At 68.4% G+C, this 57,671-nt stretch carries 46 protein-coding genes and 2 pseudogenes (2 of these 48 cut by a window edge); 23 read left to right on the top strand and 25 right to left on the bottom strand.

What is annotated here, in order from left to right:
- Nucleotides 1-485: the 5' portion of an ABC transporter substrate-binding protein gene (locus ET475_RS09315; RefSeq protein ID WP_165310858.1), read on the bottom strand. Its footprint begins 373 nt before the window's first position; only the first 485 of its 858 coding nucleotides appear in the window; the start codon lies at nucleotides 483-485; the stop codon falls past the left edge of the window.
- A gap of 219 nt (nucleotides 486-704) precedes the next feature.
- Here ET475_RS09315 and ET475_RS09310 point away from each other — a divergent pair, with 219 nt between their 5' ends.
- From ET475_RS09310 to ET475_RS09300, 3 genes are read left to right on the top strand one after another with little or no spacing between them, the layout of a single operon-like run.
- On the top strand, nucleotides 705-1,727 hold the full coding sequence (locus ET475_RS09310) for a FecCD family ABC transporter permease (protein ID WP_207205322.1): 1,023 nt from the start codon (nucleotides 705-707) through the stop codon (nucleotides 1,725-1,727).
- Nucleotides 1,724-2,803 carry a FecCD family ABC transporter permease gene (locus ET475_RS09305; RefSeq protein WP_207205321.1) on the top strand — a complete coding sequence of 360 codons (1,080 nt, stop codon included), beginning with the start codon at nucleotides 1,724-1,726 and terminating at the stop codon, nucleotides 2,801-2,803. Before ET475_RS09310 ends, ET475_RS09305 begins: the two co-directional genes overlap by 4 nt.
- On the top strand, nucleotides 2,800-3,642 hold the full coding sequence (locus ET475_RS09300; RefSeq protein ID WP_207205320.1) for an ABC transporter ATP-binding protein: 843 nt from the start codon (nucleotides 2,800-2,802) through the stop codon (nucleotides 3,640-3,642). The genes ET475_RS09305 and ET475_RS09300 overlap by 4 nt, the downstream gene beginning before the upstream one ends.
- Nucleotides 3,643-3,679: 37 nt before the next feature.
- On the opposite strand, the gene ET475_RS09295 is transcribed toward ET475_RS09300, so the two are convergent.
- The 3 genes and pseudogenes from ET475_RS09295 to ET475_RS09285 form a co-directional block, all read right to left on the bottom strand.
- Entirely contained in the window at nucleotides 3,680-5,503 is a 1,824-nt protein-coding gene (locus tag ET475_RS09295) for a siderophore-interacting protein (protein WP_129389009.1), read from the bottom strand.
- A gap of 153 nt (nucleotides 5,504-5,656) precedes the next feature.
- Nucleotides 5,657-7,033 carry an FtsX-like permease family protein gene (locus ET475_RS09290; protein WP_242497580.1) on the bottom strand — a complete coding sequence of 459 codons (1,377 nt, stop codon included), beginning with the start codon at nucleotides 7,031-7,033 and terminating at the stop codon, nucleotides 5,657-5,659.
- A 278-nt stretch (nucleotides 7,034-7,311) separates the two neighbouring features.
- A pseudogene (locus ET475_RS09285) lies at nucleotides 7,312-8,001 on the bottom strand (ABC transporter ATP-binding protein); the annotation flags it as partial.
- 887 nt (nucleotides 8,002-8,888) lie between these two features.
- Between ET475_RS09285 and ET475_RS09280 the strand changes: the two are divergent.
- The gene (locus ET475_RS09280; protein WP_242497579.1) at nucleotides 8,889-9,590 is read left to right on the top strand and encodes a LysR substrate-binding domain-containing protein; all 702 of its coding nucleotides are present in this window, start codon (nucleotides 8,889-8,891) and stop codon (nucleotides 9,588-9,590) included.
- Between the two features lie 418 nt (nucleotides 9,591-10,008).
- Here ET475_RS09280 and ET475_RS09275 read toward each other — a convergent pair whose 3' ends face one another.
- From ET475_RS09275 to ET475_RS09240, 8 genes are all read right to left on the bottom strand, one after another.
- On the bottom strand, nucleotides 10,009-11,580 hold the full coding sequence (locus tag ET475_RS09275; RefSeq protein WP_129388997.1) for a S8 family peptidase: 1,572 nt from the start codon (nucleotides 11,578-11,580) through the stop codon (nucleotides 10,009-10,011).
- A gap of 242 nt (nucleotides 11,581-11,822) precedes the next feature.
- The gene (locus ET475_RS09270; protein ID WP_242497578.1) at nucleotides 11,823-13,679 is read right to left on the bottom strand and encodes a CHAT domain-containing protein; all 1,857 of its coding nucleotides are present in this window, start codon (nucleotides 13,677-13,679) and stop codon (nucleotides 11,823-11,825) included.
- Between the two features lie 863 nt (nucleotides 13,680-14,542).
- Nucleotides 14,543-15,007: a hypothetical protein gene (locus ET475_RS09265; protein WP_129388991.1), complete on the bottom strand. Its 465-nt coding sequence runs from the start codon at nucleotides 15,005-15,007 to the stop codon at nucleotides 14,543-14,545.
- A complete protein-coding gene (locus ET475_RS09260) occupies nucleotides 14,997-15,617 on the bottom strand; it encodes an RNA polymerase sigma factor (RefSeq protein WP_242497577.1) in 621 nt (206 codons plus the stop codon). Before ET475_RS09260 ends, ET475_RS09265 begins: the two co-directional genes overlap by 11 nt.
- A 77-nt stretch (nucleotides 15,618-15,694) precedes the next feature.
- A complete protein-coding gene (treY, locus tag ET475_RS09255) occupies nucleotides 15,695-18,124 on the bottom strand; it encodes a malto-oligosyltrehalose synthase (RefSeq protein WP_129388988.1) in 2,430 nt (809 codons plus the stop codon).
- 3 nt (nucleotides 18,125-18,127) lie between these two features.
- On the bottom strand, nucleotides 18,128-20,326 hold the full coding sequence (gene glgX, locus ET475_RS09250; protein ID WP_129388985.1) for a glycogen debranching protein GlgX: 2,199 nt from the start codon (nucleotides 20,324-20,326) through the stop codon (nucleotides 18,128-18,130).
- Between the two features lie 55 nt (nucleotides 20,327-20,381).
- Nucleotides 20,382-20,870, bottom strand: a complete 489-nt coding sequence (locus ET475_RS09245) for a glutaminase (protein ID WP_129388982.1) — start codon at nucleotides 20,868-20,870, stop codon at nucleotides 20,382-20,384.
- 184 nt (nucleotides 20,871-21,054) lie between these two features.
- Nucleotides 21,055-21,756, bottom strand: a complete 702-nt coding sequence (locus ET475_RS09240) for a GTP pyrophosphokinase (protein ID WP_129388979.1) — start codon at nucleotides 21,754-21,756, stop codon at nucleotides 21,055-21,057.
- A 131-nt stretch (nucleotides 21,757-21,887) separates the two neighbouring features.
- On the opposite strand from ET475_RS09240, the gene ET475_RS09235 reads away from it, so the two are divergent.
- The 3 genes from ET475_RS09235 to ET475_RS09225 all read left to right on the top strand — a co-directional run bounded on the left by ET475_RS09235 (nucleotide 21,888) and on the right by ET475_RS09225 (nucleotide 25,625).
- Nucleotides 21,888-22,526 carry a TetR/AcrR family transcriptional regulator gene (locus ET475_RS09235; protein ID WP_242497576.1) on the top strand — a complete coding sequence of 213 codons (639 nt, stop codon included), beginning with the start codon at nucleotides 21,888-21,890 and terminating at the stop codon, nucleotides 22,524-22,526.
- On the top strand, nucleotides 22,523-24,157 hold the full coding sequence (locus ET475_RS09230; RefSeq protein ID WP_129388976.1) for an MDR family MFS transporter: 1,635 nt from the start codon (nucleotides 22,523-22,525) through the stop codon (nucleotides 24,155-24,157). Before ET475_RS09235 ends, ET475_RS09230 begins: the two co-directional genes overlap by 4 nt.
- Nucleotides 24,158-24,602: 445 nt before the next feature.
- The gene (locus tag ET475_RS09225; RefSeq protein ID WP_129388973.1) at nucleotides 24,603-25,625 is read left to right on the top strand and encodes a LacI family DNA-binding transcriptional regulator; all 1,023 of its coding nucleotides are present in this window, start codon (nucleotides 24,603-24,605) and stop codon (nucleotides 25,623-25,625) included.
- Nucleotides 25,626-26,057: 432 nt separating this feature from the next.
- On the opposite strand, the gene ET475_RS09220 is transcribed toward ET475_RS09225, so the two are convergent.
- The 5 genes from ET475_RS09220 to ET475_RS09200 form a co-directional block, all read right to left on the bottom strand.
- The gene (locus ET475_RS09220) at nucleotides 26,058-28,409 is read right to left on the bottom strand and encodes a beta-xylosidase/alpha-l-arabinosidase (RefSeq protein ID WP_129388970.1); all 2,352 of its coding nucleotides are present in this window, start codon (nucleotides 28,407-28,409) and stop codon (nucleotides 26,058-26,060) included.
- The gene (locus ET475_RS09215) at nucleotides 28,406-29,305 is read right to left on the bottom strand and encodes a carbohydrate ABC transporter permease (protein WP_129388967.1); all 900 of its coding nucleotides are present in this window, start codon (nucleotides 29,303-29,305) and stop codon (nucleotides 28,406-28,408) included. Before ET475_RS09215 ends, ET475_RS09220 begins: the two co-directional genes overlap by 4 nt.
- A 1-nt stretch (nucleotide 29,306) precedes the next feature.
- On the bottom strand, nucleotides 29,307-30,299 hold the full coding sequence (locus ET475_RS09210) for a carbohydrate ABC transporter permease (protein ID WP_129388964.1): 993 nt from the start codon (nucleotides 30,297-30,299) through the stop codon (nucleotides 29,307-29,309).
- 13 nt (nucleotides 30,300-30,312) lie between these two features.
- Entirely contained in the window at nucleotides 30,313-31,611 is a 1,299-nt protein-coding gene (locus ET475_RS09205) for an ABC transporter substrate-binding protein (RefSeq protein ID WP_129388961.1), read from the bottom strand.
- Between the two features lie 939 nt (nucleotides 31,612-32,550).
- Entirely contained in the window at nucleotides 32,551-32,958 is a 408-nt protein-coding gene (locus ET475_RS09200; RefSeq protein ID WP_129388958.1) for a hypothetical protein, read from the bottom strand.
- 48 nt (nucleotides 32,959-33,006) lie between these two features.
- Between ET475_RS09200 and ET475_RS09195 the strand changes: the two genes are divergently transcribed.
- Entirely contained in the window at nucleotides 33,007-33,621 is a 615-nt protein-coding gene (locus ET475_RS09195) for an FMN-binding negative transcriptional regulator (RefSeq protein ID WP_129388955.1), read from the top strand.
- Between the two features lie 148 nt (nucleotides 33,622-33,769).
- Here the strand turns inward: ET475_RS09195 and ET475_RS09190 are convergent, their stop codons facing one another.
- From ET475_RS09190 to ET475_RS09180, 3 genes and pseudogenes are all read right to left on the bottom strand, one after another.
- Complete coding sequence (locus ET475_RS09190) at nucleotides 33,770-34,432, bottom strand: pentapeptide repeat-containing protein (RefSeq protein WP_129388952.1); 663 nt, start codon at nucleotides 34,430-34,432, stop codon at nucleotides 33,770-33,772.
- Nucleotides 34,433-34,533: 101 nt separating this feature from the next.
- Nucleotides 34,534-34,719: pseudogene (locus tag ET475_RS09185) on the bottom strand (type I restriction enzyme endonuclease domain-containing protein); the annotation flags it as partial.
- 457 nt (nucleotides 34,720-35,176) lie between these two features.
- Nucleotides 35,177-35,887 (bottom strand): NRDE family protein, encoded by a 711-nt coding sequence (locus ET475_RS09180; RefSeq protein ID WP_129388949.1) that lies wholly within the window; start codon nucleotides 35,885-35,887, stop codon nucleotides 35,177-35,179.
- A gap of 29 nt (nucleotides 35,888-35,916) precedes the next feature.
- Between ET475_RS09180 and coaBC the strand changes: the two genes are divergently transcribed.
- Nucleotides 35,917-37,125: a bifunctional phosphopantothenoylcysteine decarboxylase/phosphopantothenate--cysteine ligase CoaBC gene (gene coaBC, locus ET475_RS09175; protein WP_129388946.1), complete on the top strand. Its 1,209-nt coding sequence runs from the start codon at nucleotides 35,917-35,919 to the stop codon at nucleotides 37,123-37,125.
- A 327-nt stretch (nucleotides 37,126-37,452) separates the two neighbouring features.
- Here the strand turns inward: coaBC and ET475_RS09170 are convergent, their stop codons facing one another.
- Nucleotides 37,453-38,484, bottom strand: a complete 1,032-nt coding sequence (locus ET475_RS09170) for a hypothetical protein (protein ID WP_129388943.1) — start codon at nucleotides 38,482-38,484, stop codon at nucleotides 37,453-37,455.
- 164 nt (nucleotides 38,485-38,648) lie between these two features.
- Here ET475_RS09170 and ET475_RS09165 point away from each other — a divergent pair, with 164 nt between their 5' ends.
- Nucleotides 38,649-39,647 (top strand): hypothetical protein, encoded by a 999-nt coding sequence (locus ET475_RS09165; RefSeq protein ID WP_129388940.1) that lies wholly within the window; start codon nucleotides 38,649-38,651, stop codon nucleotides 39,645-39,647.
- A 40-nt stretch (nucleotides 39,648-39,687) separates the two neighbouring features.
- Here the strand turns inward: ET475_RS09165 and ET475_RS09160 are convergent, their stop codons facing one another.
- Nucleotides 39,688-41,238, bottom strand: coding sequence for an MDR family MFS transporter (locus ET475_RS09160; RefSeq protein WP_129388937.1), 1,551 nt, complete (start codon nucleotides 41,236-41,238; stop codon nucleotides 39,688-39,690).
- Between the two features lie 71 nt (nucleotides 41,239-41,309).
- Between ET475_RS09160 and ET475_RS09155 the strand changes: the two genes are divergently transcribed.
- The 9 genes from ET475_RS09155 (at nucleotide 41,310) to ET475_RS09115 (ending at nucleotide 46,912) form a co-directional block, all read left to right on the top strand.
- Nucleotides 41,310-41,963, top strand: a complete 654-nt coding sequence (locus ET475_RS09155; RefSeq protein WP_129388934.1) for a TetR/AcrR family transcriptional regulator — start codon at nucleotides 41,310-41,312, stop codon at nucleotides 41,961-41,963.
- A gap of 260 nt (nucleotides 41,964-42,223) precedes the next feature.
- Nucleotides 42,224-42,511: a type II toxin-antitoxin system Phd/YefM family antitoxin gene (locus tag ET475_RS09150; RefSeq protein ID WP_165310856.1), complete on the top strand. Its 288-nt coding sequence runs from the start codon at nucleotides 42,224-42,226 to the stop codon at nucleotides 42,509-42,511.
- Entirely contained in the window at nucleotides 42,508-42,918 is a 411-nt protein-coding gene (locus tag ET475_RS09145) for a PIN domain-containing protein (RefSeq protein ID WP_165310854.1), read from the top strand. The genes ET475_RS09150 and ET475_RS09145 overlap by 4 nt, the downstream gene beginning before the upstream one ends.
- A 276-nt stretch (nucleotides 42,919-43,194) precedes the next feature.
- Nucleotides 43,195-43,584 (top strand): YbaB/EbfC family nucleoid-associated protein, encoded by a 390-nt coding sequence (locus tag ET475_RS17850; protein WP_165310852.1) that lies wholly within the window; start codon nucleotides 43,195-43,197, stop codon nucleotides 43,582-43,584.
- A 3-nt stretch (nucleotides 43,585-43,587) separates the two neighbouring features.
- Nucleotides 43,588-43,908 (top strand): hypothetical protein, encoded by a 321-nt coding sequence (locus ET475_RS09135; protein ID WP_129388922.1) that lies wholly within the window; start codon nucleotides 43,588-43,590, stop codon nucleotides 43,906-43,908.
- A complete protein-coding gene (locus tag ET475_RS09130; RefSeq protein WP_129388919.1) occupies nucleotides 43,905-45,320 on the top strand; it encodes a TNT domain-containing protein in 1,416 nt (471 codons plus the stop codon). Before ET475_RS09135 ends, ET475_RS09130 begins: the two co-directional genes overlap by 4 nt.
- Nucleotides 45,317-46,207, top strand: a complete 891-nt coding sequence (locus ET475_RS09125) for a hypothetical protein (protein ID WP_129388916.1) — start codon at nucleotides 45,317-45,319, stop codon at nucleotides 46,205-46,207. The genes ET475_RS09130 and ET475_RS09125 overlap by 4 nt, the downstream gene beginning before the upstream one ends.
- A gap of 16 nt (nucleotides 46,208-46,223) precedes the next feature.
- Nucleotides 46,224-46,664, top strand: a complete 441-nt coding sequence (locus ET475_RS09120; RefSeq protein WP_165310850.1) for a TNT domain-containing protein — start codon at nucleotides 46,224-46,226, stop codon at nucleotides 46,662-46,664.
- Nucleotides 46,661-46,912, top strand: coding sequence for a hypothetical protein (locus ET475_RS09115; RefSeq protein ID WP_129388910.1), 252 nt, complete (start codon nucleotides 46,661-46,663; stop codon nucleotides 46,910-46,912). Before ET475_RS09120 ends, ET475_RS09115 begins: the two co-directional genes overlap by 4 nt.
- A 71-nt stretch (nucleotides 46,913-46,983) precedes the next feature.
- On the opposite strand, the gene ET475_RS09110 is transcribed toward ET475_RS09115, so the two are convergent.
- Nucleotides 46,984-48,276 carry an FAD-dependent oxidoreductase gene (locus tag ET475_RS09110; RefSeq protein WP_242497574.1) on the bottom strand — a complete coding sequence of 431 codons (1,293 nt, stop codon included), beginning with the start codon at nucleotides 48,274-48,276 and terminating at the stop codon, nucleotides 46,984-46,986.
- A gap of 381 nt (nucleotides 48,277-48,657) precedes the next feature.
- On the opposite strand from ET475_RS09110, the gene ET475_RS09105 reads away from it, so the two are divergent.
- Nucleotides 48,658-50,058: a glycoside hydrolase family 5 protein gene (locus ET475_RS09105; protein WP_129388907.1), complete on the top strand. Its 1,401-nt coding sequence runs from the start codon at nucleotides 48,658-48,660 to the stop codon at nucleotides 50,056-50,058.
- A 248-nt stretch (nucleotides 50,059-50,306) separates the two neighbouring features.
- On the opposite strand, the gene ET475_RS09100 is transcribed toward ET475_RS09105, so the two are convergent.
- Entirely contained in the window at nucleotides 50,307-51,926 is a 1,620-nt protein-coding gene (locus ET475_RS09100) for an MGH1-like glycoside hydrolase domain-containing protein (RefSeq protein WP_129388904.1), read from the bottom strand.
- Between the two features lie 215 nt (nucleotides 51,927-52,141).
- Nucleotides 52,142-53,485: an ABC transporter substrate-binding protein gene (locus ET475_RS09095; RefSeq protein WP_129388901.1), complete on the bottom strand. Its 1,344-nt coding sequence runs from the start codon at nucleotides 53,483-53,485 to the stop codon at nucleotides 52,142-52,144.
- Nucleotides 53,486-55,051: 1,566 nt separating this feature from the next.
- Here ET475_RS09095 and ET475_RS09090 point away from each other — a divergent pair.
- The 3 genes in view from ET475_RS09090 to ET475_RS09080 are tightly spaced (at most 14 nt apart) and all read left to right on the top strand, a layout consistent with a single transcriptional unit that may run on beyond the window.
- Nucleotides 55,052-56,014, top strand: a complete 963-nt coding sequence (locus ET475_RS09090) for a carbohydrate ABC transporter permease (RefSeq protein ID WP_129388898.1) — start codon at nucleotides 55,052-55,054, stop codon at nucleotides 56,012-56,014.
- A complete protein-coding gene (locus ET475_RS09085; protein WP_129388895.1) occupies nucleotides 56,004-56,924 on the top strand; it encodes a carbohydrate ABC transporter permease in 921 nt (306 codons plus the stop codon). The genes ET475_RS09090 and ET475_RS09085 overlap by 11 nt, the downstream gene beginning before the upstream one ends.
- Before the next feature lie 14 nt (nucleotides 56,925-56,938).
- Nucleotides 56,939-57,671: the 5' portion of a Gfo/Idh/MocA family protein gene (locus ET475_RS09080; RefSeq protein WP_129388893.1), read on the top strand. The gene runs 629 nt beyond the window's last position; the window shows 733 of its 1,362 coding nt (coding positions 1-733); its start codon is at nucleotides 56,939-56,941; the stop codon falls past the right edge of the window.

The raw sequence follows: 57,671 nt of genomic DNA, 5'->3' as shown, positions 1-57,671 counted from the left end.
GTGGCCTTCAGCTCGCCGATCTTGTCGCCATACTGCGATGCGATGTCGGCCAGACGGGCGTCGAGGGCGGACTGCCCACTGTCGAAGTCGGTGCTCTTTCCCACCAGCGCCGCGAGCGTCTCGTAGTTGTCCCACACATCGGTCGGCTCAGCGATCTTCAGGATGCGCACCGGGAACAGCTCACCGAGTTCCTTGTAGTCGATCGTCAGCCCACCGTTGTCCATGCCGACGATGAGGTCGGGCTTGAGCGCGATGACATCCTCGAGGTCGACGCCGTCGAAGCTTCCGACCGACGGTACGTCTTTCACCGCGTTCCACTGCTGTGCCGTCAGCTCGGTGTCAAGCATCTCGCCGTCGAGCGTGCCGACGGGCACGACTCCGATGTCTGCAAGTTCCGACCCGGTGCGCCACAGTGCGAGCACGCGCTGCGGGTGGGCCGGCAGCTCGCCGGCTTCGTAGAGGTAGTCGGCCTTGACATCTGTCACCGCTGCACCCGTGGCCGGTGTCTTCTCCGACGCCGCGGGAGTCGATGAGCACCCGCCGAGCAAGAGCGCAGATGCTGCAATCGCGGCGACGAAGGCGACCCGCGCGTGGCGGGCAGACGGGATGAAGGGCATGGGAGAGCTCCGATCGATGAGCCGGTCGTGCCTGGCGCAACAGAAAACTGGCAGCAGGCTGTGTGAGTGTAGCCTAACCTTACATAAGTGAGTGTCGTCAAATTGCACCGGGCCGCGACCCCGCGGCTGTTCGTCGTGCTCGCCGCGAGCGTCATCCTGCTGCTCGCGGCGATCGGTCTGAGCCTGCTGGTCGGCTCGAATCCCATTCCGCCGCGCGAGGTCTTCGCGGCGATCTTCTTGCGCGACTCGTCTCCCGAGGCGACCGTCATCCTCACCCAGCGGCTTCCCCGCACGCTGCTCGGACTCGCCGTCGGGGTGGCGCTCGGGGCGGCCGGCGCCCTCATGCAGGGCCACACCCGCAACCCTCTCGCCGAGCCGGGCCTGTTCGGCGTCAACGCCGGCGCCGCGTTCGGTGTCGTGCTGCTGTCGTTCGCCTTCCACATCGACAGCACCGCCTCGATCGTGTTCGCTGCACTCCTCGGCGCTGCCGGCGCAACCGCGGTGGTGATCGTCGCTGCCTGGGCGGGACGCGCAAAAGGCACGCCCGTCACCCTCGCCCTGACCGGCGCATCACTGGGTGCGGTTCTCACCGCCGCGACCACGGGCATCGTCCTGCTCGACAAGCAGAGTCTCGACGTCATGCGGTTCTGGTCGGTGGGCTCGCTCACCGGGCGTCCGCAAGATACCTTCGGTCTCATCGTGGGCATGATCGCGCTCGGCCTGGTGTTGGCCTTCATCAATGCGCCGGGGGTGACGGCCCTTGGGCTCGGCGACGACATGGCCCGCAGCCTGGGCAACCGCGTCGCGGCGGTGCGCATTCTTGGAGTCGTCGGCATCACCCTGCTCGCGGCGGCGGGTACCGCGGCGTGCGGTCCCATCGCATTCCTCGGTCTGGTGGCGCCGTGGGCCGTACGCGGGTTCACGGGGCCGCGCTACACCTGGCTCATTCCGCTCGCCGGGATCGCCGGCGCGGTCGTCATGCTGTTCAGTGACGTCGTCGCGCGCATCGCCGTGCCGCAGGGCGAACTGCCTGTGGGCCTGGTCATCGCCGTGATCGGCGCACCGGTGCTCATCGCCGTCGTCTCACGCAGAAAGGCAGCGCAACTGTGACGGTGGATGCCGCATCTCGCCGTTTCGGGCTGGCCCGCGTCATCCCGGGCCGAACCGGGCTGCATCTCGGACCGGTGTCGGTCCTCATTCGGCGGCGCTATCTGCTGGCGCTCGTGCTCACGGTGCTCTCGCTCGCGCTGGTGGCCGGCGTCGCCCTGACCGCGGGCACGATCACCGTCGCACCGGATCGCGTCGTCGCCGCCCTGTTCGGCTTCGGCGACAAGGTGGAGACCCTCATCGTGGGTCGACGTGCGGTGCGCCTGTGCGCGGGGCTGCTCGTGGGCTTTGCCCTGGGCGCCAGCGGGGGGCTCACGCAGTCGCTCACCCGCAATCCGCTGGCCAGCCCCGACATCCTCGGCATCACCACCGGGGCTGGAGTGTTCGCCGTGCTGGCGATCGTGACCCCGGTGGCCGGGTTCGCGGCGGCCGCCCTGGTTCCGGTGGCGGCCCTGTTCGGCGGCTTGGCCACCGCCGCAGTCGTCGTCGGGCTGGCCTGGCGGTCGGGACTCGAGCCTCTCCGGCTCGTGTTGGTCGGCGTCGGACTGACCGCGATCTGCGGCGCTATCACGCAGTGGCTGCTGATGCGCTCCGATGTGGAATGGGCAGCGGTGGCCACCCGTTGGCTGGCGGGCTCGCTCGCCTCGTCATCGTGGAGTGATGTGCGCCTGCTTCTGCCCGTGTGCGTGCTGGGCGCTGTGGCGATCGCGGCGGTCGCGCGACCGTTGGGCGCGCTGCGACTGGGCTCTGACCTGGCGCGGTCGTTGGGCACGGGCACCGGCCCCACCCAACTGGGCATCCTCGTTCTGGCTGTGGTGCTCGTGTCGATGTCGACCGCGGTCGCCGGCCCCGTGGGCTTCGTCGCCTTCGTCGCTCCGCAGATAGCGATGCGTGTGTTCCACACCGCAGGTCCACCGGCATTCGCCAGCGGACTGTGCGGCGCGCTGCTGGTCACCGCGGCGGATCTGACCACTCGATGGCTGCCCGTGGAACTACCCGTCGGCATTCTGACTTCGCTCGTGGGCGGGCCGGTGCTGCTCGTCTTGTTGTTCCGTTATGTGAGGAGGACGAGCTCATGACCGCTGTGCCCGCATCCGATTCGGTCATCGCGCCCGCGTCGACGCCCGACACCCGGCACGACGCGCTGCTCGAGTTGGACGGCGTGAGTGTCGGTTACGACCCCCGTGTGGTGGTGGCGGATGCCTCGTTCTCGGCATCACCCGGAACTGTCACGACGATCATCGGCCCCAACGGCAGCGGAAAGTCGACGCTGCTGCGCGCGATCGGCGGCCTCAGCCGCACGCAGGCCGGCGTGATCCGGATCGACGGTGTCGATGTCGCGCAGCTCGGCGTGCGTGCGCTCGCACGACGGCTCGCGTTGTTGCCGCAGTCGGCGGTGGCCCCCGACGGGCTGACGGTCGCCGATCTCGTCTCGCGTGGTCGTCAGCCCCATCAGCGCTGGTACCGCCAGTGGACGGTCAGCGACGAGCGCGCGACCCTCGAGGCCATGGAGCGCATGGACGTGGCCACCATCGCCAAACGCCCACTCGACGAATTGTCGGGCGGGCAGCGGCAGCGAGCATGGATTGCGATGTGTCTTGCACAGGACACGTCGATTCTGGTGCTCGACGAGCCCACCACCCACCTTGACATGTCGCACGCCGTGGAGATTCTCGAGACCGTCCGGCGGTTGGCGCGGGAGTCGGGCCGCACCATCCTCACGGTGTTGCACGACCTCAGCCTCGCGGCACGGTACAGCGACCGACTCGTGGTCGTCGCCGACGGCGCCATTCAGGCCATCGGCGATCCGGTCGACATCCTCACACCCGAGCTCATGCGTGACGCGTTCCATTTCGCCGCGCGGGTCTTCCCCGACCCGTTCGACGGCACGCCCACGATCGCGCCGGCGGGACTGTGAAGAGCAGGGATGCCGCACCGGGCGGCATCCCTGCTCTTCAGTCGCGTACGTAATGCAGCAGGGCGTTGCCCCAGCCGATCGGCTCGCGTGCGTCGCGGCGCAGGCCGGCTTCGCGGGCCAGTGCGTCGATCTGCTCTGTCGTGCGCAGCGCACCGCCGTGCACGGCGAGCAGCTCAAGGTCGTGCTCGTAGTCGTGCTCACCGGCCAGTTCCGCCACCAGTGCCTCTTCGAAGACCAGAACCGACCCGTCAGTCGTCGAGGCGGATGCCTCGGCCAGAACATGGACGGCGTCGGCGTCGGGAAGTTCGGCGAGCACGCTGACGAGCAGGTACGCCTCGGCGAGGTGCGTGCGACGGTCGAGCACTCCGCCCCGCTCGATCTCAACCCGTGCGGCATCGACGAATGGCAGGCTGCGGGCGGCAGGTCCCTGCGACGGTGGAACAAGCAGACGAACCCGCGCCGCAGGGTGTCGGGCGACCAGCGTCTGCGCGATGTCACCGGCGCCCGGCCCGGTGATCCGCACCTCGCGCAGCGATGAGAGCATCGCCGACTCTGCCAGTGGCGCCGCGCACCACATCGCGAACGTCGTGTGCAGGCGGCTCGCCGCGGCATAGTCCTCGGCGGCGACGATGTCGGCGAAAGGAGCCCCGAAGGTGGTCGTGTATGCCGACGTGCCGGTGCGCACAGCCTCGAGGAGCCCTGTGATGCCCAGCGTCGAGCGTCCTGAGGCCGACCGCAGGTCAAGGCGCTCGCGGTAGTCGTCATTGTCGAGCTCGGCGCCCAGTGGCGTGAGCGACCAGCGCCCTGCGGCATCGGCGGTGACGATGTCCAGCTCGCCGAGATAGCGCAGAAGCCGGACGAGCGCCGGCGCAGCGGCATCCGTCTTCTCGGCGATCCCTTCGCCCGTCAGCGGGGCGGCGCCGATGGCCTCGATCACTCCGAGCGTCGATGCGACACGCACCGCCACTCCGGGGACGATCTCGAGCAGCTCATGCAACGTCTCGGCGGCGTTCTCTTGGGGTGGCTCGATCTCGCCCGCGCCGTCGGCGGCGGCACCCGCGCGACGCCAGTATCCGGCGACCTCGACTCGCTCTCGGGGAAGGCCCTTGTCGTTGCGCAGCCAGCGGCGGATGGGGGTCAAGGTGAGGGTCTCACCGGCCACCCATGCGAAAACGTCGTCTGACTCCCACGGCGCTGCCCGCAGCGCATCGAACAGCAGTGTCGTGGTGCCGGCGGGCGCCCCGTCGCGGCTGAGCCAGGTGAGCGTCACGTCGCCGTCGGTGCGCAGTTCCTGGATGTCTTCCGGGCGCGCCACCTCGATGAACACCTGCGCACGCGTGCCGGCCGGAAGCTCTTCCAGCCAGCGCCCGATGGCGGGAAGCGCCGTCTCGTCGCCGCCGATCAGCAGCCAGCCGACATCCGGGTGTCCGTTGGACATCTTCGGACCGGCGATGTGGATCGTGTCACCGGGTCGACAGCTGTACGCCCACGTCGTGGCCGGGCCGGAACCGTGTTTGACGACATCGAGATCGAGCTCGCCCGCCTGTGCGTTCCAACGGCGCACCGTGTAGGTGCGCGTGTCCGAGAACGAGCCTTCTGGCCAGTTCAAGGTTCCATCCGCTTGCGTGGGCACGACGAACTCGCCGGTCACCGGATCGGGCAGGACGAGCTTGAACTCGTCGTCGAACCCGTCGGAACGAAACGCCGCGACCGGCTGTCCATTGGCCGCGACGTGCGCGTTGAGGCCCGCACCGCCCAGCGTCACCCGACGCATGCCCGGCGTGACATCTGCAACCCGCAGCACGCTGAGCTGTCGGGTCGTGATCGGGAAGATGGCCTGCGGACGAAGGGTGTGCGCCACGAATGCTCCTGGGTCGCCGAACGGTGGTTAGGTAAGCCTAACAAGCCCGCGCGCAGCGGCGGACCGGGACGGCGCGGGCGCGGCGGCGGGCCGGGGCGGCGCGCGCGGCGGCGGACCCGGACGGCGCGGGCGCGGCGGCGGACCCGGGCCGCCTCACGCTTCGCGCCGCACCGCCGTCAGCAGAGGCCGCACGGCGGCCAGCGCCGCCAGCACGAGGCCGAACCCGAGCACGAAGGTCACCGCGACCACGGCGAGCGACGCGGGCGCGACGATCAGCGCAACCCCGACGACCGGTACGCTCAGCGCCACACCCACCGCGGCTCCGCCCAGAGCGGCCCAGCGCAGCGGCACCAGCACGGTGAGGCGCCGGGCGCGGCGCAGCTGTCGCTCCGGCATCCCGAGCCTGTCGAGCCCGACGATCAGAGCGCGGTCTTCGAGCACCGAGGCCGCCTGGGTGACCCCGACCGAGCAGGCCAGCAGCAGAAATCCCGCAGCAAGGGTGACCAGCACGCCGGTGCGCACGTCGGCGAACAGGGTGGCATCTGATCCCGACCCCGCGAGCCCGGCCATTGCGACGCCGACGCCGCCGATCACCGCGATGAACGAGATCATCGCGATGGCCGAGACACGGCGCCACGCGGTCGATGCGTGCGCGGCGAGTTCACGCCCCGCGATCAGGTGGGCGGCCGTGCGAGAACGACGGGCCATCGCACGCCCGCGCGCGGCCACGATGGGCGCTCCGATCAGGTTGATGATCAGCATCGCGACCCCGAACAGCGCCAGCAGCACACCGATCGCGATGGCAGGGCCCAGCAGCTGCCCAAGCGCGCTCAGGTTGGCGACGACGAAGACCACGACGCCCAAGGCGATCGTAGCGATGACGATGACGAGCACGCGCCGGGGCGCGGCATCCGTGCGTTGACGCACCCCGAGCGGTGTCAGGCGCACGCGACGCAGTCCGACCGCGGCGCTGACGGTCGCCAGCACGGTCAGCGCCCCCACGGTGAGGGCGACGATGCCCCACCCGGTCCACACCGCGGCCACACCGATCGGTCCGCCGAAGAACGGAAGCAGCCCGACCACGGGAAGCACGAGCGCATACACCGCGACGCCGGCGAGCGCGCCGACGAAGGCCGTCGCGCCGGCCTCGAGCACGGTCATGGCCGAGACTTCGGCGCTCGAGGCTCCGAGCAGCCGCAGCGTCGCAAGGCGGTCGTTGCGCCGGCGACTGGACAGGCGCGCGGCGGCGGCACCGAGCGTTGCCACCGGCACCGCCAGCAGGATCAGCGCGAGAACGCCGAGCTGGCCGTACAGTCCTTCGCCTGTCGCGCGCGGGTCGGTGAGGAACATCCGCGTGCCGCCGACCACCGTCAGCAGCAGCGCCGTGGTCACCGCGAACGCGACGACGGGAAGCACGAGCGCCGCCCGCCCTTGGCGCGTGGGGCGCGCGAGCAGAGCCGTGAGCGTGAGCACACGCCGCAGCGATCCGATGCGGCGAGGAATGGATGCCGCGGCTGCAGCATTCGGCACGGGCGCAAAGGCTGTCGCACTCATCGTGACGCCCCGGCGTTCTGCGCTGCGGCAGGGTTCTGCACCGCAACGGGCAGGGGCGGTGCCGGCCAGTCTGCGGCGGCGGGGTGCTGTGGCGTCGGCGCAGCCGCGGCCGCAACGGGCGTCGCAGGCGACGCAGTCGGCGCAGTCGGCGCAGCAGGCCGGGGAGGTGCCGGCCAGTCTGCGGCGGCAGGGAGCGGTGGCGTCGGCGCAGCCGCGGCCAGCGACGCGGTCGGCGGCACCGCAGCCGCGGCGGGCGCAGCCGCGGCATCCACCAGTCGTCCGTCACGCATGTGCAGCACGCGGTCGCAGCGGGCTGCGACATCCGCGTCGTGCGTGACGACGACAAGGCTGCGGCCCTGCCCGGTGGTGGCGTGCAGCAGCGCGGCCATCACCTCGTCGGACGTGTGCGAGTCCAGCGCTCCGGTCGGCTCGTCGGCGAACACCACCGGCGCACCCGTGACCTGTGCGCGGGCGATAGCCACGCGCTGGGCTTGGCCTCCCGAGAGCTGGCCGATGCGGCGGTCCTCCATGCCGGCCAGGCCCAGCGCGGCCAGCCATGCGGCGGCGCGCAGATCTGCCTCGCGCCGCGGCATCCCGAGCACGAGCAACGGCAGCGCGGCGTTCTCGAGCGCGGTCAGCTCGGGCAGCAGCAGGTGTTCCTGAAAGACGAATCCGACCTGCTCGCGGCGCACGGCCGAGCGCTGCGACTCGGTCATGCCGACAAGTTCGAGCGGCGCGGCGCCCGAGGCTGCGAACAGACGCACGGAGCCGGCATCCGGGGCGATCACGGCGGCCAGGGCGTGCAACAGCGTCGTCTTGCCCGAGCCCGACGCGCCCATGATCGCGACCGACTCGCCGCGGCCGATCGTGACCGACACGGCAGAGAGCGCGACGAGGTCGCCGTAGCGTTTGGTGACATCGGACGCAATGAGGACGGGATTCATGCTTCCAGCCTCGTCGGCGGGGCGGGGTGCGTCGTCCGCCCACGGGTGTATCCGCATCGTCCGGGAGGATGATCCTCCCGGACGGGGCTTCAAGGCATCGGGTGAGGGACATGCGGGGCTTCGAGGCATCGGACGAGGGACATGCGGGGCTTCGAGGCATCGGACGAGGGACGTGCGGGGCTTCGTCGACGAGGCAACGGACGCGGTGATCCGGGCACGGGCGTGGGGCCCGCCGTCCCAAAACGTCGCTTCGACGGGGCGAAGCGACACATCGGGACGGCGCTCTCGCGCAGGCAGCCCAAACTCGTCCCATTCCGTCGCTTCACCCGCCCGAAGCGACCCATCGGGACGGCGTTCTCATGCCGGCACCCCACGCCCGTCCCATTCCGTCGCTTCACCCGCCCGAATCGACAATTCCGGACGGCACGCCCAACGCACTGCCCAGCCCGTCCCAAAACGTCGCTTCGACGGGGCGAAGCGACCCATCGGGACGGCGCTCTCGTGCGGGCACCCCAAGCCCGTCCCATTCCGTCGCTTCACCCGCCCGAAGCGACAATTCCGGACGGCGCGGCCAACGCACTGCCCAGCCCGTCCCAAAACGTCGCTTCGACGGGGCGAAGCGACACATCGAGACGGCGCTCTCATGCCGGCACCCCACGCCCGTCCCATTCCGTCGCTTCACCCACCCGAAGCGACACATCGGGACGGCGCTCTCATGCCGGGCACACCAAACCCGTCCCATTCCGTCGCTTCACCCGCCCGAAGCGACGATTTCGGACGGCGCTTGGCCGGCGGGCTCACGCGCTAGGTTGAACGGTATGGCAAGAGGGCGAGCGGGCGGCGGGCGCACACCCCGACGGGCGCCACGGCCGGTGGCGAAGAAGGCCGTGGCGAAACCCCCGGTCAAGAAGGCCGCGCCCAAGCCCAACCCCAAGCCCAAGCCCAAGCCGTCTCCCAAGCCCAACCCCAACCCCTCGCCCTCGCCCGCACCGGCGCCCACGCCTGTCGGCCCGTTCCGCCTCGGTGCCGTGCCGGGAGCGACACCTGGCAAGTGGATCGGTGTGTGGCAGGAAAGGATGCCGCGCACACCGCTCGAGCTCGTGCCCATCGACGTCGCGACCCAGCGCGCTGCCCTGTCCGACGTCGACGCGGCGCTCGTGCGCCTTCCCCTCGACAGCGACGGCCTGCACGTGATCACGCTCTACGACGAGGTACCGGTCGTGGTCATGTCGACGGACTCCGACCTGACCGCCGCCGACGAGCTCGAGGCATCCGATCTCGCCGGCGAAGTGCTGATCACCCCCGCTGACGACGTGCTCTCTTTCGCGGCATCCGGGACCGTCACGCCGTCCTTCGAGAGGCCCGAGACGACAGAGGATGCCGTGGCCACCGTCGCCGCGGGCGTCGGCGTGGTCGTCGTGCCCATGTCGCTGGCGCGGCTGCACCACCGCAAGGACGTCACCTATCGCCCCCTGCAGGGCGGACCGGTCTCGACGGTCGCTCTCGCCTGGGACGCCGAGCGCACCACCGAGCTGGTCGACATCTTCGTCGGGATCGTGCGCGGCCGCACCGCGAACTCGTCGCGCTGAGCTGGGCGCGGGTACTCGGCGAAGAGCGTCGTGCTCGGATCAGTGAGCGAGGAGTGCAGCGACACCCGGTCGTTGAGCGAGGAGCGCAGCGACGGGTCGAAACGGCCTCGCACCCTTGTTTCGCGTCGCGTCGCACTCCCCGATGCCGACACCTCGAGTGAGCACACACTCAGTCGTCACAAACGGCCCCCTCCACCGCAATACAGGGGCCATATGCGACGACCGAACGCCGCGCGGCTGCGATTCGGGATGCCACGGCGCGCGCGCCCACATCAAACCGTCGGATGCACACCAAACCGGCGACGGTGTGCTGTGCATCCGACAAATTCACATGAAGCCGCCACGGTGGCCGGGCACGCACCTGAAGAGGCCGCGTGGCTGGCCGCCGCAGTGGCGGGGCCGGGCACGCCCGGCCCCGCTACTCGGCCTGCAGCTTCTCGACCACCTCGGCCGCGCGGGCGATGCGGGCCGCGGCATCCGCGTCGTCGTCCCATCCGTTGAAGTGCGCCGCGATCCTCCCGGAGATCAGCGGGGCGGCGAACGAGGTTCCGCTCCACACGGCGAAGCCCCCCGTGAAATCGTCGGGGTCGAGTGACTCGCGACGCTCGCCGTGCGCATCACGGCGCGTGACCGCCTGCGCTCCCCCGTCGAAGCTCGGGAATGTCGAAAGCACCGAAACCCCACACGCATACACGTCGACCCACGGCGCGGTATTGCTGAACAGCGCAACACTCTTGCCGCTCGGGTTCTTCGCCCCCACTGCGAGAAGCGGCGCGCCGTGCTCTCCCTTCGGGAATGCGGCCGGGAACATCGGCCGATCGGTCGCATCGTTGCCGGCACTGCACACGATCGTCGTGCCGTACCGCGCGATCTTCAGCAGCGCCTTACGCAGCCCGTTGCTGTAGATCTCGTCCTCGGGCTTCTCGTGGTAATAACCCAGCGACAGGTTGAGCACGTCGATGCGACGGCCGCCCTGTTCACCACGGGCGTGACGGCGCACCAGCTCCGCGATCTGCTCGACCACCTTCATCAGGTCGGACTCGATGACCCGTCCCAGACTGTCGGCGATACGCACGGAGAGGATGTCGGCATCCGGGCACACCTGGTGCACGATGCCTGCCAGGAAGGTGCCGTGGCCCGAGACCGGGTCGATCTCGCCGTCGAGAGGTCCCACGAGGTCGGGGTGCAGATCGGGCGTCGTGGCCGGGTCGGCGATGCCGATCGGCTCTCCGTCGAGCGTCACGTGTGTGTCGACCACACCGCCGTCGAACCATGGGTGCGGTGCACAGCCCGTGTCGACGATCATCACCACGGGACGACGCCTCGTGCGTTCACGGTCGCGCGCCGGCGCCTCGCCGATCCACGAGATGACCTGTCGACCGCCGAAGCCGGGCAGGGCGTACCCACCGAGACCGGCGGCCGCGGGATTAGTCGATCCATACGGGCTCGTCGATGTGTACGGATTCGTTGAGGTGTAGGGATTGGTCGACCCATACGGATTTGTCGACCCGTATGGGTTGGTGGACATGAACGGGTTCATTCCGACCGGCGCCACTGTTAGCAGGTGGTCGAGACCCACGCCCTCGAGATCGACGCCGGCGCGACGTGCGGCGTCTAGGATGGCCCACCCGTCGGGGTTCGAACCCGCCGCGGCGCCTTCACCCATGATCTGCAGGCGTGTGGCAGAAGCCAGGTCGACGTCGCTGTGCGACGCGCGGCGATCGATCGTCACGACAGGAATAGGTTCGAATCTCCACCCCGCACGCTCGAATGCAGCGTTGAGCGATCGCGCCACCTCTGCGGCATCCCGGTCTGCAGCCACAAGAAGGCGATCGGGAATGTACACCGTCGGGTAGAAGTGATCGTCTCCCTCCCCCGCGGGCGGCTGCAGAACCGCCCCAAGCGGGCGGATGTTGTTCTCGCGCTCCTGCCAGCTCGCTCCGCCCGACGCCCGCTCAACCGGTTCGTCGCCGCTTCCCTGCACCGCCATGGTGGCCTCCTTGCCTTTGCGCTTGTGCACTGTGATCTCGAACTTTATCGCTCCGAGCACACGGGAAGGACGTCGGCTCTCCCGACATCCTTCCCGCTGGGCTCGGCGATGGCGTCCCCAGTCCGTACATCTCCGCCGCAGCGCACCGGCATCGAGATCGACTCCCCAGTCTTATGATCTCCCGACGCTGCGAACGTCCCACAGTGTGAGAGCCGTCTCATCCGGCGGTGATACGTCCTTCTTCAGAATCCTGCCCCGTGCACTTGGAACGGTGTCACAAGCCCCGTTCGGGTGGATGCCGCAGCGAGCGCCTCTGCTGGATCGCTGCCGGCGGTCAGCTCGCCGTGCAGAGCACCGAGCAACTCGCAGGCATCGTCGTCTGCGACGACCACCGGTGTCGCGACTACGCACCTCGCACCGGCAGACAACCAGATGCGGGCCATCCCGATCGCCTCCTCGCCCCACCGCACGGAGGAGCGGCCACCCTCGCACGCAGAGAGCACGACAACCGCCGGCACATCGGGAATGCGGTCGATGTCGTACCCGAACAGTGTGCCATCGGCCAGTTCCAGACCGGAGAATAGCGCGTTATCGGTCGCATGCTGACCGTGTGCGGCGATGTGCAGCACGTCAACGTGCGCGGCAAGGGAGGTGACCGCGTCGACGGATGCGGCATCCCGCTCGAGGACTGTCGGCGTGGACCACGCGGATGCGGCCGTCTGGACCTCCTCACGGCCCCGCATGACACGTGGACCCACGGCGAATCCCGCGGTGCGCAGCGAGGAGGCGCCACGTCGCACATCAGCCCACCGTGTGGCCGACGGCGCCAGAGTGAAGGCACGCCGGCGCATGCCAGGCAGCATCCCCCACGGAATCCCGGCAAGCATGCCCGGCGCCGTGACCACGACACGTCTATCGCCGGCATAGCGCAGCGGAGCATCCAGCAGCAGAGCAGACAGGTCCGCGAGTCGGGCTTCCAGCGAGCGCAGCACGACCTGGGCGAGCGGGCCCGTGCGCACGGTGGCGACCATGTCAAGATCCGCACGCAATCCCGGTAGTAGCGCGCGGGCGTCGGCGGCTTCCGGAAGTGGAACGATTCGACGAAAATCGCGGGTGACAACGAGACAGACGAGCGCGTCACCGGAGTACACGTAGGAGACGAGCGCGGTGTGCCCATCGAGCTCGTCTGCAAGCTCATCCAGGCTCAGCCGCCGACGGACAGACCCCGCAGCTGTCTGCGTCCACTGCCGTGCACGAACACTTTCCTGCAACGCGATCCCCCGAGTGCTGGTCGCCCAGTTCGGGTCGTCAGCGCGCAACATCCTGAGCTCAGCGAGCTCGGCGGCCAAGCCCGGATCTGGTGGTGGCCGCAGCGGCACGACCTGCTGGCTGAGCTGTCGCGCTCGCTCGGACCATTCGAAGACCAGCGTCGGCTTGCCCGACTCCACGGCGCTGGCAAGCCCGGCGAACACCAAGTCGCTGCCATGCATGGCGACAGATGTCTGCAGGTCAAGACTTCCGAACGACTCACACCAGTTCGCGAGCAGATCAAGGCCGGCCGCAGCCGCCCGCCGGGCCTGAGCCTGCTGCCCACGCGCAAGGGCACGAGCCACGCGTGCCTCATGAGCGAGCAGCTGAACACGGATCGGTGCTGACCTCGGCACTCGCGTGGTGCCGCTGCTCGGTACCTGCGCGTGCCGCGCGCGCCAGATCGCGAGGCTCAGACGCAACGCCGCCGCGTCGCTGGTTAGACCCGCGCGAACGAGAGTGGCCGCCGTCTTCTCGACGTCGTCGCCGGAAGGCACGTACTTCGGATCAGGCCGCCGGCCACCACCGCGTTGCACTCCACCGCCCGCAAGTTCTGCCTGCATACGAACTGCCGCTGCCCGCGTCGCCCACACTGTGCTTTCCAGCGTGGTGAATCGACGTTCGGCAGCGGAGGCCGTGCGTGCGGCTCGGGGAGGGTCATGCAGCAGTTGAGAATTCGCCAGCTGCAGTTCCGCCTCAGCACGAAACTGCGGCATCCGCTGTGAACCGAACAACGCCGCGGCAGACGCCAGTATTCGCTCGGCCTCCCTCGTAAGCCCGGCATCGCGCATGACCTCAGCCCGGTCCACATCGCCCACAGCGCGAGCCGCCGGGGACGCGGCAGCAAGCGGTCGAGCCTCTTGCATTCCGCGGAGAGCGGCGACGAGGTCACCACGCAGGAGGGCGACGTAGGCCCAGTTATGTTTCGCTTGTGCTTCATCTACCGCCAGCCCGACATCGTGGAAGATTCGGATCGCTCGTTCCAGATCTTCCGCAGCACCATCTGCGTTGCGCAGTTGAAGCCTGTGGAGACTGCGATTCATCCGAACCCGGCCCTCCGCAACACGGTCAGTAGCGAGACTGTTGATAGCCGCCGTGAGGTGGCGTTCCGCCTCGCGGAGTCGACCCGAGCCATGAGCGATTGCCCCTAGCTGCCCGAGCAATACCGCGCGCGTCGTGTCGCTTACCCCGGTGCCGTCCAGCGCTGCCCGACAGAGTGCCTCCGCTTGCGCGGGCTTTCCCGTGCGCAGCAAGATGAACGCTCGCGTGCCGCTGATGCGAGCCCGTACATCGGCGTCGTCCGACAGCTTCTCAGCGCGCTGAAGAGTGCGCTCCGCACCAGCGAAACGCCCGCGGATGCTCTGATCCACAGCATGACGGTGCAACTCGGCGGCGGTCGGGGTCACTCACCCATCTTCGCGCAACCGCTGTCACCTCGCTTGGTAGGCATTGCGCGGCGGCCATTGTGGTGGAACTGTTATGGAGTCCACTCTCCAAAAACGAAGGAACCATCATGCCCTTCACAAGCACAAACGGCGTCCCACCGGCAGTCACTGCCGTCTTGGCCGCACTGTCACCGCAACTCGCCGTCAACGCCCTCACCGTCGAAGACGAAGAATGACCCGGTCGGGGCGGCCCGCACCGCCCCGACCGCTCAGACTTCGAACTGCGGCGTCTGGAACTCGGTCGACTCGCCCTCGCGGGTGACCGTCAGCCGCACCCGCGCCAGCCCCGCGCGCACCCCGTCGAACGCGAATCGGCCGTGCTCACCGACCTCAGTCTTCTTCTCGCGCTCACCCTGCACGAGGCGAACCTCGCTGACCGCGGCATCCACCCACCCGTCGATGCGGTGATCGCCGCCCTCGGTGGCGGCGATGTGCAGCAGCACGCTCGTCTCGCCGTCGCTGAACTGCAGCGTCGCCGTGTCGCTTTCGCCGCGCACCTCGGCGTACTGGCCCTCGACCAGCGTGAGCAGCGCGTACTCGCGGGTGAGGTCCTCGACGGCCACGGCGGCCACCATCCGATCGATGAGGCCGGCCGGCACGGGGTCGCGCTCTTCCCACGCCGCGCGCAATCGTGCGAACAGCGCCGCGTCGGCGGCGACATCCTCAGGCGCCATGAGCCATCGCCCCCTCGTCGCCGAGCAGCGACCGAAGCTTGGCCAGGCAGCGCTGTCGGGTCGGGCCGATCGAACCGACCGGCATCGACAGGTCCTTCGCGATGCGGGCGTAGTCGGGGCGGTCATCGAACGCGACGACCCGCAGCAGGCGCCGGCACCGCTCGGCCAGCTGTGCGACAGCGCTCCACAGGCGCTGCGCCTCATCGTTGCGGGCGGCGGATGCCTCGGCCGACTCGGCCGTCGGCAGCTTGGGTTCGAGCTCCTCGGTCTCGGTGACGTCGGCCCGCCGCTGCGACTTGCCCGCGCGCCAGGCCTCGCGTCGCGCGGTCGTGGTCAGCCACCCCGACACCGCCCGCGGTTCGGTGATGGTCTCGTGCCGGCGCACCAGGGTGAGCCAGGTGGTCTGCACGACGTCTTCGGCCAGTGCGGCATCGACCCCGTACGCCCGCACGACGTGCCAGAGCGTCGGGGTCATGAGCCGCACCAACTCGTCCATCGCACGGGTGTCGCCGTCGCGCCAGGCAGCGAACAGCGCGCCCGCGCGCTCCCAGCGCGTCGGCTCGCCGTCGGCGGGCGCGGCGGCAGCGGCCGGCTCATCAAGGGATGTCACATAGACAATTGTCTCCACATCTGCGAGAGGACGGTACCCGTCGGCCTGATACATGACAATCGACGAGTTTCTGCAGGTCATTCACGGGCGTCCGGCAGCAGAAGCGCGACCGGATAGTCGGCCAGCAGCACACCCAGCGGCACCTCGCCCGGCTCGAACCTGCGGCCCGTGAAGACATCGACGGCCGCCCCGCCCCGGCGCAGCAGCGCCGTGTCTGCCCACCCGCCGCGCGCGGCAAGGCCCACCGGCAGCCGGGTCGTCACCGCAACAGCACCCCCGCGATCGAAGGCGACGGCGTGCTCGGCTGCCCGGCCCACCACCGTCGCCGGCCGATACTGCGTGAACAGATCGGGGCGATCACGCCGCGCCCGCAGGGCGCGTGAGACGACGAGCAGCTTTGCTGCTCCCGACGCGTCGACCGGCGGCATCCACCCGTCGTCGATCCGGGCGAGCAGCCTGCGACGCGCTCCGAAATCGACCGGTCGACGGTTGTCGGGGTCAACCAGCGAGAGGTCCCACAGCTCGGAGCCTTGATAGAGGTCGGGGATGCCGGGGCCAGCCAGCTGCAGCAGCTTCGCCGCCAACGCATTCGACCACCCAGGACCGGCGATGCGCGCCACGAACGCCTCGACGATCGCCCGCGCACCCGCGGGAGCATCGTCGAAGGCTGCGTCGACCACCGCGTGCACACGGGCTTCAAACGCGGCATCCACCTGGCTCCAACTCGTGCGCTCGCCCGCTTCGCGCGCGGCCTTTTCGGCATAGGCGTGCAGCCGCTCGGCCGTCGCCGGCCAGCTGCCGACGATCGCCTGCCAGAGCAGCGCGTCGAACGGTCCATGCCCGGTCGAGGCCGTCGCACGCAGCCGATCGAGCGTCGCGGACCACTCCCCGGGCAGCTCGGCCAACACAGCCAGCCGCGCCCGCACATCCTCGCTGCGTTTGGTGTCGTGGGTCGACAGCGCCGTCATCGTGTGCGGCCACGAGGCCTGGCGCCGCTGCTGCGCGCGATGGAAAGCCGGCACCGACAGTGCGAACACCGAGGGATCACCGCCCACCTCGGTCAGCGAACTCAGACGCGTGAAGCGGTAGAACGCCGCGTCTTCGACGCCCTTGGCCATCACCGCCCCGGTCGTCTGCTCGAACCGACGAGCGAGCTCGTTCGCCCTGTCGGCGAGCAGCGGCTCGATAAGGGCGAGAGTGGTCGCGAGATCGGGACGACGAAGGGATGCCGCAGCCACCGCCTCAGCGAGAATCCGCCGCCCGGCGGGCAGATAGGTACGGTACACCGGAAAGCACGCGAGCAGTTCGGCGAGCGCGTCGTCGGCATCGGGCGTGCGCATCGGCTCGGGCAGGCATCGCACGAGCCGGCGCACCTCGGCGCGCAGCACGGTGTCAGCTGCCGACCGTTTCGCATCGTGCACCAGCTGTGGCCATGACACCGCACGAAGACCGGTCTCGGCGCGCAGCCGGGCATCGAGGTCGGTGAGCGGTGCTTCGCCGGCAGGATCGACGAGCACCCGATCGATCTCGGCGAGCGCGTCGTAGCCGGTGGTGCCGTCGGTCTGCCACCAGTCGGGCAGGGTCTCGTCGTGTTCGAGGATCTTCTCGACGACGATGTACGCGTCGGCGTCGGCGTCGGCGTCGGCGTCAGCGTCAGCGTCGGCGTCAGCGTCAGCGTCAGCGTCAGCGTCAGCGGCGCCGGCACGTGCCGAGCCGGCACGCGCCTCGCGCAGCGCCCGCGCCAACCGCGCGAGGTAGGCGCCGGGGTCGGCCAGGCCGTCGGGATGGTCGACGCGCACACCGTCGACCATGCCTTCGCGCACCCAGCGCAGCACCTTGGCGTGCAGCGCATCGAACACCCACGGCACCTCGACGCGCACGGCCGCGAGGCTGGAGATCGTGAAGAAGCGGCGATAATTCAGCGCCGTGGCCTCGTCGCGCCAGAACACGAGTTCCCAGTGCTGACGGCCCAGCACCGTCGCGACATCGGCACCGTCATCGGCCGAGCCGTCGGCCAAGGGCAGTACATGATCGCCGTACCGCGCAACGCCGGCCGCGGCATCCACTCGCACGGCAGCGGCGTCGTGCGGGTCGCCGAGCACGGGCAACCGCACCCGTCCGCCGCCGAACTCCGCGTCGATGTCGAACGCCTCGGCATAGCGCGAGGCTCGCCCGCGACGCAAGACGTCCCACCACCACGGGTTCTGCGTGGGCCTTGCCACCCCCAGGTGGTTCGGCACGATGTCGACGAGAATGCCGAGCCCCGCCTCGTGCGCGGCCGCGGCGAACCGCGCCAGACCTGCGGCGCCGCCGCGCGCGGGATCCACGCGCGACACATCGACCACGTCGTACCCGTGGTCCGACCCGCTCGTGGCCTGAAGCAGCGGCGACAGATACGCCCACCCGACCCCGAGATCGCACAGGTAGCCGGTCAGCTCGGCTGCGGCATCCAGGTCGAACGTCTGCCGGATCTGCAGGCGGTACGTCGACGAGGGATGTCGCGTCACGGGCTACCCCTCGGCGGTCGTGGGTGAGTCGTCCGTGCGCGCAGGTAGCGCCTGCGCGACCGACGCCGCGGCGGAGTGCTCGAGATCGGTGGCCTCTTCACTGTGCGCGCCCAGCACGGCCAGTGACCGCGCCTGCAGCGTGACAGTGCCCCCCGGCTTGACGGGGTGCTCACCGTTGCCGTGCGCGCCGGTCTCGACCAGCAGGTCCCAGTTCGGGCTGGTGCGCACATCGGGAATGTGAAAGTCGACCGGATCGTCGCCGGCATTGAACAGCACGAAGAAATGCCGGTCGGTGATCGGCCGGCCCCGGGCATCCCGTTCTCCGATGCCCTCGCCGTTGAGGAACACGCCGATCGCGCGCCCGAACCCCGAATCCCAGTCTTTCGGCTGCATCTGCGTGCCGTCCGGCCGCAGCCACGCGATGTCGGGAATCGCCTCACCGCCGACCTGCCGAATGGGGCGCCCGTCGAAGAACCGCCGGCGCCGAAAGGTCGCGTGCTCGCGACGAAGCTGGGAGAGCCGGGCCGTGAACTCGATGAGCGGCCGGTCGGCGGCATCCCAGTCCACCCAGCTCAGCTCGTTGTCTTGGTTGTAGGCGTTGTTGTTGCCCTGCTGCGTGCGACCCAGCTCGTCGCCGTGCGAGATCATCGGCACGCCCTGGCTCAGCAGCAGCGTCGCCAGGAAATTGCGCTGCTGCCGCGCGCGCAGCGCGAGCACCTCGGGGTCATCGGTGGGCCCCTCGACACCGCAGTTCCACGACCGGTTGTCGTCGGTGCCGTCGCGGCCGTCTTCACCGTTGGCCGCATTGTGCTTCTGGTTGTACGAGACGAGGTCGCTGAGCGTGAAACCGTCGTGGGCGGTCACGAAATTGACGGATGCCACCGGTCGGCGCCCCGAGTGCGCATACAGATCACTCGACCCGGTCAGGCGCGAGGCGAACTCGCCGAGAGCCTGCGGCTCGCCGCGCCAGAAATCGCGCACGGTGTCGCGGTACTGCCCGTTCCATTCGGTCCACAGCGGCGGAAAATTGCCCACCTGGTACCCGCCGGGGCCGACATCCCACGGTTCGGCGATGAGCTTGACCTGCGAGATCACCGGATCTTGCTGCACGATGTCGAAGAAGGCGCTCAGCCGGTCGACCGCATAGAACTCGCGGGCAAGAGTGGAGGCCAGGTCGAAGCGGAATCCGTCGACGTGCATCTCGAGCACCCAGTAGCGCAGCGAGTCCATGATCAGCTGCAGCGTGTGCGGGTGACTGACGTTCAGGCTGTTGCCGGTGCCGGTGTAGTCGGTGTACGCCGACGGCTCTTTCTCGTCGAGCTTGTAATAGGCGGCGTTGTCGATGCCGCGCAGACTCAGCGTCGGGCCGAGCTGGTTGCCCTCGGCGGTGTGGTTGTAGACCACGTCGAGAATGACCTCGATGCCGGCCGCGTGCAGCGCCCGCACCATGGCCTTGAACTCCTGCACCTGCTGGCCGCGCTGACCGGTCGAGGAGTACTCGTTGTGCGGCGCGAGGAAAGCTATCGTGTTGTAGCCCCAGTAGTTCGACAGCCCCTTCTGCTGCAGGATCGTGTCGTTGACGAACTGGTGCACGGGCATGAGCTCGATAGCGGTGATGCCCAGTCGCTGCAGGTGCGCAATGATCGCGGGATGCGCGATGGCACTGTAGCTGCCGCGGATGTCGTCGGGGATGTCGGGATGCCGCTGCGTCAGCCCCTTCACGTGCGCTTCGTAGATCACGGTCTCGGAGTACGGTGTGCGCGGCAGCTGATCGCCGCTCCAGTCGAAGTAGGGGTTGATGACGACGCACTTCATCGTCGAATCGGCCGAGTCGTCGTCGTTGCGCTTCGTCGGGTCGTCGAGGTCGTAGCCGAACAGGGCCTGCCCGTCGGTGGTCTGCCCTTCGACCGCCTTGGCGTAGGGATCGATCAGCAGCTTGGCCGGGTTGAACCGCTTGCCCGACGCGGGATCGTATTCGCCGTGCACGCGATAGCCGTACCGCTGCCCGGGCGCGATGTGAGGCAGAAAGACGTGCCAGACGTATCCGTCCACGTCGATCACGTCGATGCGGGTCTCGACGCCGTCGTCATCGAACAGGCACAACTCGACGCGCTGCGCTTCCTCGCTGAACAACGCGAAGTTGGTGCCGTTGCCGTCGTACGTCGCCCCCAGTGGATAGGCCGTTCCGGGCCATGATTCCACAGGCATCCCCTCCCTGGTCCGCTCCAGAGTACCCCGGCCGCCTCTCGCGGCGGAGTCAGGTGGTGCCGGCGGGCGGATGCCGCAGCAGCTCGACCCGCTCATCGAGATATCGATGTAGCTCGGCCTCTGCGCCGGCGATGCTCCAGCGGATCATCGGCACGCCGCCCACCACCCGCAGCGGACCGGATGCCTCTCCCCGCGCCAGCGCATCGAGATCGATCGGCTCCCACCCGAGGTGCACGACCTCGCCCTCGGCGAATCCGCCGCGAAAAGCGGCGCCGGCCAGGGCCGCGCGCTCACGCTGCGACTCGGCCGTGAAGCCGCGGCGCACCTCTTCGCGGGCCCGCACTATCTCGCCCGTGGCGTACACCGCATCGGCACCCAGCAGCAGCGCGCCCACGTGCCAGATGCTCTGTCGTGGCACGATGCGTGGCGCCCGCGTGATGCCGAGCACGCGACGCGGCTGCACGAACTCGCCGAGCCGCTCCTGGCCGACGCCGGCAAGACGCCGCCGGGCGGCATCCAACAGCTGTGCAACGTCCACTGAGACAGCGTAATAGCGCCGGTGCCGCCGCCGAGGCGTGCAGAACTCCGTCAATCTGCGCGCCCGAGGGCGGCTGGGCCGCGGAATTCCGCGGCCCGGGTGCGCGGTGTGTGCCAAATGAGGTGAGTTTTGAACGGCCGCGACGCGAACAGCCCGGAACCGAGGCCCGGCCGGTCGTCGCGCGTCAGACCGTGATGACCCGGTCGGGGGCCGCCTCGATCTGGCGCTGCCCGCCGTGCAGTTCGCGGTGCAGGCGCTCCATGCGGGCGTCGAGTTGGGCGGCCGAGTCTGCGGCATCCTTCAGCTCATCCAGCAGATCCTGCGGCACCTGACTGTCGAACTTGTAATAGATCTTGTGCTCGAGGCTGGCCCAGAAGTCCATCGCGATCGTGCGGAACTGCACCTCGACGGGCACATTGACCGGGCCGGTCGAGAGGAACACCGGCACCTCGACGATCGCGTGCAGGCTCTTGTATCCGTTGGGCTTGGGGTGGGCGATGTAGTCCTTGACCTGCCGCACCGAGATGTCGCGCTGGGTGGTGAGCAGGTCGAAGAGCCGGTAGGCGTCGGCGGTGAAGCTTGTGGTGATGCGGATGCCGGCGATGTCGGTGATGCGCGCACGGATGCTGTCGAAATCGGGCTCGATGCCCTTGCGCGTCACCTTCTCGACGAGGCTGTCGGGAGTCTTCACCCGGCTCGAGACGTGCTCGATCGGGTTGTAGTCGTGCATGTATTGGAACTCGTCGCGCAAGATGTCGATCTTGGTCGAGACCTCTTGCAGGCCGAACCGGTACGGCAGCAGAAAGCGCTGCAATTCGTCGCGCACCGAGCGCAGCTGAGAGGGAGACACTTCCACGGGCTCGTCGAGATCAGACGGGGTCTGCATAGCCTCACCGTACGGCCTGACTCTGACAGTGGGGTTTGCATCGGGAGCGCATCCTACGAGTCCACTGAGAATCTTGCATTCCTGCAAGTTTGCATTTGCGCAGTGGATGCCGCGTGAGGATGATTGCACGAGTGCAAGATCTTCCCACTCCCGGACTGCGCGAGCGCAAGCGCGAGCAGACGCGTCGTCGCCTCGAGAACGCGGCCGTCACGATAGTGCTCGACGGCGGGCTCGACGCCCTGACCATCGACGCGGTCTCGGAACGCGCCGAGGTGTCGCCGCGCACATTCTTCAACTACTTCGACAGCAAAGAAGACGCCATCCTGGGCACCCGCACCGAGGACGACACCCGGCGGCTGGTCACCGAGACGCTCGACCAGCTGCGCCCGACGTCACTGCTGGACGGCATCATCGAGTTGCTGCTCGGCGTCGTTTCCACACCCGACCCCGAGTTGCACGAGAAGCGGCACCGCATCATCCGCGAGCATCCCGAGCTGCTGCATCGCAAGTTCGCACACATGGGCCGGTTTCTCGAGCCGATCACCGAGGGCGTGCTGTCGCTGATGGAGCGTGTGCGCCCGAGCACCGGGACCGTCGCGAGCGCCGAACAGCGCGCGCAGATAGCGATGATGGCATGCAGCGCCGCACTGCGCGCCAGCATCATCGAGCTGACCAACGCCGGTATCGACCTCTCCACACCCGAATCCACCCGGCTGCTGCACACCCGAACGGCAGCCCTCGTCCGCGACACCACAGGAATCTTAAAATGACCCAGAACGAACCGGCTCTCGAGCCGCATCACACCCGGAACATCCTGCTGGTGTTCGCGGGCCTCATGGTCACGATGCTGCTGGCATCGCTCGACCAGACGATCTTCAGCACGGCCCTTCCCACGATCGTCGGCGACCTGCACGGCGTCGACCTGATGAGCTGGGTCATCACCATCTACATCCTCGCCTCGACGATCATGCTGCCCGTCTACGGCAAGCTGGGCGACCTCGTGGGCCGCAAGGGCATCTTCATCGGCGCCATCGCGATCTTCATCGTGGGATCGATCATCGGCGGCTGGGCGCAGGACATGACCTGGCTCATCATCGGCCGCGCGGTGCAGGGGCTCGGCGGCGGAGGCCTGATGATCCTCTCCCAGGCGATCATCGCCGACGTCGTTCCCGCCCGCGAGCGCGGCAAGTACATGGGCATCATGGGCGGGGTGTTCGCCATCTCATCGGTCGCCGGCCCGCTGCTGGGCGGCTGGTTCACCGACGTGATCGGCTGGCGCTGGGGCCTGTGGATGAACATTCCGCTGGGCATCCTGGCGATCCTGGCGGCCATGTTCTTCCTGCACCTGCCCAAGCACACCACGCAGGGCAAGGTGAAGCTCGATGTACTGGGCATCGCACTGCTGGCCGTGGCATCCACCGGAATCGTGCTGATCACCACGTGGGGCGGCCACGACGCACCCAACGGGTACGCGTGGGGCTCGCCGCAGATCATCGGCCTGATCGTGGGCACCGTGATCGCCGCCATCGCCTTCGTGTTCGTCGAAACGCGCGCGAGCGAGCCGGTGATGCCGCTGCACCTGTTCAAGAAGCTCAACTTCAACCTGATGACCGCCGCGGGCCTGGCGATCGGCGTCGCGATGTTCGGGACGCTCGCCTACATCCCGACCTATCTACAGATGGTCACCGGCGCCAACGCCACGCAGTCGGGGCTGCTCATGATTCCGATGATGGGCACGGTGCTCATCGCCTCGATCGTGTCGGGGGCGCTGGTGACCCGCACCGGCCGGTACAAGTGGGCGCCGATCGCCGGCACGTTGGTCACGGCGGTGGGCATGCTGCTGCTGTCGACGATGACCGCCGACCTGCCGGTCTGGGTCATGTGCGTGTACCTGGGCGTGATGGGCCTGGGGCTGGGCCTGTGCATGCAGATCTTCGTGCTCGTCGTGCAGAACACGTTCCCCGCATCTGAGGTGGGCGTGGCCACGGCGACGAACAACTACTTCCGCCAGATCGGCGCATCGCTGGGCTCGGCGGTCGTTGGCGGTCTGTTCACCGCGCGACTGCTCGATCTGCTCACCGACCGGATGCCGGCATCGGCCGGGGGCGCGGTGGGGTCGACGAACAACCTCACGCCCGAGATGGTCAAGGAGCTGCCCGATGCGATCCGCAACATCATCATCGGGGCCTACAACGACGCGTTGACGCCGATCTTCCTGTTCATCCTGCCGCTGGTGCTCGTGGCCACTGTCCTGGTGTGCTTCGTGAAGGAAGACCCGCTGAAGAAGACGATCGACCGCGGCGACGTACTCGCCGAGAGCCTGGAGATCGACGGCGCCGACACGGTGGCCGCGACCACCGGCGCGATCGCGGTGCTCGACCGCGACGGCTCAGGCGCGTAGCGCACGCGCTCGTCGGCCGGCATCCCGTTCTCGGTCGAGGGCGGGATGCCGTGGCACGGGGGTAACTCGGGCAACGCGGGCAAGTCGCGCAACCCGAGGACAACTCGGGCAACCCGAGGACAACTCGGGCAACGCGAGGACAAGTCGGGCAACGCGAGGACAGCGCGGGGGCAACGCGGGGGCAACTCGGGCAACGCGAGGGCAGGTCGCGCAACGCGGGGACAGGTCGCGCAACCCGAGGACAAGTCGGGCAACGCGGGGACAACTCGGGCAACCCGAGGACAACTCAGGCAACGCGGGGACAACTCGGGCAACCCGAGGACAAGTCGGGCAACGCGGGACAACTCGGGCAACGCGAGGACAGGTCGCGCAACGCGGGGACAACTCGCGTGAGGAGACGGGATGCCGGACCGGTGCCGAGACTTTCGACCTTTATGATCGAAACATGGCGAAGACCTCACGGGTGACCCTGGCTGACATCGCCGCCGAGACGGGCGTGTCTCTGGCGACGATCTCGAAGGTACTCAACGGGCGCACCGATGTCGCAGCCGCCACCCGTGCGCGGGTCGAAGAGGAATTGTCGCGCCACGGCTATCAGCGGCGCGCCTCCGCCCAGGGTGCGCCGTACGTCGAGCTCGTCTTCCACGAGCTCGAGAGCAGCTGGTCGATGGAGGTCATCGAGGGCGTCGAGCGCATCGCGAAGGAAGCCGGATACTCGGTTGTTCTCACCGTCAGCGGCGACCGGCACTCCCCCGCCCCGGACTGGATCGATGGCGTGCTGCGCCGGCGGCCAGTGGGCGTCGTGCTCGTGTTCTCCGACATCTCGGCGCCGTATCGCGAGAAGTTGCGCTCGCGGCGCATTCCGTTCGTCATCGTGGATCCGGCCGGCGACCCCTCACCCGATGTGCCGTCGGTCGGGTCGGCGAACTGGTCGGGCGGCCTCATGGCCACCCGCCACCTGATCGAGCTGGGCCATCGCCGCATTGCGGCGATCACCGGCCCCGAAGACATGATGTGCTCGCTCGCGCGGGTGGACGGTTATCGCAGCGCGATGAACAGTGCGGGGCTGAACATCGACCCGCGCTGGATCAGGTTCGGCGACTTCCACACCTCGGGCGGCGAGTCACGGGCCGCCGAACTGCTCGCACTCGACGAACCGCCCACGGCGATCTTCGCCGGCAGCGATCTGCAGGCACTGGGTGCCATCGCCGCGGCGCGCAAGGTCGGACTCTCGGTGCCCGACGATCTCTCCGTCGTCGGCTATGACGACATCGAGCTGGCCCGCTGGATCAGCCCGCAGCTGACCACTGTGCACCAGCCGTTGCGAAAGATGGGTGAGTCGGCGACCCGCCTGGTGCTGCGCATGGCCGAGGGGCACGAGCCCGACACACTGCGCATGGACCTCGCCACCCGCCTGGTCGTGCGCGGCAGCACCGCTGCCCCGGCGGCCGTCGCGGTCGCGTCGTAGTCCGGGCTGCGGCTCGGAACCGCGCGGCACCTCAGCCGACGGCGCCTCAGTCCACGGCACCTCAGCCGACGGCGCACCCTGTCGTCCTGTCCCTCGCGCGGTTAATCTCGGCCGGATGGCGCGACTCACCGGCACCCGGCACGTACTGTCCGTGGCGACTCACCATCTGAACCGCCTGGCGGTTCAGATGGTGAGCGTCGCAAGAGGGATGCCCCGGGCCGGGCCAGCGACAGCCGGACCAGCCCACAGCAGCCGGGCGAGCCGTCAACCGTCGCGACAGCCGGGCGAGCCGTCAACCGTCGCGGCAGCCGGGCAGGCCGTCAACCGTGGCGACAGCCGATGCTCACCGCACCGCCGTCAGCGCGCGGGCACCGCACCGCCGTCAGCGCGCGGGCACCGCACGGCCGTCAGCGCGCGGGCACCGCACCGCCGTCAGCGCGCAACCACCGCAGCCACGGTCTCCACAGCGACGTCGGGCGCGAGGGTCCGGTCGTGTCCGACTTCGCGTACGGGGCCGGTCAGTTGCACGGTCCACGACGATGCCAGGTCGCCACTGGAACGTCCGGCGCTGAGCACGATCTCGCCGGGCTCGACGATGCGTCGCAGTTCGCGTCCGGTGAACGAGGCCAGATCAGCCGACACGCGGAACCGCACCCGCGCCGATTGCCCAGCCTCGAGCACGACGCGCGCGTAGCCGATCAGTCGCTGCACGGGCCGCACCACCGATGCCACCGGATCGTGCAGATACAGCTGCACGATCTCAGCACCTGCACGGGCGCCGGTGTTCGCGACGTCGAGCGACACCTCGACGGTTCCGTCGGTGCCGATGGCATCGACGTCACCCGCCAGGTCCGACCAGGTGAACGCGCTGTACGAGAGCCCGTGTCCGAACGGGTACGCCGCGGTCGGGTCGATGTTCGACACGTCGTTGGCGCGCGCCAGCGGCGCCGCCAGATACGTCGACGGCTGCGCACCGATCGTCGCCGGAATGCTCACCGGCAGCCGACCGCTCGGGTTCACCCGTCCGCTGAGCACGCCGGCGATCGCCGTCGCGCCCTCTTCGCCGAGGAAGAACGCCTCGACGATCGCGGCCGACTCGGTCGTGGCACGACCCAGCGCATAGGGGCGACCGGCCAGCAGCACGAGGGCCGCCGGAGTTCCGGCATCCACCGTCGCGTCCAGCACCGCATCGACCAGCTGCTGCTGCGCACCCGGCAGGGCCAGCGACTCGGCATCGCAGCCCTCGCCACTGGTGCCGCGGCCGAACAGACCGGCCCGGTCGCCGAGGGCGAGAATCACGACATCGGATGCCGCGGCGAGCGCGACGGCTTCGGGTATGCCGTCGCGCTCACCGCCATCAACGCTCGTGCCGCGCACGTGCGTGATCTCGGCCTCGGGGAACTCGGCGCGCACCGCCTCGAGCAGAGTCGGGATGCGGATGCCGATCTCGACGCCCGGGTGCTGCGAGACCACATGCGTCGGGAACGAGTAGCACCCGAGCATGGCGTAGGGGTCGTCGGCGTTCGGGCCGATCACCGCGATGCGCGCCGGCCGCGTCAGCGGCAGCGTGCCGTCATTGCGCACCAGCACCACGGCCTCTTCGGCCAGACGCGCCGCCAGCGCGCGGTTCTCGGCGGGGTCGAGGTCGATCGTGCCGCGCAGCGCCTCGGGATCGGACAGATCGCGACCGGCCAGCGCCGGCGGAATCGGCGACCACTCGGGATCGAGCAGGCCGAGGTCTTCTTTCTGCCGAAGCACGCGCCGCAGCGCGGTGTCGATGAGGGCGCCGTCCACGACACCCTCTTCGACCGCGCGACGCAACGGCTCGCCGAAGGTCTTCACGGTGGGAAGCTCGACATCGATGCCCGCGTTCAGTGCTGCGGCCGCGGCATCCGCCCACGACTCTGCCGATCCGTGCAGAAGCTTGAGGAACGCGATCGAGAAGTAGTCGGCGACCACGGTTCCCGTGAAGCCCCACTCTTCGCGCAGCAGGTCGGTCAGCAATGCCCGGTCGGCGGCCGAGGGCACGCCGTCGAGGTCGGTGTACGCGTTCATGACGCTGCGCACGCCGGTCTCACGCACGGCCATCTCGAACGGGGGCAGCAACACGTCGGCGACCTCGCGCGGACCGATCGAGACCGGAGCGAGGTTGCGCCCGGCCTTCGACGCCGAATAGCCCACGAAGTGCTTGAGAGTGGCCACGACACCGGATGCCTCAACCCCGCGCACATACGCGCTGGCGGTGGTGGCGACCAGGTGTGGGTCTTCGCCGATCGTCTCTTCGACGCGGCCCCAGCGCGCATCGCGCACCACGTCGAGCACCGGTGCGAGCCCCTGGTGCACGCCGACCGAGCGCAGGTCGTCACCGATGCGGCGGCCGACCTGCTCGATCAGCTCGGGGTCGAACGAGGCGCCCCACGACAGCGGCACCGGATAGGCGGTGGCGCCCCACGCGGCAAAGCCCGCGAGGCACTCCTCGTGCGCGACGGCGGGAACACCGAAGCGCGAGGCCGTGCGGATGCGCTCCTGAGTGCGCGCCAGCGACAGGGCGCCCAGCGCCGCATCGATCGGCTTGGTGCCGAACGGCCGGGTCAGCTGGCCGAGCCCTGACGGCAGCAGCGCGTCGAGGTCGATCTCGTTGTCCATGTCGTGCTGGTGCGGCGCGACGTCACCGCCGCTCTCGTCAGCACCGACCCACACGCCATACAGCTGCGCGATCTTCTCTTCGAGGCTCATGGCCTCGATCAGCTCTTCGACGCGACGCGATACTTCCACCCGGGTCATCCCTTCACCGCGCCTGTCAGACCGCCCACGATGCGCTTCTGGGCGGAGAGGAAGAACGCCAAGGCCGGGATCATGGCCAGCGACGTGTAGGCCAGCACCGCGCCGGTGTCCTGCGAGAACTGCGTCGAGAACTGGGTCACGCCCAGGGGCAGAGGCCAGAGTTCCTGCGGCAGTGTTCCGGTGCTGATCACCAGCAACGGCAGCAGATACCCGTTCCAGCTGGCCACGAACGCCAGGATGCCGACGGTGATCAGCCCGGGCATGGACAGCGGCAGCATGATGCGCCAGAAGAATTGCATACGGCTGGCTCCGTCGATGACGGCTGCCTCTTCCATCTCTTCGGGGATCGCGCGCAGGAATGGGACGAGGATGATGATCGTCGTCGGCAGCGCGAACGCGATGCCGGGAATGATCACACCGAGATAGCCGCCGTGCAGTCCCAGCGTGCGCAGCAGCAGCGTCAGCGGCAGCGCGGCGACCGTGAGCGGGAACATGAGTCCCGCGGTGAACAGCGTGTACAGCCCCTGGCGTCCACGGAAGTTGTACCGGGCGATCACGTACGCGGCCATGATCCCGGTCACGACCACGCCGGCGGTGGTCGAGACGGCAAGGATGACGCTGGCCATCACGTTGCCCCAGAACCGGGGGCTGGCCAGCACACGGATCCAGTTGTCCAGCACCCACGGCGAAGGGAATCCTCCGGGGTTGGCGTTGATGTCGGCCGTGGTGCGGAACCCGCCGATGATCACATACAGCACGGGGCCGACGGCCACGGCGGCGACCAGGAGGGCGATGAAGTAGACGAACGGCGCTCCCCAGTCGAACCGGCGACGACCGGCCCGCGCGGGGGCGGGCGCGTGGTCCGTTCCGGTGACGATGGCAGTGGTGGCGGACATCTCAGCGCACCCCTCTCGTGATGGCTCCCGACAGGTCGCGGCGCAGCGCGAAGCGCTGGTAGATGAGCGCGATGACCAAGGAGATGACAAACAGGATGACGGCGATGGCGCTGCCGTAGCCCGGCTGACCGGCGAACTGACCCTGCTGAACCATGTACGTGGCCATGGTGTCGGTCGCCATCTGGCGGATGGTGGGGGCCACTGTCACCCACACGATGTCGAAGACCTGCAGCGACCCGATGATCGAGAGGAAGGCCCAGATGCGGATGGTCGGTCCCAGCAGCGGCAGCGTGATGTAACGCTGGATCTGCCACCACGAGGCGCCGTCGATCGCGGCGGCCTCGGACAGCTCTTCGGGAACACCCTGGAGTCCTGCGAGCATGAGCAGGATGGCAAAGCCGATGTACTTCCACGTCATGATGAGGAAGATGGTCCAGAGTGCGATGCTCGGATCGGCGAGCCAGTTCTGCTTCAAGAAACCCAGACCGAACGCCTCGAGCATGGCGTTCACGCCGCCATTGGGCTGCAGCAGCAGCCTCCAGGCGATACCGGCGATGACTTCGGCCAGCACATACGGAACGAAGATCAGCAGCCGGAAGATGCTGCGGCCCTTCATCTTGCGGTTCAACAGTAGGGCGATGGCGATCGAGAGGGGACCCTGGATGACCAACGACAGGATCACGATGATGAACGTGTTGCCGATCGACTTAATGAATTCCGGCGTGGTGAACGCCCGGATGTAGTTGTCGATGCCGACGAAGCGATCCCCGTTGAGCATGTCCCATTGGAATGCGGCGGGCAGGTTGAAGAAGCTGTAGACCGCGGCCAGGACGACCGGCAGGACGACGAAGCCGAGGAAGATGATCAGCGCCGGGCCGACGAAGATGACGATCTCCACCCGCTTGCGGATGTCGCTACGGTTCTTTCGGCGTGGTTTCGGGGAGGCCCCCGGGCCCGCGGCGACCGCGGACCCGGGGGTGGTGAGAGTGGACATACGCTCTCTTCTACTACTGAACGTTCTTGGCGGCGGCGGTCATCTTGTCGACGATGTCCTGTGCGCTGCCCTTGCCGGCGAAGAGATTGACGATGCCCTCGTTCATGGCGTTGCCCACCTCGGTGCCGAATGCGGTGTCGAAGTACAGCTGTACGAACGACGCCTTGGAGGTGGTGTCGGCGATGATCTTGAGGTTGTCGTCGGTCAGTGCCGACTGTGCCTCGGGAACCGTCGGGATACCCGAGCCGCTCTCTGCGTACTTCTTCTGGATCTCGGGGCTCATGATGTACGCGAGCAGGTCGGCGCACTCCTTCGGAGCGTTCTTCGCGCACGCGAACGCGTCGCCGTTACCGAGCTGAGCGTTCGCGTCACCCGCGGCGCCCTCGATGCCCGGGAACGGGAACCAGCTGAGGAACGACGGCACCTTCTGGTCGGGGGTCAGACCGCCCATGACGCCGGCGTTCCAGTCGCCCATGAGCTCCATGGCCGCCTGGCCGTTGGCCACCAGGCCCGCCGACGATCCGGCACCGGTCTGTGCGGGGGTGCCGAGGAAGCCGTCCTGGAACGGGTTGATGCCGATGAAGTCCTTCAGCTGGTTGCCGGCGTCGACCCAGCACGGGTCGCTGAAGTCGAAGCTGCCGGTGCCCGCCTTCAGGGTGTCGGGCGAGCAGGAGTGCAGCGCGAACTGGTACCACCAGTGCGCGGCCGGCCACTTGTCACCGGCGCCCACCGCGATCGGCGTGATTCCGGCATCCTTCAGCTTCGTCACATCGGCCTTGAGCTCATCGAGCGTGGTCGGGGTCGAAGTGATGCCTGCCTGGGCGAAGAGGTCCTTGTTGTACCAGAAGCCCTCGATGCCGAAGCGGTAGGGGATGCCGTACGTCTTGCCGTCGACCTGCCAGCCGTTGACAGTGGCCCCGACGCTCTTGATCGTGTCGGGAATCAGGTCGTCCAGCGGCATCAGGTAGTCGTTCTTCACCTGATCGCGCGTCTCGCCGCCACCCCAGGTCTGGAAGAGGTCCGGCGGGTCGCCCGCTGCCAGCGCGTTCGGGATCAGCGTGCGCTGCAGGTCTTCGTTCTGGTACCCGGTCTGCTTGACGATGACGTTGGGGTGCTCCTTCGTGAAGTCCTTCGCCACCTGCTCCCACACAGCCGGAAGCGGACCCGACGTCGCGTTGTGCCACCACGTGATCGTGACCTTGCCGTTGGCGTCGTCGTCGCCGGAACCACCCGCACATCCGGCGAGCAATCCTGCGGCGACACCGGCGGTCACCAGGGCCGCCGCGACGCGCGTGATGCTGCGTCTGTTCATCTTCGAACCTCTCGAAAGTTTTCGACGTTGTCGTCGAAAGTGATCTGGACAGGCACCAGAGTATGTCACGACGCATTCGTGGTCAAGGCAAACAAATATCGTTCCGGTAACGCCGGGAACGCTCTCAGGCCGGATCGGGCGCGCGCGGTGGCCGGGGTGCGTCGTCGCGTTGGGCGCGTTGGGCGCGTTGGGCGCGTGGGGGCGTTGGGCGTGTTGGTCGCGTTGGTCGCGTGGGGCGCGCGGGGCGCGTTGGGCGTGTTGGTCGTGTTGGTCGCCAGCGCGAGCGACGGTCGCGGCCTCCCGCACGGTCGCGGCCTCCCGCACGGTCGTCGCTCTCTGCGCGCGCTACCCCGTTCTGCGCGCGCTACCCCTCTCTGCGCACGCTGCCCCATTCCGCAACATGCCGATCACGCCCGCGCTACCCCGTTCTGCGCGCGCTACCCCTCTCTGCGCACGCTGCCCCATTCCGCAACATGCCGATCACGCCCGCGCTACCCCGTTCTTCGCGCGCTACCCCGTTTCGCAGCGTGCCGGAGCTCGCGCTACCGGTTTCTGCGTACGCGCCTGCAAATAACGTGCGCGTACGCAGATTCGGGGCGCGCGACGGGATGGGGCATCCCAGCACACCCCCGCTGCGGAATGCCCCGCGGGGCGGGGCGGGGCGCTGCACTCCAGCGCACACCTCGCGCGCGACGGGATGCTGCACCCAACACACCCCGCGGGCGGGACACCACACCCAGCACACACCCCCGCGGGCGGGACACCACCAGCACACACCCCCGCGCGACGGGATGGGGCACCCCAGCACACACCCCCGCGCGACGGGATGCTGCACCCAGCACACACCCCCGCGGGCGGGACACCACACCCAGCACACGCCCGCGCGGCGAGACGCCCCACGCGGCGAGACACCGCGCCCCGCACTCCCGCGACGCGCGCTTACCGGCTCACGGTGACGTCGGCGCGATCACCGTCGACGACCACCGCGAGCTGAGTCGGGATGCTGCCCCCGAACTCCTCCGCGGGAATCACGTAGCTCGTGGCGGCCAGGTCGGCGGTACAGGTGGAACCGCGCGAGGTGAACGTGATGACCGGCACCGCGCCCTCGGTCGCAATCGACCGGGGCTCAGGACGGCAAGATAAACTGTCCCAGACGACGACCACGAGGTGGTCGCTCCCCCGCGCGACGGCGAGCGGCATCCCCGCAGAGTCCGGCCCGAGGCTCGCCCCGGGAATCTCCGTGGGCAACCCCTTGATCTGCTGCGCGGTCACGCCCGGGCCGGAGCATCCCGCCAGCCCCACGGCAAGCGCGAGCGCCGCAACGATGACACTGACGCGATGGCGCATGGCCGCCTCCTCAATCTGGTACCCACGGTAGCCGCGTACGCTCAGAACATGTACGTCCCTCACTTCAACCGCGTCGACGACCTCGACCAGACGCGTCGGTTCGTGGCTGCGGCATCCGTTGCGACTCTGGTCACCGCGGGAGAAGACGGCGTTCCCGACGCGACACTGCTGCCGATTCTGTGGGACGGCGACCGAGTCATCGCGCACTTCGCGCGCGCGAACGAGCACTGGAAGCGCGTCGCCGACGGCGCATCCGGCCTGTTCATCGTCTACGGGCCTGACGCGTATGTGACGCCGTCGTGGTACGCCGCCAAGGCCGAGCACGGCAAGGTCGTGCCCACGTGGAACTACTCGGCCGTGCACCTGCGGGGCGCGGTCACGGTGCACGACGACGTCGATTGGCTGCGGGATGCCGTGACCCAGCTGACCGCGCGACACGAGACGCCGCGCGCCGAGCCGTGGGCCGTGACCGATGCCCCGGACAAGTTCGTCACCGGGCAACTGCGCGCAATCGTGGGAGTGGAGATGACCGTCGAGCACGTCGACGCGAAGGCGAAGTGGAGCCAGAACCGCTCCGAGGCCGATCGCGCCGGCGTGATCGCCGGCTTCGAGGCGGCCGGGCGGGTGGATGCCGCGTCCCGCGTGCGCACGGGACGTCTCTGACGCGCCACCCGTAGAGCAGCCCCCGCTCGTCGAGCGATGGCGCGCAGCGCAGCGAGTCGAAACGCGCCCGCCCCGCCCGTTGAGTGCGCGCCCGCCCGTTGAGTGCGCGCCCGCCCGTTGAGCGAGCGCAGCGAGTCGAAACGCCTCCCTATCCGTCGACCTTTATCCCGAGATGCTCGGCGAACAGCGGCGCCATGAGCGTGGCCTGCGTGTGGCTGAGGGTGGCGCCGCGCATCCCCTCGACACCGGCGATGACATGCATGTCGAGGCCGCGCAGGTCGACGTGCGTCAATCGTGCGCCGTCGAGCCGCAGCGTCTCGACCACGCAGTCCTCGAAAGCGACCCGCGCCAGTTGGGCGCCCGACAGGTCGAGCTCGTCGATCGTGCATCCCGTGAACCGCACGTCGCGCAGCCGCGCTGCGCGCAGATTCACCCAGCCGAGCTTGCTGCCCGAGATGGTGACTTCTTGCACGTCGCTCTCGTAGAGCTCCATCGATCCCATGCGAGATCGCACGATCTCGGCATCCCGGAACGTTGATCGTGCCGCCAGGAACACCGGAGCGTTCATGCGCTCGAGCCGCGTGGACACGAACCGCGCCGCGCGGAACTGCGTCTCGTGCGCGGTCACACTGATCAGCTCGCACTCGCTGAACGCCAGCCCCGAGAGGTCGTCGCCCGAGACATCGCCGCCCTCGAACCGGGTCGCGTCGACCATGCCGTGGGCCTCAAGACGCGCGACGTCGCCGTCGTCGAGATCGCGCAGTTCAAGCGGAGCGATGGACGGGGCTGCGAGCGCGGGCTTGTTCGGCATCCGCTCGATCGTATCCGTGCCCGCCGACACAGGTGCCGCCGACTCGTGCATGACCGCGCGCCGTCGACGGCTGCCGACCACACCCTGCGCGTGAACCCGCGCTACGAAAGGGCGCCCCGCTCCTGCGCGTACTGCGGCGCGAGCACTTCCATCTGGTCCATCACAAGCTTGATGGCGCCGGGCTGCCGGTCGGGCGGGTACTTGTACTTCACGAGCAGTCGCTTGATCGACGAACGCAGCTTGGCGCGCACATCGTCGCGCACGGTCCAGTCGGTGCGCACGTCGCGGACCCGGCGAAGAGCCCCACACTGAGGGAGCACGTCGGGCAACCCGGGGACAACTCGCGCAACACGAGGAACCCGGGGACAAGTCGCGCAACCCGGGGACAACTCGAGCAACCCGGGGACAACCCGGGCAAACCGAGGACAAGTCGCGTAACCCGAGGACAAGTCGCGTAACCCGAGGACAAGTCGCGTAACCCGAGGACAACTCGCGTAACCCGAGGACAACTCGCGCAAGCCGAGCAACCCGAGGACAACTCGGGCAACCCGAGGACAACTCGAGCAACCCGAGGACAACTCGCGCAAGCCGAGCAACCCGAGGACAACTCGGGCAACCCGAGGACAACTCGAGCAACCCGAGGACAACCCGAGCAACCCGAGGACAACTCGGGCAACCCGAGGACAAGTCGCGCAACCCGAGGACAACCCGGGCAACCCGAGGACAACTCGGCGTAGGGCGGGGTCAGGCCGGGGCGACGGGGCCGGCGAGCCGCACCGGGTTCCACTGGCCGGGGCGGGCGAGCTCGGCGTAGCGCACATCGACCCCCGAAGGGCCGACCAACGCGGTGCACAGCAGCAGCGACTGGGTCGGGTATCCGTGCGCGTTGTTGTCGCGGATGATGGCGCGGTCGTCGGAAGGCTCCAGCTGTGCCGAGCGCTCGAGCACCGACATCCACTCGTCCGCGTCGGCGGCGGCAAAAGCGTCTCGCCACGCGACGATGCGCGGCGAGCGCACATCGTCCAGATCGTGGTGCGCGATCATGTGCGTGCCGGGCGGCACTGGCACCGTGCGCACCGACGCGCCGTCCCACATCATCACACGCACACCGGCCTCATCGACGGTGACGAGGTTGAACCCCAGCACCGCGGGGGTGGGATGCGGCAGCCGCCCGGCCACGGCATCCAGCACTATCCCTCCGCGGGAGATCTGTGTCATCCCCTCTGGAACCGGCGGGCTCTCGCGATTGAGAAGCACCGCGAGAGTGCCGTCCGCGGCATCCGCCGCCAGCCACGCGCCGCCCGCGCGCACATCACGCACGCCGATGACTTCAGGCTGCTCGGGCCACCACTCGCCGAGCGGCTGCCAGGGCCGGGCCGGGTCTTCGTCGCGCACCGCGAGCATGCGCACCGGTTCGTCCGCTGCCGCAGGCACCCGCACTATGACCGTGCACATGCGGCACCTCCCCATGGGAGGATCGAGCCATGTTCGTGGTCGTGGGCGTGACCGGCGGTATCGCCGCGTATAAGACCGTGCATCTGGTGCGACTGCTGGTGAAGGCCGGTCATGAGGTGCACGTCATTCCGACCGACGACGCGCTGCGCTTCGTGGGTCTGCCCACGTGGGAGGCTCTCAGCCGGCACCCGGTCACCACGAGCGTGCACGACGACGTGCCGCAGGTGCGCCACGTCGCGCTCGGACAAGCGGCAGACCTGGTCATCGTCGCTCCCGCCACCGCTGACTCCCTTGCGAAGATGGCCGCGGGCTTGGCCGGCGACCTGCTGGGCACCACCCTACTTGCCACGACGGCACCGGTCGTCGTAGCCCCGGCGATGCACACCGAGATGTGGCGGCATCCCGCGACCCAGGCCAACGTTGCCACCCTCGCCGCGCGCGGTGTGCACATCGTCGGGCCCGCCGACGGCGAGCTCACCGGCGGCGACTCTGGCCCCGGGCGCATGCTCGAGCCCGAAGAGATCGTCGACCGCGCGCTGGCCGTGCTGCGTCCGCGCGACCTCGCGGGCCTGCGCGTGGTGGTCTCAACCGGCGGCACGCGCGAGCCCATCGACCCGGTGCGGTTCATCGGCAACCGCTCGAGCGGACGGCAGGGGGTGGCGCTGGCCCGCGCGGCCGCCGAGCGCGGCGCCGAGGTGACGCTGGTCGCCGCTCACACCGACGACGGCGTGCTCGCCGAGGCCACAGGCCTGGCCGTTGTGCGCGCGATGGCCGCCGCCGACATGCTGACGGCGATGAGGGATGCCGCGGCCATGGCCGATGTCGTCGTCATGGCCGCCGCGGTGGCCGATTATCGTCCGGCCGCTGCGTCGGACGCGAAACTCACGAAAGAGGGGTCGCGCGGCCGGGGCCGAAAGCTCGAGCTGGTCGAGACCGAAGACGTGCTCAAGGCCCTGGCGGGCGAGCGCCGGCCCGGGCAGACCCTGGTCGGCTTCGCCGCCGAGACCTCGCGCGGCGACGAGTTGCTCGCGCGCGGCCGGCGCAAGCTCGAGCGCAAGGGCGCCGACCTGCTCGTCGTCAACGAGGTGGGCTGGGAGGTCGGTTTCGAGCAAGCCTCGAACGAGGTGGTCATTCTCGGGCGCGGCGGGGGTGTCGCAGCTGAGGCATCCGGAACCAAACGCGAGGTCGCCGACGCGGTGTGGGACGCCGTGCTCGCCGCACGGAGTGCCACCCGCTGAGACCGATCGCCACGACGGGCCGGGATGCGCGCGCGAACCGCGCCCGGATGCGCCCCTCAGCGCCCAGCTGCACGCGCGGCGCCGTTCAAAACTCAGCCAATCCGGCCGGAATCACCGGCGAAACGCGCGAATCGAGCCGCCTCAGCGACGAATGAGCGGAGTTCTGAACGGCTGCACGCCGCCACCGGGCCCCGCGACGGCTCAAACCCGCAGTATCAACGCCCTCAGGACGTCACGTCGGTGATCGCGCGGCGGTCGACGGACCGATCGCCGGGTTCTCGGCGCGAGACGCGAGTCGGGCGGCACTCGGGCTGAGCACCGTAGACGTCAGCGACGACGCTTGAGCCGCTGGCCCTGCGGCGCGACGACCGGCTGCTCAGCGGTCGACGGGATGTCCGCCGGCAGAGACGACGACGCAGCCGCGGCCGACGCGGTGCGGGCATCCGCTCGGTCGTCGTGCCAGCGACCCCACTGCGCGAACTTGTCCTCCAGCGCCGCGACCACCGACAGCAACCACTGCCAAATCTGCGGATCGAGTGTGGACAGGTCCCTGGGCGCGTACAGGAGCAGCCAGTCGTCGACGATCTCGACATCCAGCGCCGCGACGCTGTCGATGAACCTCGCCATGATGTCGGGAGTGAACAGGTAAAGCGCATCCGCCTCGTAGCCTGTCGGGCAGTACAGCGTGAAGTACTGGTCGAAGTCGCCCTCGAGGCTCAGCCGCTGGTGCGATCGGAACGCCTCCGGCAGGTCGGTGCCGTACAACCCGTTGTTGCTCTTCGCGTCGAGCACGATATTGGGCAGTGGACGATCGAGTCTGACGGCAACGTATCCCCACCGATGAACGATGTAATTGTTCTTGTCCCCCGTGCGGTACTGGAAATTCGCATACTCCGCGAAACGTACAGACGTGCGGCGCAGCACCTCGGTCGACGCGCGGGCCCAGCCGGTCTGGAAGATCACGCCGGGCAGCGCCGGGTTCGACACCTTTGGTAGGAACGTCATGCCGTGTGCCGTGGCGAATCGCTCCAGACGGATCCACCGTGACGGATCCTTGCTCGTACGCAAGAACTTGAACATGTTCGTCACGGCCCATATCAGCAGGAGCACGCCGAAGCCCAGGAGCATGCCGGCGGTCACCGTCGGGCCGCCCGCGACGACGACCAGGCCGGCGATGAGAAGTCCGGCGCCGATCGCCGCCTGCACGCCGATGAGGACGCCGAACCCCAGCGGCGCATTGGCCGCAGACGAAGGGTACCGTCCCTCGGACCGAAGCTGACGGATGTACCGTCGAACCTCCGAGTCGCTGGCTGGCCGCGTGAGCTCGGAACCGTCGAACGCCTGCTGCTGGATACTCATCGGTAGCTCCATCTCCTCTTCTCGCCGGGCCGCGCTCGCCGGACGCCCCGCGAAAACGACGGGATCGGCATCATCACCATACGGTGTGCCCCATGACGAATGTCACGGTGCGGTGGTGACGGATGCCGCATGCCGACCTCGCCTCATAGCGGGAGCCTGACGGTATGAAGACGTTCTTGCAGACCCTGTCGTTGGCTGTGGCCTCCGCCGTCACGGCCGAGTTCCTCCTCGGCGACCAGTACCTCGGCGGCACGGCGCCCGCCGGGCAGCAGATCGCCGAGCTCATCCTGTTCACTGCCTTTTACGGCTCCGCCGCGGTGCTGATCCGCGAGCTCGCGCGCCGGGCACGGATCGGATGGCCCGGCATCCTCCTGCTCGCACTCGCGTTCGGCGTGCTCGAGGAGGGCGTGCTCACCCAATCCCTGTTCAACCCCGATTACGTCGGCGCGCACCTGCTCTCGTACGGGTTCGTGCCGTGGCTCGGGACCGCCGGCCCGTGGCTCGTGTTCGTGCTGACCCTGCACGTTGTGTGGAGCATCGGGTCGCCGATCGCCGTGATGGAGGGTGCCTACGGCGACCGGCCGTGGATCCGGCACGCCGGCTGGCTGGCCGTTCCCGCCGCCCTCTTCGTCTTCGGCGCCACGGCGATCCTCGCGTTCTCCGGGCTGACGTCGGGTTACTGGGAGACTGCGGCTGAGCTGATCGTGAGCCTGCTCATCGTCGCCGCGCTCGTCGTCGGGGCGTTCGTGGTGGTGCCACGGGTGCAGCGGCGACGCGAGCGCGTGCAGGGTACCGGCGCGGGCACCCGGAACCGCCGGCACGTGGGCTACGGCTGGGCGTTGCTTGTCGGCATCGTGCTCAGCTCGGCGTTCCAGTTGCTCGACCAACTGCCCCACGAATACTCCGCCTGGATCGCCACCCTCGCGCTGCTCGTCGTGCTCGGGATCGGCATCACGTTCGCCGTGCGCCTGCGTCCGGATGCCGTGGGCTTCGCCTCCGGCGCGATCCTCACCTACGGCTGGGTGGGCCTGGTCAACGGGGCGCGGGCGGGCACGCCGGCCGTGATCGAGCAGGTGGTGCTCGTGGCGATCGCACTTGCGGTGCTGGCGGTGGTGGGGGTGCGCCGCGTGCGTGCGGAAGGCTCGAACACGGTCTTCGGCTGAGACGGCGCGAGGGCGGCGGTACGGCCCTCGCGCCGTCGACTCAGACCCGTCTTGCGGAGGCGGTCGCTTTGTCGGTCAGTTCCCCGGCGGACTGTGAAGCCGGATCGACGTGGCCCGCCGTCATCGCCTCTTCCTCAAGGTCGCCGGCGCGCGGGGTCGTCATGGACGAGGCATCCGCCTTCTTCCGTCCGCGCATGAGGAACGTGAACAGCAGGGGCACGACGCTGAGCGCGAGCACCCACCAGAACGTCGCGTTGAACGCCGACAGCGCCTGCGGTGTCGTGGCCGCGCCGGTGAGGAAGTGCTGAAGGATGACCGCGATCACGGTGACCCCGAACGGCGCGCCCACCTGCTTGACGATGCTGAACGCGGCACTGCCGCGCGGCGTCTCCTCGTGGCTGAGGCTTGCGAAGGCGAGCGTCATGAGCGGGAGCGAGACCGCGGCCATCCCGAAGCCCTGCAGGAACTGGCCGCCGAGGAGGATGACGTCTCCGCCGCTGACTCCGGCGAGGGCGAACGGAAGGATGCCGATCATCGAGACGAGCACGCCGCCGGCGATGACGAACCGGGTGTCGACGCGTCCGGCAACGTGACGGTTGACGAGGATGAAGCACATCGTGCCGAGCCCTTGCGGAATGAGCAGCAGTCCGGTCGTGAAGACCGACTCACCGCGGATCTGCTGGTAGAACAGCGGCAGTAGGAACATCAGCGCGTAGAGCGAGAATCCGGCGACGAACGTGATCACGCTGCTGAACGCGAAGCTGCGCCGCGCGAAGAGGCGCACATCGATCAACGCGCCGTTCTTCGCACGCAGGGAGCGCAGCACGAAGGCGGCGATGAACACGACGCCGAAGACCATGGGGAGCCAGGCGCCTGGGGCGGCGAATCCGTTTGTGCCCGCCGCCTGGCTGATGCCGTAGGCGAGCGCGACGACGCCGGGCGTGAGCAGTACGAGCCCCGCGATGTCCAGCGACCGAGCACTGTCCTTCATCCCCACAGGCAGGAAGATCGACGCTAGCACGAGCGCCACGAGGCAGATCGGGATGTTCACGAAGAACAGCCAGTTCCAGCCGACGGAATTGAGGATCGAGCCGCCGATGAGCGGCCCGAGGATGGGGCCGAGCTGCGCGATGAACCCGATTGTCGCGATCGCACGCCCGATCCTTTCCTTGCCCGCCGCCCGAGTGATCAGCGTGATTGTGACGGGAAGCACCATTCCGCCGCCGATGCCCTGCAGCACGCGGAAGACGATCAGCGACGGCAACGACCACGCGAAGCCGCACAGCAGCGAGCCGACCATGAAAACCGCGACGGCGGACATCCAGACGCGGCGCGTCCCGAAGCGCTCGCACGCCCAGCCGGTCACCGGGATGACCGCGACGTAGGCGAGCAAATAGCCGGTCACCACCCATTGGGTGTCGGCGACCGTGGCGTGGAACGACATGTGCAGATGGTCGAGCGCGATGTTGACGATCGTGGTGTCGAGGATCGTGGTGATCGCACCGAGCACCAGCACCAGCGTGATCAGGTTCAACCGGCGCTGGGACACCGGGTGCGCGGTGCCGACCGGAATCGGAGTGGTTGTGGTCATGCCGCTCACACTACACCGTGCAGTGTAGTTAGTAAACCCATCGGTGTAGGATGCTTCGAGGGAGGCATCGGATGGCCGTGACGGCGCGCGAGAAGACGGTTCGAGAGGGTCAGCCGGGCAAACGTGCCGCGATCCTCACCGCCGCCCGCGAGCTCTTTCTGCGCGACGGGTTCGAGCGCACCAGCATGGATGCCGTCGCCGCGCAGGCGAAGGTCTCCAAGCGCACGGTCTACGACTACTACGGCGATAAGGAACGTCTGCGTGTCGAAGTGATCGATGACGCGGGCGAGTCTCTCCTGCGGTCGCTGAAAAGGGCGCTGGCCAAACATCTGTCCGATGAGGCACCGATCAGTACCGCCGATGTGCTGGAGCAGGCGCTGCTCGCCTTCTCGTTGGAGATCGGTACGACCATCATCGGGTCGACCGACTACGCGACTGTCTTCGCTCTCTCAGGCAAGCAGCGTGCCGAACAGCCCGAGCTCATGAGCCGACAGCTCTCCACCGCGCCCGAGGACGCCGTCGCCGAGCGCCTCGCACACTTCCACGAGGTGGGAATTCTGGATGCACCGGATGCGCGCACGGCGGCCGACCACTTCAGCGCACTCACCTTGCTTCTGGCGTACAACAACCAGCCAGACCCGGCCGGTGTCGACCCCGCCGACGTGCGCCGGACCATGACGGCAGGTGTTCACGCCTTCATGCGCGCGTACGCGCGCCGGTCCTGATGGGACGCGTACCAACCCGCCTGGGGGGACTCGCCCTGCGACGGCTGACACAATCCACGCATGGTCAGCCCCGGCCGGCTCGACGCCAGCCGCTGCGGGGCCGGCGGACCCGGCATCCACCCCCGTCGCCGCACTCGTCCGCTGAGGGTTCATCTGACGGATGAGGGAGCGGACTTTTCCTACCCTTCTTCCGTCAGATGCACTCTCGCCGACGCCCAGCCGCCTTGTACGTATATGTACACTATTGTACAATTAGGTACATGGCCGTTGTCAGCGCAAGCACCGCCCGGCAGACGCTTCCCCACCTGCTCGATCGCGTGGGCGAGGGCGAAGAGATCGAGATCACCCGACACGGGCATGTCGTTGCCGTCATCGTCAATCCGACCGCACTGGCGGCCCGTCGAGCCCGCCGCGCATGGGAATCCGCCGACGAGATCGGCGAGCTGCTCGAAGCCGCACGCGCCCGTCCTGTGCGGCGTGCCGTGCTGAGCGCGGGGCGTGCCGACCAACTCGTCGCCGACGTGCGACGTGGACGCGCCGCGCGATGACGGAGCTCATCGCCTTCGACGCCGATGTACTGATCTATGCCGCCGACCGTGCGCATCCCCTGGGCACCAAGGTCGTGCGATTGTTCGAACAGTCCGGTACGCCCGCCGGCATCGGTTCCGTGCTGCTGCTGCCGGAGATGCTGGCCAAGCCGCTGCGCGCCGACCCGCATTCCGAAGAGGTCGCCGCCCTCGCAGGCGTGCTGAGCCGCCTGGACCTGCGCCCATTCGACGAGCAGACGGCTCGCCTGGCCGTTGCGCTCTCGGTGGCGTATGCGCTGCGTGCCGCCGATGCCGCACACCTCGCCACCGCCGTCGCCGCGGGCGCGGATGTGTTCCTCACCAACAATCGCAAGGACTTCTCGCCCACGATCTCTGAGATCGACATCGTGTATCCCGCAGACCTGTGAGGTCGGCGATTCAAACCGCGGCGCCGCAGACGAATGGCGACGCAGTACGGGATCCCGCGGCCCGAGCGCGCCCGTCACCGGCCGCGCTCGGGCAGAGCGGCGTTCAGCCGGGCGACGTCGACGGCGACCCGGGTGTGGGCACGCTGCCCTCGGCGACCGCGCACGACATCCATGCGATTCCCGTCGAATACCCCGAGGCTCGGGATGTCTGAGCGAGGGCCGCGCACGATGAACCGCTCGCGCGAGGGGGCGTGCAGTCTCGTATCATCGATCGGGATGAGTGATTTCGGTGCCGATGATCCGGACCTGTTGATCGAGCGGGTGCGGTTGCAGGTCGAGCAGGCGCAGGAACGTGCGCGGGCGGCGCAGCAGATGCGTGCGCAGGTCGAAGCGGTGCGCGGGAAGGCGTACTCGCAGCGACGGGAGCTGTCGGTGACGGTGGACGCGTCGGGCCGGCTGGTGGATGTGGAATTGTCGGATGCCGCGCTTGAGCTGCGGGCGCGGGACCTGTCCCGGCTGATCGTCGTCACCGCGCAGGAAGCGGCCCGCGACGCCGGGGCGCAGGCGATGGGGCTGGCCGCGGCCGCGTTCGGGGACGACTCCCCCGTCGTTTCGCGGCTGCGTGACGAGGTACAGGCACGCACCGGCGCAGAGCACGAGGAGTGACCGGTGGCCGATCAGATAGCGCTCGACCATGACCTGATCGTCGCGCACGCCGCCCGGGTGCGGCAGGTATCCGCCGACGTGCAGGTGGCGCGGGATGCCGCGTCGGCGACGAATATGTCCGGGGGCGCGTTCGGGGTGATGTGCGCATTCCTGATCCCCCCGGCCACCCTGGTCGCCACCGCCGCGCAGGCGACGATCACTGCAGCGCAGGGGCTTGTGGACCGGTCCGCGACCGAGATCCGAGGGGTCGCCGACGACATGGCCGCGTTCGAGGACGACCTGGCCGCCTCGATCCGGCAGATCGAAAGCGCGCTGGGCAAATGACCGGCAACCCGCTGGTGGCCGCCGCGGTCGATCACACGTCCCCGTTCGCGGGCACCCTGCTGGTCGAAGACGGGGAACAACTGGTCCAGGCGGTGAACTCCGGCGACTGGGTCTCGGGAGGGATGGCCGCCTTCTCCGGACTTCTCGACACCGCAGCGGCCGTCTCCGACCCGCTCGGCTCTCTGATCGCCGCGGGCCTGGGCTGGCTGATCGACCACGTCGAACCCCTCAAAGGCTGGTTCAACGACCTGACCGGCAACGCCGCCGAAGTGCAGGCGTTCGCGCAGACCTGGGCCAACATCCACACCCAGATGGAAGCGGCCGGCACCGAACTGCACCGCGTGCTCGGCGACGTGGACGACCTCGCCGGACAAGCCATCGACGCCTACCGGCGGTTCCAACAAGACACCGCGAAACACCTGACCGCAGCCGGCACCTGGGCCGGAGCATTCTCCACCGGGCTGAACATCGCCTCCATGATCGTCCAAGCCGTCCACGACCTGGTCCGCGACGTGCTCTCCCAACTGGTCGGCTCCGCGATCTCCTGGGCCTCCGAAGCCGTCTTCACCCTCGGTCTTGCCACCCCCTGGATCATCGAACAAGTCAGCACCCGGGTCGCCTCCTGGGTCAGCAAAGTCGGCAAATTCATCACCCGCCTCCTCGAATCCCTCAAAGCCCTGCGCGGCCTGCTCGACCAACTCAAACCCCTCCTCGACAAAGCCAGCGAACTTTTCGGCAAACTCCTGCACGGCAAAGGCCCCGGAGGACGTGACATCCCCGACGAGCCGAAGAAGCCGTCGATCCACGACGTCCGAAACCGCAGTTCGCTGTCGGACGCCGACTTGGAGAGCTTCCTCCGGACGAACTACGGCGATGACGTCGCCGATGCCTTCGCCAAAGACGGCACGATTCCCGACGACGTGCAGATTCCCAAGGACCCGTCCGTCCTGACCCCCGACGGAAAGATTGATTGGTCACAGGTGCCGAAGGGCGGCTACAAACTCGATGGCGATGGCGATCCGATCAAGCAACCCCACAATCCGCAACCCGGCGAGGTGGTTGACAGATATGGCCCATCAGATGGCCGGTACACGTCACCCGTACCCGAGAACGGTCCCTACACATATGACCAACGATCGCTGCCTTACGTTGAGAACCCGAATCACTATCACCAGTACGAGTTCAACGACGACCTCAACTCGGTGAAGGCACGATACGATCAGGCCCCTCCGGACGTGCAGGCACGTGTGGACGACCTGATCGACAAGGGCTACTACTCCTTCGGCCAGCAGGCATCGCGGGGCCCCATCGCGGATGGATTCGGCGTTCCAGGACAGGGCGTGCAGGACGAGCTGCCGCTGCCCGTTGATGTGTTGATCGATCTCGGCATCCTCTCGGAGAGGACCCCATGACGCCCGCGACCGGCATTGACCGTGCCCATACCGGCGCGGTGAGCGTCGACGATGCCTTCCGGGCGTATGCCGCAGAGCGCCTCACCGGCGCCCAATGGTTCCCGGTCACGCGCAATGCCGACGCGTCGTCGACGACGATCCGGCAGAGCGACACAGGTCTCGTCGAACTCGTCGACACCGACGAGCGCGGCGCCGAGTACCCGAAATCGACGACCTGGTTCGCTGATGAGTCGCTCGCGCTCCTGGGCCTTCTGGCCAGGCGACGCATGGCCGAGTCGGACGCCCCCACGTCGGCCGAGACCGATCGCTTCATGCAATCCGCCGATGTGCCGGCCCTCGCGATCGAGCAGCCGCAGGTGGTCCTCGATCTGCCCGTCCTCGTCCCTTACGACGACCCAACCGCTTTCACGATCCACCTGGACGACGACCGCAGAGTCACCGTGGCAACCGGCTGGCAGGGCCTGGAACGTGCCGGACGAGCCGACGTACCCCGCACGATCCTGCCGTTGAGCGCACTGGTTTCGGCCGGCGACGTCTACGGCATCCGCGTGTTCACCCGCCATGGCGAGATCGAGGTCGATTCCTCCTCACTCGCCCGCCTGCGCGCACACGCGAGCGACCAGGGATCGGTCCTCTCGTTCGGGCCCGCTCACGTGGGCACGCAAGGCTCGCGTGATGAGCGGACCGCCGCCATGCGCACGCTGCCCACCCGACAGGGACTCGACTGGTTCCCACGCACCGGCGTGATGCGCACCGACGATCGCGCGGGCATCGCTCGCCAGGGTGACGCCTGGGTGGCCTGGCCCGCCTCGTCTGCTCCCTCTGTGACGGTGCATGCAACCGAAAGCAGCGCACTCGCCGCCCTCATCGCCTACACAGAACGCTGAGAGAGCAACCGAAGCCATGGCACGTTTTTGGATGGATGAGTCGGGACGACGGCTGTCCCGCGAGCCGGTTCCTGCCGGTGCGGAGGTGTGGGACCTGTACGGCACCCTGCGCACGCGCTACGTGTACCTCGTCGAGAACGGTGTGCCCGCGGCATACCAGACCCGATCCCTGCCCTGGCAGGAGAACCCCTCGGCCTATCACCAGATTCTCGTGACGGGTGACTGCCAGCGCATCCACGACGCCTACCTGCGTTCGACCGACGCCGCGTTGCGGCAAGATCTCGAGGCCCTCGTGGAGATCGGATACTACGCGTGGGACTCACCGATCTACGCCGGCACCGTCGCACCCGCCTTCGGTGACCCCGGCGGGGCCACACAGCTCACCCTCCCACTGCCGTTGGAGTTCTACCTGCGGCTGGGCCTGGTCCGCGAGTTGGATCTGGGGGATGCCCGATGAATCGAGACGCCGTCGCAAGCGACCTCACCGCCCGCGGGTACACCGGGTTCGTGCTGCTCGGAGACCCCCGATCGCAGACCAATGTGGTCGTGCTTGCGCAGAGCCGCAACGGTTGGGTCACCTACATTCAGGACGAACGTGCACAGCTGCTGACGCCGTCGGTGCGCGAGTTCGCCGGTGAAGACGACGCGCTGGCCGACTTCGTCCACCGGGTCGAGGTCTGGAACCGCCTCACCAGCGTGCGCTGACGCCCCCGACGGCACATCAATCTGCCGAGAGAACATCATTCCGCCGGAAATCTGATGTTCCCTCGACAACATCACATGACCTCGGCGGCGGGACGGTTGAGGGGTAAGAGCCGCTCGGGCCTGAACCCGTACCCGACCATCCGTGCGACCAGCGGCCTGATCGCCGGCAGCACGAGGCGCATGACGGTGCGCTGACGGCGCGTCGGCGGATTGTCGATGATGCGCGAGGGTACGCCCGCCGAGATGAGGCCGTGCGCACGGCGCTGAATCGCCTGCATCGCGGCGGTCGGCCACGTTCGGCGCCGCTGCACGGCGGCGCACGCCTCATCGAGGGCATCGTCGCCGACCCCCTTGACCGACCCGCGCGGGCGCAGCACCGGGATCAGCACGTGCGCCGCGGCCACCGCGTCTTGTACGGCATAGTTGATGCCCACCCCGAACATCGGCGACATGGCGTGCGCGGCATCCCCGATGCACAGCGCCCCGGGGCGCCACCATTTCTCCAGTCGGTCGATCTGCACATCGAGGTGTTTGATGTCGTCGAGCGATGCGATATCGCCGACGACGTCGGCCAGCCGCGGCACCACGCGCGCCACCCGGTCGCGGAACGCCTCGAGTCCGTCGGCACGGATGCCCTCGAGCGACCCCTTCGGCACGAGAAGCGCGCACTGCAGGTACTCCGGCCGCGGAATCGTGATGCACACGCCCGCGGCGTTCGCCCACGCAAGAGTGTCGGGCAGCGGCTGCTCGGGGCGCGGCACGCGGAACCACAGCACGTCGGTGTCGACCGGGATATCGCGCGGCGCCAGCCCGAGCGCGCGACGCACGGTCGACGAGCGTCCGTCGGCGGCGACGACGAGCCGCGACTCGATGCTCTCGCCACTCGCGGTGGTGACCCCGGCGATGCGCCCGTCGCGTTCGATGACGTCGGTGACCTCATCGCCCATACGCAGATGGAACGACGGATGCTGCGCCGCGGCATCCGCCAGCAGGTCCAGAAGATCCCACTGCGGCATCAGGGTCACGAACCGGTTCGGCGGCGGCAGCGTGGTGAAGTCGACTGCGTGGATGCGGATGCCGTTGAGCACGACATCCAGCTGCGGCAGCGGCGCGTGCGGCACGGCCTCGAAGCGGGCGCGCAGCCCGAGCGCGTCGAGCAGGTTCAGGGTCGAGGGGTGCACGGTGTCGCCGCGGAAGTCGCGGAAGAAGTCGTCGTGCTTCTCGCACACGACCACGTCGACGCCGGCGCGCGCGAGCAAGAGGCCGAGGAAGACCCCCGCCGGTCCCCCGCCGGCGATGCACACGTCGGTGCGCGTGCTCATGCTCGCGCTGTCGCTTGTGGTCGCGCTCTCGCTCGTGCTCACGCTCGCAGAATACCCGCGGCGCACGCCGGGCGCAGGCCGCGGCCGTTCAGAACTCAGTCCATCTCCACGCCGAACCCCCGGAATACGCCGGTTTCGGCGTCCGAACGCACGAATAGGCTGAGTTTTGAACGCCGGCACCGCGCGCGGCGTGCACCACGCCGCCAGCCGCGGCCCGTTCAGAACTCAGTCAATCTCGACGTTGAACCCCCGAATGCGCCGGTTTCGGCGCCCGGCGACTCGAATGGGCTGAGTTTTGAACGCCCGCGGTGCCTACACCCGCGCCGGGCCGGGTGCCGACGCGGCACGGGTCGGCCTGGTTGCCCGTGAAAGCGGTTTCTCGATAGGGTGGGCGCACCGGATTCTCGATTTCGAAGGACAACGATGACCTCGCTTCCCTGGCTGCGCGTGAACGGCACCGACATCGTCGACGAGCACGACACACCCGTGCGCCTGGCCGGCGTGGGTCTGGGCGGCTGGATGAACATGGAGAACTTCATCACCGGCTACCCCGGCAACGAGTCGGGCATCCGTCGCGCGCTGCGCGAAACGATGGGCGAGCAATCGTACGAGGCGTTCTTCGACGAGTTCCTCACCGTGTTCTTCGATGAGGCGGATGCCGCATTCCTTGCCTCACTCGGCATGAACTCGGTGCGCATCCCGGTGAACTACCGTCACTTCGAAGACGATGCCCGGCCCTTCGAGCTCAAGGAAGAGGGCTTCGCCCGGCTCGACCGCGTCATCTCGCTGCTGGCCGCGCACGGCGTGTACTCCATCATCGACCTGCACGCCCTTCCCGGTCGGCAGAACCAGCACTGGCACAGCGACAACCCGACCCACCTTGCCGAATTCTGGAACCATCCGCACTTCCAGGATCGCGTCGTGCACCTGTGGGAGGCCCTGGCCGACCGATACAGGGACCGCCCCGAAGTCGCCGGCTACAACCCCATCAACGAACCGGCTGACCCGACCGGTGAGGTGCTGCCGGTCTTCTATGATCGGCTCGAAGCGGCGATCCGCGCTGTCGATCCACGCCACATCCTCTTCCTCGACGGCAACAAGTACTCGACCGACTTCAGCTTTCTCGAGGGCCGCGCCGAACCGCTGCCGAATGCTGTCTACACCGCACATGACTACGCCCTGCCGGGCATCACCAGCGCCACCGAGTATCCGGGCACGACCCGCGGCGAGTACTTCGACCGTGGCGTCGTCGAGCAGACCTTTCTGCGCCGCACCGAGTTCATGCGTCGCACGGGAACCCCGATCTGGATCGGCGAGTTCGGCCCGGTCTACTCCGACGACCGCTCGCAGGACGCCTGGCGCTACCGCCTGCTGCAGGACCAGCTCGAGATCTACCGTGACCACGGCGCGAGCTGGGCTCTCTGGACTTACAAAGACATCGGCTTGCAGGGGCTGGTATGCGCGGACCCGGCCAGCGACTACCTGACGCTGACCGCGACCGACCGCGAGACGAAGCGGCAGCTGGGCATCGACTCGTGGGGCGGATCGGATGCCGGAGTCCGCGACATCCTCGACCCGATCGATGCCGTGTTCGACCGCGAGTTTCCCGGCTACGCACCGTGGCCATGGGGTCGACAGCCGCACATCGCCGTGCTGGTGCGCCACATCCTGCTGGCCGAGCCGCTGGCGCAGCGCTTCGCCGAGCGCTTCCGCGGCGTCTCACCCGAGCGAGCACGCGAACTCGCCCGCGCCTTTCGCTTCGACGCATGCGCCGAGCGCACGGGGCTGACCGCGCTGTTGAAGGACCACCTCGCACGGGAGTGAGCGGGATGCCGCGGCTCACGGCCGAGACGGAACCCCCAGCGCTCACGGCCGAGGCGGGATGCTGCGGCTGACGGCCGAGGCGGAACGCCGCGGCTCACGGCCGAGGCGGAACCCCACGACCCACGGCCGAGCCAGGACGCCACGGCTCACGGCCGAGGCGGAACCTCACGACTCACGGCTGAGGCGGGACGCGACGCGTCGTGACCGAGCCGAATACCCTCGGCGGGCCGTCGCGGCGATCGACCCGCTCAGAACTGCGGCGGCACGAAGCCGATGCGGGTGCGCGTGCCGGGCCGGGCGCCCTCGATCGCCACGCGCTCGTTCGGCTCGAGCGTCAAGGCCACCTCGCCGTCGGGCGTGATGAGCGCGCCGGCCACGGGCGCGGCATCCACGCACACAACCCCGCGAACAGTGCCGACGCGGTCGGTCTCTACGCGCCATCCGCGCGGAAAACGCAGCACCTCGGCGCCCGCACGCAGCACCTGCACGCTCTCGTCGTCGGCGGCCAGCTCCCAGTGCGCGTCGTCGATGCTCCGCGCATAAGCGCTCGCCTCGGCGGCGCCGTGGGCGAGCCTGGTCGGCGCGAGCCCGGTGAACCACACCGCGCCGTCGGGGCGGGGAAGGATGCCGCACGACCGCTCGATCGCATCGAGGAAGAACAGCAGCGCCGGAGAGTACGCCTCGGTGAACCCGGCCTCGCCACTCCACGGATCAAGGCACTGCGCAAAGCGATCGGCCACTGCGAGCGCTGCCAGCACCGGCTGCGTCGCCAGAGCGAGTTCGGCCACCCGGCCGTGGTGCTCGAACGCGTGCGGCGCGCGGATCATCGTGAGCATGTTCACCGGCCCACCCCACGAATTGCGGCGGAAATCGTGGTCGAATCGCGGATCGTCCATCGCCAGCGAGGTGAACCCGTAGTGCGAGAGGAACGCGCGCGTGTTCATGAGGTGGCGCTCGAGCGCCGCCGTGAAGAACGCGTCGTCACCGATCTCGCAGGCCAGCACGCGCAACAGCACGTCTGAGGCGATGCGCACCTGGCCACCGGCGCCGTCGCGGTCGAAGAACAGGCCGGTCGGCTCGTCATGGCACTCGCGCCACAGGGCCGCTTCTGCGGCATCCGCCCTCTGCTCCCAGAGTTCGCCAGGCTCGCCCGATTCGCGCGCGATGTGAGCGAGATAGCGGCGCTGGCAGGCGACGTTGGCGGTCAGATCCGGCGCGATGTAGGGCAGCAGCGGCGCAGCCGGATCGTACCGGGCGGCATCGCCGTGATAGCAGCGGTCGGGCACGAACCAGAACCGCGGCGAGAGGTCGTGACCGGTGTCGAAGGTGCAGAAGGCCTCGACCGCGCCGGCGCCACGGGTGTCGCGGTGCGCGGCCAGCCAGGCGTCGTTGCGGCTCATCGCCGCAGACATCTCGCCGAGAAACGCCTCGTCGCGCCCGGTCAACAGATAGTGGTTCCACACGCTGCGCGCGAGCGGAGTCACGGTCTGGATCTGCGTGAACGCCGGCCCGTCGGCGGTCACCTTGTAGGGCAGCAGACCATCGGCGCGCTGGTGTCGGGCGAACTGCACAAGCGTCTCGCGGGCCAGGGCGGGCGCAAAGCGCGTGAGCACCTCGGCGCTGATGGTGCCGGTGCTCTCCAGCCAGCTGCCCGCGTACACCCCACCCTCGCTGAGCACCGCCGGAGGCGCGGCATCCACTCGCCAGACGCACTGCTCCAGTTCGGCGACCGCTGTCTGCCAGCGTTCGTGCAGCGGACCGCCGACGGCGGCGAAAGCGACTCCCTGTTGCGCGAGCGCACGGGCGACAGGGGTGTGCGGGTGGTGGATGCCGCGCAGCCGGCGCAGCGCCTCATCGCGTGCGGTCATCGCCAGTCCTGTCTCTGCCGTGTCTCTGCCATGTCTCTGCGGTGGCTCTGCCGTGTGCTGCCGTGTCTCTACCGCGTCGCTGCCGTGTCTCTACCGCGTCGCTGCCGTGTCCTGCCGCATCCTGCCGTGCCTCTGCCGTGCGTCTGCCGTGTCCTGCCGGACACAAACGGGTGGGCGGACCGTCGCCGGCCCGCCCACCTGTTCTGAGACCGGACTCAGCCCTGCGCGAGGTCGGCAGTGAGCTTGCTCACGAACTCATCAGCGGCTTCCTTCGGCGTCTTCTTGTTGAACAAGACGTTGGCTTCGCCGTCTTGCGCGTACTGGTTCATGTTCGCACCGCCGTTGGGCTGCGGCGGCGCGACGGTGCCGGAATCGAGCGTCTTCTGCACATATTCGGCCGCGGTCTTGCTCGCGCCCTCGAGAAGAGGCGTCACGACGGCTGCGGCATCGGGGTTGAACGGCACGCCACGGGTGTCCTTGATGAGCGTGAGCGCGTCGGGCTCGTTCAGGAACCAGTTCATGAGCATCGCGGCCGCCGCCGGGTGCTTCGTCTGCGCGTTGATCGCCCAGAACGCCGAGGGCAGCAGTGCGACGCCGGTCTTGTCGGTGTCGGTGGGCGGAGTGAGCATCAGCGTGTCGCCACCCGCCTCGTACGAGCCGATCAGGTTGCTGTATCCGAACGTGATGGCGGCCTGTCCTAGCGTGTACAGCTGCTGGTCGGGGGTGAGCGACCATCCGGCCGTCACGACCGACGGGTCGGGCAGGCCCTTGCCGTCGCGCAGCTCGACCTCGTTCTGGTACCAGTCGGCGATGGTGCTGGCATCGGTGGCGAGCTTGCCGTCCCAGTCGTACATGCCGTATTCGGTCTCCTGGCCGACGTACGTGCCCAGGATGTCGGCAATGCGCAGGTCGAGACCGTAGATGGGCTTGCCGTCGTCGGTCTTCAGGCCCTTCGCCCCGATCTTGTTCGCGTCGTCGATGAGGTCCTGCCACGTCCAGCTGTCGTCGGGAACGGGCACGCCGGCCTTCTCGAAGATGTCCTTGTTGACGAACGCGGCCGTGGCGTTGCCGCCGGTGGGCAGGCCGTAGAGAGTGTCGTTGACCGTCGCGTTCGTCAGCGAGAAGTCGGGATACTTGGCCGTCTGGACAATGTCTTTGACGCTCGACAGGTCGAGCAGTGCCCCCGCCGAGCCGTACTCCTGAGGCTTCGCGCCACCGAGCGCGAACACATCGGGCGCCGTCGTGCCGCCGCCACCGAAGTCGGTCGCGAGACGGTTGAACAGGTCGTCGGGGCTGCCCACCGGCGTCTGCTTGACGGTGATGTTCGGGTATTTGGCCTCGAACTTGTCGATGACCTGGCCGAACAGCGCGGCACGGGCATCGTCACCCCACCACGACATCTCCAACGTGATCTTCTCGTTCGGGTCGAACGTCGGCGCGGAATCGGAACCTCCGCCGCCGCCCTTCGATCCGCCCGCACAGCCTGCCAGGGCCAGCGTCCCGATCAGGGCGACGCCGATCGCCGCCTTGCCCGGGAGTGAACCGGTGATACGCCTCATCGCGCCTCTTCTCTTCAGGGTGGGATGCCACCTCGATGGTGCTGTGCCGCCGCAGGAACGGGTCGGCGGCCGCGATCGCCCGCAAGGTGCGAGAAACCGCTTTCACGGGAAATTAGCATGGGGCGACAACAAAGTCAACGCCAGATCGGGAATTCGCGGCGTCGCTGCCGGCTCGCGGGCCTGTGCTCGCGCTGCTCGGTTCCGCACCCGCGCATGTAAATCGCATACGCGAACGCAGAATCCGACAGCGCGAACCGCCCAGGCCGCAGCACCCGCGCCCCCGCGCTACCCCAATCCGCACACGCGCCTCAATTCCGCACGACCCGGCCGACTCCCCACGCCCCGCGCTACCCGAATCCGCACACGCGCCCCAATTCCGCACGGCCCCGCCGCGCCCGAGCCCCGCGCTACCCCAATCCGCATTCGCGCACGTAAATCGCAGACGCGAACGCAGAATCCGACAGCGCGAACCGCCCAGGCCGCAGCATCCACGCCCCCGCGCTACCCCAATCCGCACACGCGCGTCAATTCCGCACGACCCGGCCGACTCCCCACGCCCCGCGCTACCCCAATCCGCACACGCGCCCCAATTCCGCACGGCCCGGCCGCGCCCGAGCCCCGCGCTACCCCAATCCGCATTCGCGCACGTAAATCGCAGACGCGAACGCAGAATCCGACAGCGCGAACCGCCCAGGCCGCAGCATCCACGCACCCGCGCTACCCGAATCCGCACACGCGCCCCAATTCCGCACGGCCCGGCCGCGCCCGAGCCCCGCGCTACCCCAATCCGCATTCGCGCACGTAAATCGCAGACGCGAACGCAGAATCCGACAGCGCGAACCGCCCAGGCCGCAGCATCCACGCCCCCGCGCTACCCGAATCCGCACACGCGCCCCGGAATCCGCGCCCGCGCCCCGCCGCGCCCGAGCCCCGCGCTACCCCAATCCGCACACGCGCCCCGATTCCGCACGGCCCGGCCGCGCCCGAGCCCCGCGCTACCCGAATCCGCATTCGCGCACGTAAATCGCATGCGCGAACGCAGAATCCGACAGCGCGAACCGCCCAGGCCGCAGCATCCACATCCCCGCGCTACCCCAATCCGCACACGCGCCCCAAATCCGCGCCCGCGCCCCGCCGCGCCCGAGCCCCGCGCTACCCCAATCCGCACACGCGCCCCAATTCCGCACGGCCCCGCCGCGCCCGAGCCCCGCGCTACCCGAATCCGCATTCGCGCACGTAAATCGCAGACGCGAACGCAGAATCCGACAGCGCGAACCGTCCAGGCGGCAGCATCCACGCCCCGCGCTACCCCAATCCGCACACGCGCCCCAATTCCGCGCGGCCCCACCGCACACGCGCCCCGAATCCGCACTCGCGCGCAGCCCCCGAGCCCCGCGCCACCCCATCCCGCACCCGCGCATGTAAATCGCATGCGCGAACGCGGATTTCGACAGCGCGAGACGATTCGGGTTTGACGTGCCGCCGCACGCGGGTCATAATCGAACCGCTTGTGAGAAAGCGGTTTCTCCTAGCGATACCCGGCCCACGGCCGACAAGGAGGTCGACATGAGCAGTCTCGGTGAGCTGCGCACTCTGGCGCGCAGCAGCCGCCTGAAACCCGGCCAGGTGCGCGTCAAAGAGAAGAAACGTGACAACTTCGCCGGCTACATGTTCCTGCTGCCCTGGCTCATCGGGCTCGCGGTGTTCACCCTCGGTCCGCTGCTCGCGTCGCTCTATCTGTCGCTGACCGACTACAACCTGCTGAAGTCGCCGCTGGAGAACCCGCCCGACTTCATCGGTTTCGGCAACTACGTGAAGATGTTCCAGGATGCCTCGTTCTGGAACTCATTCCGGGTGACCGTCGTGTACGTCGCGACCGGCGTGCCGCTGCAGCTTCTGCTGGCTCTGCTGCTGGCCTTGCTGCTGGACCGCGGCATGCGAGGGCTGTCGTTCTACCGGTCGGTGTTCTACCTGCCCAGTCTGCTCGGCGGATCGGTCGCCGTCGCGATCCTGTGGCGCCAGGTCTTCGGCAAGGACGGTCTGGTCAACAGCTTTCTCGCGATCTTCGGCATTGACGCACCCGGGTGGATCGGGCATCCCGACTTTGCACTGTGGACCCTGGTGATCCTGCACGTGTGGACGTTCGGATCGCCGATGGTGATCTTCTTGGCAGGGCTCCGGCAGATCCCCGACATGTACTACGAGGCGGCTTCGGTCGACGGCGCCGGACGCATGCGCCGATTCTTCTCGATCACGCTGCCGCTGCTCACGCCGATCATCTTCTTCAACCTCGTGCTGCAGATCATCTTCGCCTTTCAGTCGTTCACGCAGGCCTACGTCGTCTCAGGCGGCACCGGCGGCCCCGCGGAATCGACGATGTTCTACACGCTCTACCTCTACCGGGTCGGCTTCTTGCAGTACCACATGGGCTACGCCTCGGCGATGGCCTGGTTCCTGCTTGTGGTGATCGGAGCGTTCACCGCTTTCAACTTCTGGCTCTCCAAGTTCTGGGTGTTCTATGACGACTGAAACGACCGTGGCCAACGCCACAGAAGTCCTCACGACCGGCAAGGCGCGGCGTCGCCAGCGCGGATCGTCCTACTACCGCGGACGCGGTGCGGTCTCATCCGTCGTCAAGCACATCTCGCTCATCCTGGTGTCGCTCGTGATGATCTATCCGCTGCTGTGGCTGGTGGCATCCAGCCTCAAGCCCAACAGCGAGATCTTCCGCAACCTCACGATCTTCCCCACCGACATCACGTTCGACAACTACGTGAACGGGTGGAACGATCTGGCCTATCCGTTCGGGGTGTTCCTACTGAACTCCACCCTCATCTCGGTCGGTGCGATCCTCGGCAACCTCATCTCGTGTTCGCTGGCGGCCTATGCGTTCGGGCGCTTGAAGTTCCACGGGCGCAACATCTTCTTTGCGATCATGCTGATGACGATCATGCTGCCGTTCCAGGTCGTGCTGATCCCGCAGTTCACGATCTTCAAAGAACTCGGCTGGCTGAACACCTTCCTGCCCCTGATCGTGCCGAAATTCGCCGCAACCGACGCGTTCTTCGTCTTTCTCATGGTGCAGTTCATCCGTGCACTGCCCGGCGAGATCTTCGAGGCCGCGCGCATCGACGGGGCGGGGCATCCGCGCATGTTCCTCCAGGTCGCCCTGCCGCTCATGGTGCCGGCGCTGGCGACCACGACGATCTTCACCTTCATCTGGACGTGGGGTGACTTCTTCGGCCCGCTGCTGTACCTGCGACTGCCCGAGACGTTCCCCGTCTCCGTCGCGTTGAAGGGATTCCTCGACGCGCAATCGAGTTCGGACTACGGCTCGATGTTCGCCATGTCGGTGGTCTCACTCATCCCCCTGTTCATCGCCTTCCTGGTCGGGCAGCGCTACCTCATCAAGGGGTTCGCCACGACCGGCATCAAGTGATCGGAAACACCCCCATGACGACCCGACTTCGCTACGCCCTCATCGGCACCGGATCCCGCGCGCAGATGTACCTCGGTGCCATCGCCGGCGCCCACGCCGACCGCGCCGAGCTCGTCGCTGTCGGCGACAGCAATCCGGGGCGCGTGGAGTGGTCACTGCGGGCGCACCCGCAGCTGGCCGGCGCCGCCCGCTTCTCGCCCGAAGACCTCGCCGACGTCGTGCGCGCGCACCGGGTCGACCGGGTGATAGTGACGACACCGGATGCCACACACGCCGACTACATCGTCACGGCATTGGATGCGGGGGCCGATGTGGTCGTGGAAAAGCCCCTCACCACGACCGAAGACGGCGTGCGGCGAATCGCCGAGGCTGTGGAGCGCACCGGACGCGACGTGCGGATCACCTTCAACTACCGCTACGCCCCGCGCAACAGCGCCCTGCGTGAGGTGATCGCCTCGGGAGAGATCGGCCAGGTCACCTCAGTGCACTTCGAGTGGGTGCTCGACACCGCGCACGGCGCCGACTATTTCCGCCGCTGGCATCGTGACAAGGGCACCTCGGGTGGACTGCTCATCCACAAGTCGTCGCATCATTTCGACCTCGTCAACTGGTGGATCGGCGACGTGCCGTCGCGCGTTTTCGCAAGCGGAGGACTGCGGTTCTACGGCGCCGACAACGCCGCAGCGCGACACCTCGGCCCGCGGCCCGAGCGCGGCACCACCGACTCTCCGTTGCGCGACGCCTTCA

Origin of the sequence: Microbacterium protaetiae, from assembly GCF_004135285.1 — a bacterium.
Taxonomy (GTDB): Bacteria; Actinomycetota; Actinomycetes; order Actinomycetales; family Microbacteriaceae; genus Microbacterium; species Microbacterium protaetiae.
The sequence above is the reverse complement of the archived record's forward strand: the minus strand, read 5'-3'. Positions and strand labels throughout refer to the sequence as shown.

Excerpts from the sequence above, each read along its gene's own strand:
- ET475_RS09300 (WP_207205320.1), top strand. The coding sequence starts at position 2,800 with ATGACCGCTGTGCCCGCATCCGATTCGGTCATCGCGCCCGCGTCGACG.
- ET475_RS09205 (WP_129388961.1), bottom strand. The coding sequence starts at position 31,611 with ATGAACAGACGCAGCATCACGCGCGTCGCGGCGGCCCTGGTGACCGCC.
- ET475_RS09225 (WP_129388973.1), top strand. The coding sequence starts at position 24,603 with ATGGCGAAGACCTCACGGGTGACCCTGGCTGACATCGCCGCCGAGACG.
- ET475_RS09270 (WP_242497578.1), bottom strand. The coding sequence starts at position 13,679 with ATGCGCGATGCCGGGCTTACGAGGGAGGCCGAGCGAATACTGGCGTCT.
- ET475_RS09275 (WP_129388997.1), bottom strand. The coding sequence starts at position 11,580 with ATGGCGGTGCAGGGAAGCGGCGACGAACCGGTTGAGCGGGCGTCGGGC.
- ET475_RS09170 (WP_129388943.1), bottom strand. The coding sequence starts at position 38,484 with ATGAGTATCCAGCAGCAGGCGTTCGACGGTTCCGAGCTCACGCGGCCA.
- ET475_RS09240 (WP_129388979.1), bottom strand. The coding sequence starts at position 21,756 with ATGCAGACCCCGTCTGATCTCGACGAGCCCGTGGAAGTGTCTCCCTCT.
- ET475_RS09210 (WP_129388964.1), bottom strand. The coding sequence starts at position 30,299 with ATGTCCACTCTCACCACCCCCGGGTCCGCGGTCGCCGCGGGCCCGGGG.
- ET475_RS09160 (WP_129388937.1), bottom strand. The coding sequence starts at position 41,238 with ATGACCACAACCACTCCGATTCCGGTCGGCACCGCGCACCCGGTGTCC.
- ET475_RS09200 (WP_129388958.1), bottom strand. The coding sequence starts at position 32,958 with ATGCGCCATCGCGTCAGTGTCATCGTTGCGGCGCTCGCGCTTGCCGTG.
- ET475_RS09100 (WP_129388904.1), bottom strand. The coding sequence starts at position 51,926 with ATGACCGCACGCGATGAGGCGCTGCGCCGGCTGCGCGGCATCCACCAC.
- ET475_RS09155 (WP_129388934.1), top strand. The coding sequence starts at position 41,310 with ATGGCCGTGACGGCGCGCGAGAAGACGGTTCGAGAGGGTCAGCCGGGC.
- ET475_RS09130 (WP_129388919.1), top strand. The coding sequence starts at position 43,905 with ATGACCGGCAACCCGCTGGTGGCCGCCGCGGTCGATCACACGTCCCCG.
- ET475_RS09105 (WP_129388907.1), top strand. The coding sequence starts at position 48,658 with ATGACCTCGCTTCCCTGGCTGCGCGTGAACGGCACCGACATCGTCGAC.
- ET475_RS09190 (WP_129388952.1), bottom strand. The coding sequence starts at position 34,432 with ATGCCGAACAAGCCCGCGCTCGCAGCCCCGTCCATCGCTCCGCTTGAA.
- ET475_RS09230 (WP_129388976.1), top strand. The coding sequence starts at position 22,523 with ATGACCCAGAACGAACCGGCTCTCGAGCCGCATCACACCCGGAACATC.
- ET475_RS09265 (WP_129388991.1), bottom strand. The coding sequence starts at position 15,007 with ATGGCGCCTGAGGATGTCGCCGCCGACGCGGCGCTGTTCGCACGATTG.
- ET475_RS09220 (WP_129388970.1), bottom strand. The coding sequence starts at position 28,409 with ATGACCCGGGTGGAAGTATCGCGTCGCGTCGAAGAGCTGATCGAGGCC.
- ET475_RS09090 (WP_129388898.1), top strand. The coding sequence starts at position 55,052 with ATGAGCAGTCTCGGTGAGCTGCGCACTCTGGCGCGCAGCAGCCGCCTG.
- ET475_RS17850 (WP_165310852.1), top strand. The coding sequence starts at position 43,195 with ATGAGTGATTTCGGTGCCGATGATCCGGACCTGTTGATCGAGCGGGTG.
- ET475_RS09195 (WP_129388955.1), top strand. The coding sequence starts at position 33,007 with ATGTACGTCCCTCACTTCAACCGCGTCGACGACCTCGACCAGACGCGT.
- ET475_RS09120 (WP_165310850.1), top strand. The coding sequence starts at position 46,224 with ATGGCACGTTTTTGGATGGATGAGTCGGGACGACGGCTGTCCCGCGAG.
- ET475_RS09085 (WP_129388895.1), top strand. The coding sequence starts at position 56,004 with ATGACGACTGAAACGACCGTGGCCAACGCCACAGAAGTCCTCACGACC.
- ET475_RS09125 (WP_129388916.1), top strand. The coding sequence starts at position 45,317 with ATGACGCCCGCGACCGGCATTGACCGTGCCCATACCGGCGCGGTGAGC.
- ET475_RS09215 (WP_129388967.1), bottom strand. The coding sequence starts at position 29,305 with ATGTCCGCCACCACTGCCATCGTCACCGGAACGGACCACGCGCCCGCC.
- ET475_RS09095 (WP_129388901.1), bottom strand. The coding sequence starts at position 53,485 with ATGAGGCGTATCACCGGTTCACTCCCGGGCAAGGCGGCGATCGGCGTC.
- ET475_RS09180 (WP_129388949.1), bottom strand. The coding sequence starts at position 35,887 with ATGTGCACGGTCATAGTGCGGGTGCCTGCGGCAGCGGACGAACCGGTG.
- ET475_RS09115 (WP_129388910.1), top strand. The coding sequence starts at position 46,661 with ATGAATCGAGACGCCGTCGCAAGCGACCTCACCGCCCGCGGGTACACC.
- coaBC (WP_129388946.1), top strand. The coding sequence starts at position 35,917 with ATGTTCGTGGTCGTGGGCGTGACCGGCGGTATCGCCGCGTATAAGACC.
- ET475_RS09165 (WP_129388940.1), top strand. The coding sequence starts at position 38,649 with ATGAAGACGTTCTTGCAGACCCTGTCGTTGGCTGTGGCCTCCGCCGTC.
- ET475_RS09150 (WP_165310856.1), top strand. The coding sequence starts at position 42,224 with ATGGCCGTTGTCAGCGCAAGCACCGCCCGGCAGACGCTTCCCCACCTG.
- ET475_RS09145 (WP_165310854.1), top strand. The coding sequence starts at position 42,508 with ATGACGGAGCTCATCGCCTTCGACGCCGATGTACTGATCTATGCCGCC.